The organism is Pelomonas sp. Root1444, assembly GCF_001426885.1.
Classification (GTDB): domain Bacteria; phylum Pseudomonadota; class Gammaproteobacteria; order Burkholderiales; family Burkholderiaceae_C; genus Pelomonas.
The window spans coordinates 164922-219088 of record NZ_LMFP01000013.1 but is presented as its reverse complement, the minus strand read 5'-3'; the positions used below and the strand labels follow the sequence as shown (position 1 = coordinate 219088).

Sequence of the window (54167 nt, the reverse complement as noted above, 5' to 3'; positions counted from 1 at the left end):
GCCGCATGTTCCTGTCCATCGGCTCGGCCACCAACGTGGCCGAGGGCATCGGCAAGACGCCGCCCGTGCCGCTGGCCGACTGGGAAGCCCGGCACGGCCTGGGCGCCGCGTGGGGCGAGGAGGAAGGCCACGCCGTCGTGCTCGCCTTCGACGCCGACGGCAAGAACCGGCGCACCTACGCCGCCGGCCTGCGCAACTGCGTGGGCATGTACCTGTACCCGCGCAGCGGCGACCTGCTGTGCAGCGTCAACGAGCGCGACCTGCTGGGCGACAACCTGCCGCCCGACTACCTGACGCGGGTGAAGGAGGGCGGCTTCTACGGCTGGCCGTGGTTCTACATCGGCGCCCATGAGGACCCGCGCCTGGCCGGCCAGCGCCCCGACCTGCGCGACAAGGTGACCACGCCCGACCTGCTGTTCACCGCGCATGCCGCGCCGCTGGGCATGGTCATGTACGAGGCGCCACCGGCCGCCCCCGCCGCGTTTCCGAAGGCCTATGACGGCGACCTGTTCGTCGCCTTCCACGGCTCCTGGAACCGACAGACGCGCACGGGCTCCAAGGTCGTCCGCGTGTTCATGAAGGACGGCGTGCCGACCGGCCGCTACCAGGACTTCGTGACCGGCTTCGTCGCCAGCGACGCCGAAGTCTGGGGCCGGCCCAGCTCGGTCGCCGTGCAGAAGGACGGCTCGCTGCTGGTGGACGACGACGTGACGGGCGAGATCTGGCGCGTCGCGCCGAAGTGAGCCGCCGGGGCGGGCGTTCTCAGCGAGCGCCCGGGGCCAGCAGGCCGCGCTGGCGCAGCCAGTCCTCCGCGCGCCGCGGCCAGGCGGACGCGTTGCCCAGGCCATCGCGCATGCCGATGCCGTGGCCGCCCTGCTCGAAAACATACAGCTCGGCCGGCACGCCGGCTCGCGTGAGGGCCTGGTAGTAGAGGATGCTGTTGTCCACCGGCACGGTCTTGTCGCCCTGCGTGTGCAGCAGCAGCGTGGGCGGCGTGGCGGCCGTCACCTGCTGCTCCACGGACATCTGCGCCAGCTGCGCCGGGCTGGGCGCGTCCCCCAGCAGCGCGCGGCGCGAGCCGGCGTGCGCGGCCGGGTCGGTCATCGTGATGACGGGGTAGACGAGCACGGCGAAGTCCGGCCGGGCGCTGGTGGCGTCCAGCGCGGCGCCGGTGCGGCCGTCGGGGTGGTCCCACAGCGTGCTGGCACTTGCGGCGAGGTGGCCGCCGGCGGAGCTGCCCATCACGCCGATGCGCTTGGGGTCGACACCGAACTCGGCCGCGCGCGAGCGCACCAGGCGCAGCGCGCGCAGCACGTCCTGCAGCGGCGCGGGGTGGCCCCACTCCTGCAGGCGGTTCTTCAGGACGAAGGCCGTGATGCCCAGCGTGCTGAGCCAGGCGGCGTACTGCTGGCCCTCGCGGTTCATCGACAGGTTGGTGTAGCCGCCCCCCGGGCAGATCACGACGGCGGTGCCGTTGGGGCGGTCGATGGCGGGCGGCACCACGGTGAGCGTCGGCTGCGACACGTTGGCGATGCTGCCGCCCGCGCCGGTCCGCTCGGCACCGAGGTCGCCGAGCGCGGCCCGGGCGTCGGCGCGCACGGCGGCGGGCACGCCCTCGGGCCAGAGCGGCAGCACGGCGGGTGCGGTGGCGGCCGGCGCGAGCGTCGGCAGCAGGGTCAACAAGGGCGACAGCATCAACGGGCGGCGTTTCATGCGTTGGGCGTGCCGGGGCTCAAGGCCCGGCGCAGGTTCATGAGCGGCGGAGTTTGCCTGCGGGCCGCGCTCATGGCGGTTTGGCGGTGAGTGATTACGGCCGCTTCGGCATGCCGTATCCCGTCGCCGCCCACCACACGCCGCCCCACAGGTGATCCAGGTAGCGCTCATCGCGGTACATGGCCGCGTTGTGGCCGAGCGCCGTGACGAACACGCGGCCTTTCTCATACGTCTGCCACCAGCTCACCGGGTGGTCCGCGCCCATTCCCTTGGCGACCTGCCCGGGCCAGATCCTGGTGGGGTCGTAAGTGCGCTCGTCCACGGCCAGCACCGGGTTCACTTTCACGCCGTGCGGGTTGCTGAACTCGTACCACTCGTCGCTCCAGATCCAGCGGTCCGGCAGGCCGAAGGTGGCGGGGTGGCCGGCGTCGGCCTTGGTGACGACGGCCGTCTGCAGCATGGGGTGGATGACGAAGCTGCGGCCGACGAGCTTTTCGTACCAGGGCCACAGGCCAGGCTTGCTGATGATGGCGCGGTGCACGACGACGGCGTTGCCGCCGGCCTTCATGTAGCGCTCCAGGCCCGCGCGCTGGGCGTCGTTGAACTCCTCGCCGGAGCTGTTCAGCAGCACCACGGCGGCGTACTGGCCCAGGTCGCCTTCGAACGCGTGGGGCTGCGCCGTCCAGGTCAACTCGAATGCATGCAGCCTGGCCAGCTTCTCGAAGCTCTCGCGCGCCACCGGGATGTACTCGTAGTGGTACTTGGTGGGCATGGCCAGCACCAGCAGCTGGAACTGGCCATCGCCCGCGAGGGCGGTGCCGGAGATGGCGGCGGCGGCGAGGGCCGGCAGGGCATGGGTGAGCTTCATGGGCCGCGATTCTTCCAGGCCGCGGCCTGCGGCGCTAACCCCGCCGGACCACGGCGCTCAGGCCGTCGCGCTTGGGTGGCGGCGGCGGCGCGCCATCACGCCGACGATGCCCAGGCCCAGCGCCATCAGGCCGTAGGTCTCGGGCTCCGGCACGGCGGCGATGGCCGCGGCGCCCATCATCTGGTGCGACAGCGCCGAGGGATGCAATGCGTCCGAGAACTGCGAGACGTCGCATGAGATGCCGGTCGAACCCTGGAAGGCGCCGCAGGGCGTCGTGACGTTGGTGATGCCGTACAGCGCGCCGCCGTTGGTGAGCGCGTCGTTGCGCACCGCGGTGGCGAGGCCCGCGAAGTCGAAGAAGCTCATGTTCAGGCCGAGGCCCTGGCCGTAGCCGACCACGCCGCCCATCAGCGCGTTGAAAGCGTTGGTGGCCTGCGTCGACACGCCGGTCACGCCCATCGCCATGGCCTCCGGGGTCGCCCCGAGGTCCGGCAGATTCGCCACGAGGATGTTCTTGGCGCCCTTGCCGGCCAGCATGGTGAGGGCGGACTTGAGGTTGTCCGTCGCGGCGGTGGCCGCGGCGCCGATGTTGGCCGGATCGCCGCTGCGTGCGTCGCGCATGTCGTTGCCGCCTGCGACGACGACGTAGAGCGCATTCGCGTCCACCGTGGCCAGCGGCGTGGTGAAGCTGCCGATCTGCGCCAGCAGGCTGGGCACGGTACCGCCCGACGTGCGCGCGCCGCCCCAGGCGAAGTTGTGGCCGCCGAGCAGGCTGGCCTTCGCCGCGTCTGCGTGGCCGATGCCCTCGGCGAGGTACTCCACCCACACCTTGCCGTTGGAGAAGCGGCCTTCGTAGTACGGCGCGACCGGCAGGGCGCCGCCGTAGTAGGTGAAGACATTGCCCGTGTCGGACAGGCTGTCGCCGAAGAAGTAGGCATCGCTGAAGGCGGCGCTGGCCGGGCCGGCGAACAGGGCCGCCAGTGCAGCGGCGGCCAGCGGGCCGCGGATGAAGTGCGTCATGGGGAGTCTCCTGGGTCTTGTGGGAAGCCGACGCTAGGCAGCCGCTTTCGTGCTGGCAAGAGGGTTAGCCAGCGCAGCGACCCTGTTCAGGGGGCCTTGCGGCCGACCCTAGCTGCGGCTGCCCCGAATTGCGGGCAGCCGCAGCTAGCGGGCTCGCGTCGCTGCGCATGCAATGGTCACCGCGACTGAACAAACCCCCTCCAGAGGAGCAACGAATGACCACCATCCAATCGACAAGCGCGGCGTCGCTGACCGCCACGTCGGCCCCGCTCGACGCCAGCAACCCGAGCAACGCCAGCACCAGCATGGTCGGCGGCAAGGCCGTGTTCGAGAACGACAACTACCGCATCACCGCCGGCGACAACAACGAGGTCCTCATCCACAACAAGAAGACCGGCGAGGACTACAAGATCTGGGGCGACCCGCACGTCAACGTCGACGGCAAGCACGCCTTCGACTTCTGGGGCACCACCACCTTCGCGCTCGAGGACGGCACCAAGGTCACCATCGAGACCACGCCGTGGAACGGCAACAAGGACATGACGCTGGCCAGCAAGGTCAACATCACCAACGGCGACTACGGCGTGCAGATCAGCGGCGTGGACACCAACAAGGTCGGCGACCTCAAGATCAACGAGGCCAAGGGCTGGGGCGAGACGCTGGACTGGACCCACGACGACGGCAACGTGCTGCAGGAGAACCCGGCCGGCAAGGGCTTCCTGGGCGTGGACTCGCAGGGCAAGATCCACAAGGTCGACCAGTCCTACATCAACAAGACCGACCTGAAGCTCAACCCGGTGGCCGACGACACCGCGCAGCGCGCCGGCGAGTTCGCACGCAACATCTTCAGCATGTTCACCGGCCTGCTGTCGGCGTCGTTCACCGGCGCCTTCCTCAGCGCGCTGGCGTCCGCGTCGTCGAGCGACACGCCGCAGCCCGCCACGCGCGACGCCAACCGCTTCTCGCTGACCATCATCCGCCTGGACTTCTAACGGGAGACCGCCATGAGCGTGCAAGCCGTCGATGGCAGTTCCAACGTCCGGTCCACGCCGGTCACGCGCGACCCCGCCGCCGAGGTGGTGGGCCGCGCGACCGACCCGCGCACCGGCCAGGTCGACACGCAGCGCATCGCCCACTGGGTGGTGGAGGCCCGGCAAAGCGACCCCCAGGGTGCCGAGGCGGCGCATGCCGCCATCGAGCGCCAGCTGCTGGACTCCGGCCGGCTCGTCGAGCTGGGCCACTACCACCAGGACGTGCAGCAGGCGGCACGCGAAAGCCTCGTGCCCGACGCCGTTCCCGGCGGCCTGTGGGGCGCCGGCCAGGGCATGGTCCAGCAGGGCGGCCAGCTGCTGCGTGACAACCCCATCCTCGTCAAGCAATGGGAGCCCACCACCAGCGCCTGGACGGGCAAGGGCGGCTTCACGCGCGGCCTGACCGAGCTGCTCAACGCCGGCGGCATCCAGATCGCGCCGACCGTCAACGCGCCGCCGCCGGGCTCGCTCGGCCGTACCTCGGGCGTGCCGTCTGCCGTGGCGAACAACACCAACGGCGCGCTGGCGCGTGACGCCATCGCCGACCGCTGGCGTGCCGCCGGCGCCCAGGTGGCCACCGAGGTGCCGGTGCAGGGCGGCGCGCGCGTGGTGGACGTGGTGGCGCAGCCGCCCGCGACCGACCCGCGCATGCAGCAGCGCATCGAGATCGAGTCCAAGGTCGGCCGCACCGGCCTGGACAGCGGCATCCGCGGCCAGGTGGCCAACGATGTCGCCGCGCTCGAGGCCAACCGGGGCATGCGTGGCGCCGGCCAGCTGCTGGAGAACGTCGGCAAGGTGGCGCGGCCGGTGGGCGTCGTGCTGGACGCCATCTCCCTCACCCAGGCCTACCAGGCCGACGGCAACCGCATCGGCGAGAACACCGGGCGTACCGCGTCCGGCATCGCCGGCGGCGCGCTGGGTGGCTGGGGCGGCGCCGCAGCGGGCGCGGCCATCGGCACGGCCATCTTCCCCGGCGTGGGCACGGTGGTCGGCGGCGTCATCGGAGGCATCGCGGGTGCCTTCGGCGGCGATGCGGCCGGACGCGGCATCTTCGATACGGTAAAAGGCTGGTTCTGACCCCGGCCTGCTTCTGATGGGCGGCCCCTGAGAGGATCCGGGGCCGCCCATTTTCCTGCCCGTCCACATGATGAACCTGATCCAGCGCTGGCTTGCCGGCTCAGCGGCCGCCAGCTGGGACCTCAGCGGCTACCCACCGTTCGAGCTGCCGCATCCGGGTTCCGGCGCCGCGCTGACCGAAGCGCAGGCGCAGCAGAACTGGGCCTACTGGCAGGCCACGTTGGCCGGGCGCCAGCGCCTGCTGCGCGACTGGCTGCTGGCGCACGGCGGGCCCGACCCGCAGGCGCTGCAGGGCACCGCCTACGCCAAGGCCTTGAACGCCTGGGCCAAGGCGAACTGGCCCAGGCTGCCGGCCTTCGCGCGCCTGCCCAGGCACAAGCCCTGGCCCGACTGCGCCCGCAGCGGCCCCTTCATCGTCTACAGCCTGCTGGGCGACCTGGCGGCGAGCCTGGGCGAAACCATCATCCGCGCCAACGGCCATTGGCGCTGGGGCCTGAACCTGGACGCCACCGACCTGGCGGACGACATGGCCACGTCACGCCGGGTCGTGCTGCTGGCCGATCTGACGCACCCGACGCCGGAGGCCCGCGAGGCGGTGCTGGACCTCGAGGCGACGATCTTCTCGGACCATCGGTTCCCCGACTCGCCCGGCTTCGTGCACCTGGACAGCTGGTCGACGGCGGTGGCCGACGCGATCGCCGGCCGGCACTACGACTTCTAGCTCCAACTGCGGTCGACCCTAGCTGCGGCTGCCCCGAATTGCGGCCAGTCCTAACTGGCGCACCGAGCGAAGTGGGACTGCAATCGGGTCATCGGATCGGCAAGGAGCCCCCATGACCGCAGTGCAGAACTACCGTGTCCAGAGCGGTGACACCGTGACCGACATCGCCCAGCGCCACGGCGTGTCGCCCGAGGCGCTGATGCGCGCCAACGGCATGGACGTCCGCCTCGCCGACGGCCGCATGGGCAGCAGCCCGCGCGACCCCGACCGGCTGCAGGTGGACCAGCGCCTCGTCATCCCCGTGGCCACGCCCGGGCTGGAGCGCAGCCACCGCGTGGTGGCCGGCGAGACGCTGGCCGGCATCGCCGACCGCTGGGATGTGAGCCTGCAGGACCTGCTTGCGGCCAACCCGCAGTTCGACCCGACCCAGCTCGGCGCCAGCCGTGGCCAGGGCCGCGGCCAGGACCCCGACCGGCTCGGCATCGGCGACCTGATCCGCCGCCCGGGCGCGCATCCCGCAGGCCAGGCCAGCGCACAGGCCGCAGCAGCTGCCACCCCCGCGACCACGAACGGCGGCGCGACGCTGGACCTGCGGCGCTTCACCGACCCCGCGCTCGGCTCCAACGCGGCCGCGGCGATCGTCATCGGCAATGCCGAGGGCACGCGTCGGCCGGACGGCGGCTTCACGGCGGCCTACGGCGGCCACACCGACCCCGGCAACGCCGCGCACAACCGCGGCTCGTTCTCCTACCAGCATGCCGCCACTAGCCCGGCCGATGCCGACCGGCGCCAACTGCAGACGCTGCAAGGCCAGCTGCCCGCCTACGAAGCCGCCGCCCGCGGCGCCGGGCTGGACCCCGCCAACGCCCGCCTGGCGAGCGCCTACCTCGACCTCTACAACCAGTCGCCCACCGCGGCGCAGCGCTTCCTCAACCAGCTCGACACGCTGCGCGGCCAACCCCTCACCGCGGCCACGCTCACCAACCTGCGCGTCAACAGCTTCGTCGATGCGTCGACCGGCGAGCGCTTCCGCCTGGCCAACGGCAACCAGGCCGGCAGCGGCTTCGCCACCATCGCCCGCAACCAGCTCGGCCGCACACCGACCGAGGCCGAGGTGCAGGCCGTCATCCGCGCCGACCAGCAGCGCCGCACCAACGCCGTCGAGACCGCGCTGGACCGCCAGGGCCTGCTGACCGCGGCGCCCGCCGCCACGCCGGTGACCCCGCCCGCCGCGGCGGGGGACGTGCCGCGCCACCTGGCCATCGCGCGTGGCGAGATCGGCACGAACGAGGTGCGCGGCAGCCGCGACAACGCCCGCGTCGTCGAGTACCACCAGGCCACCAGCCTGCGCGCCCGCGACGACGAGACGGCCTGGTGCTCGTCGTTCGTCAACTGGACCATGGGCCAGGCGGGCGTGCAGGGCACCAACAGCGCCGCCGCGCGCAGCTGGCTGAACTGGGGCAACCGCGTGCCCATCGATGCGGCCAGCGTGCGGCCCGGCGACGTCATCGTCTTCCCGCGCGGCAACAACCCGGCCCAGGGCCATGTGGCCATCGTCTCCGAGGTGCTGGGCAACGGCATGGTGCGCGTCGTCGGCGGCAACCAGGGCGTGCGGGGCGAGAACTACGACGGCGTGACCTACTCGGACCGCCAGCTCTCCTCCGCCATCGGCGTGCGCCGCGCGCCCTGACGCGGCGACGCAGCGCCGCCATACTGGGCGGCCCGATTTACCAAGACCGCCCGCCATGCTGCCTGGCCGCGCCCTGCTCGCCCTGACGCTGCTCACGCCGCTGCCTGCGGCCCACGCCGCCGAGCCACCGCCGACGCAACTGATCTGTACGCCCGACGGCATCCACAGCTTCCGCGTCAGCCGCGATGCCTCTGGCGCGCCGCTGGCCGTCAGCCTGAGCGTCAGCGCCGGCACGCGTGAATGCGACTGGGCCAGCACCGGCGCGCCGCTGGCGCAGGCCGATGGCAGCTGGCGCTTCGACTGGAACGACCCCACGCTCGGTCAGCGCCAGCGTGTCGACGTGCGGCGGGCCGGTACCGACGGCTACGCGCTGGCCCTCGAACCGGCCGCCTGTGGTGCGCTGAAGGTCCCCGCCACGGCGACGCTCGCGCCCGCGGCCAAGGGCTGCGCCGTGTCGGTGGACCGTGACGGCGCCTTCGTGCAGTTCTGGCGCCAGCTGCGCGATGCGCTGGCGCGCGGTGACGGCGAGCTGCTGCAGCAGCTGTCGCTGCCGCAGCTGGAGTTCGTCGAAGGCCCCGACATCGTCAAGGCGCCGTCCAGCGTGATGCGGGGTGCCGCGCGCTGCCTGCCCGACATCACCGCGACGACGCAGCGGCTGGACATCCGCCGCATGATCGCCGGCGACGTGCCGCCCCGCCTGGACATGCCGCCGCTGTCGCGCAAGGGCGATGCGCGCATCGACTTCGCCGGGGCGATGAGCCTGCGCTGGACCGCGCAGGGCTGGCGCATCGACGGCTTCAACGCCAGCCGCGACGTGTTCCGGAACTGCCCGGCGCGCTGACAGGCCGGGGCATTGCGGGCGACCCTAGCTGCGGCTGGCCCGAATTGCGGCCAGCCCCAGCTGGCGGGCCGGGACGGCCGCGCGTTCAATGGGGCGCGACCCATCACCCCCCGAGGACATCCCCGTGCCCCAAGCCCTAGAAGCCACCGGCTGGCGTCCTGCCAGCCCACCGCCGCCGCCCGCCGACGCCACCGTCTACGCCCAACGCGGCGACCGCCTGGCCGACGTGGCCCAGCGCTACGGCGTCGATGAACGCAGCGTGCGCGAGGCCAACCCCGACCTGGCCCAGGCCCAATCCCTGCCGCTCGGACAGCCCGTCAGGTTGCCGACCTCGCGAGCCACCGATCTGAATGCGGCCGTGGCCGGCGTCGCCGGTGCCGGTGGCCGCGAGGGCCTCGTGCAGGCGCTGCAGGACCGGGCCTACCAGGCCGGCCGCGTCGCGCCGCAGCAGGCCTTCGACGGCACGTTGTTCCGCGCGGGGTCGACGACCTACGAACAGACGCTGATCAACCACACCTTCGGCTCGCCCGGCCGCTACAACGCCGGCGGCCAGGGCATGCTCTACACCTCGCCCGATGCGGCGAGCATGCTGCACGAGAACGCAGCCTATGCCTCGGGCGGGCGCCACCCGCTGGCCGGCAAGACCGTGCTGGAGGTGGACCTGCATGCCGCGCCGGACGCGCACGGCCGCGGCGGGGTCAGCGACCTGGTCGAGGGCGCGCGCCGCGTCGGCCTGCCGGTCGAAGCTCTCACCGAGCCCAAGGGTGGCAAGTCCCCCGGCCTGCTGCACCAGCTGGCTGGCGAACACCCCTACACGCTGCCGCAGCAGGCATCCAAGGGCGCGTCGGACGCCGGTGCCACCGCGCTGCGTGCGCCGTCGGCCACCGGCGGCGAGCAGATCGACATCGTGACGCGCAACGCCCAACCCGCTCAGCTCACGCCCCAGCGCATCACGCGCTTCGACACCGCGGGCAACGCGGCGCCGACGCAGAGCGCCAGCGGCGTGGTCCAGCCCATGCCGGCCGATGCGCGGCCCTACGTCGACGGGCCGCTCAACAAGGCGGCGGGCGTGCGCCCGCCGATGGACCCCAGCGCGAAGTCTCCCAAGCTGGCCGCAGCTGACCAGCCCGGCAGGCCCCTGCAGGCCGCCAACCAGGCGCCCGAGGAGATCAGGGCCGGCCGCCCTGAGCAGGCCCGCCGGGCGCTCACCGGCGCCTCGGAAGGCTACCCCCGCGCCGCCTCGACGCGCTATGGCGCGGTCGGTGGTGGTGCAGCCACCCTCATCGACGCCGGTGTGCGCGCCTACCGCGGCGAGCGTGTCGCGGCGGGCGATGTGGTCACGGCCACGGCCACCAATGCCGCCGTCGGCGGCGGTGCGGCCAAGGCCGTCGACCTGCTGACACCGCGCCTGGGCCTGGTGAAGGCCGGCGGCGCCGTCGGCGGGCTGGTGCAGGCCGGCGTGAGCGGCTACAGCAACGTGCAGGCCTACCGCGCCGGCGAGATCAACGGCGCGCGCGCGGTGGCCAACACGGTGGTCGACACCGGCACGGCCGTGGCGGCCGGCGCGGCCGGTGCCTGGGTCGGTGCAGCGGTCGGCTCCGTGGTGCCGGTGGCCGGCACCGCCGTGGGCGCCGTCGTCGGCTTCGGCGTGGGCGTCGGCGCGCACTACGCCATCGGCGCGCTGGACAAGGCCACCGGCGTGACCAGCGCTGCCAAGGACGCGCTGGCCTCCGGCATCGAGTCGGTCAGCGCGGGTGCCTCCAAGGCCTGGAAAGCCATCACCCCCTGGTAAGGTCCGGGGCCCATGCCCGACGCCCACCTCGACCTGCAAGCCCTGCCGCCCGAGCTGCAGGCCGCTCTTGAACGCGCCTGGCCGAACAACCCCGAGGCGCAGCGGCGGGCCCTGCTCGGCCCGGTGCGCGAGGGCGGCTGGCGAAGCGTCTGGCCGGACCTCGTCTGGCCCTGGGTGCCCGCCCGGCGGTGGTGGCGGCCGGGTGAGGCGCGGCGCTGGCGCGCGCTGTTCGAGTGGCACTTCAGCGCGTCGCGTCGCGACATCCTGGAGCAGGAACAGGGGCCCCGGCTTTTCGATCCCGCGCAGCCCTTTTTTGACACGCCGTTGACCCGGCCCCAGGTCGCGCTGCGCAGCCCGGCGCCCGAGGTCTTCAGCGACGCGGAGTACTGGGGCATCGCCATGCAGCTGTTCAACGGTGACCTGCCACGCGCCGAGTGGACGGTGCGGGCCTGGGCGCGCGACCTGGTTGCGCGCAAGGCCACCCAGCGCGGCTGGCGGCGCGACAACTGGTGGACGGAAACGCTCGCGGTGGAGCGCGCCGCCGCGACGGGTGACCTGGGCTCGCTCTAGCCCGGCTGTTTCACGGGCGCCGCGATCCCCGCCTTCAGCGCATCACCAGCCCCTGCGGGCCGATCTGGATGCGCTCCACCGCCAGGCCCAGGCCCGCTTCCAAGTTCGCCTTGGCGGCGTTGCGGAAGTGCACCTCCTCGTTGGGGCTGGGCTTGCGGCTCAGGTGCTCGCGGTAGACGGCCATGAAGGTGCCCACCATGGCCAGCTGCTCGAACATCGCCCGCTTGGCCGCGGGGCTGCTGCGCGTGAACGCCGCGTTGCGCGCCAGCAGGCCTTGCATCTGCAGCACCAGGGTCTTGAAGTCCTCGTCCGCCACCTGCTGCTGCATGAAGGCGGCGTAGTTGCCGGCGATGAAAGCCGCCACGCCGGCCGCGACGTCGTTGGGCGTCAGGCCGAGCTGGGCTTCGAGCTTCTGCCAGAAGATGAAGGACTCCTCATAGGCCTTGGTCATCGCGCCGCGATGCGCAGCCGGGAAGCGCTGGGCCAGCTCGGTGGCCGACTGGCGCAACTGCGCCGGACCGTTGACGACGATGGGCGCGTCGAACGCGCCCAGGCCACCCGCGCTGAACGCCGCGCCGCCGCTGGTGGCCGGCGCCAGCACCGCGCGCATCTGCTCGGCCAGGCTGATCGATGGCGCGACCTGGGCCGTGGCGGCGCCGGCCGCCAGCGCCAGGACAGCCGCCGCCAGCCGCAGGCCGGGCGTGGCGCTGGGCCGCGTCATGGCAGCCACGACACCGGGCTGCAGCTCGTCAGCCAGGCGGCCTTGCCGTCGGCCTCCTTGACGCGCACGCCGTGCGTGGCGTCCAGCGTCGGCCAGCTGATGGCCTCGCGGTCCGCGCCGACGGAGAAGATGACGATCTGGCTGTTGCCGCAGCCGGTCGTGCCGCTCACCGTCTGCGGCGGCGGGATGTCGTCATAGGGCGAGGGCGGGAACACCGGCGCGGTCTGCGTGGCGCTCATGTCCAGGTGGGCAACCACCCATTGGCCGTCGGGCGACCAGCCCGGGCTGACGAAGCGGAAGGTCAGCGGGTCGGTCTCGTCCGGCACCTTGGTCAGGCGGCGCAGGCCGGTGCCGTCGACACCGGCGACCCACACGTGCTTGTCGAAGCCGTTGCCGCGTTTTTCCACCCAGCTGAACGCGACACGCTTGCCGTCCGGGCTGGCCACCAGCGAGGACTGGCCGGACACATACCCCGTCCAGTTGGACGTCCGGTTGCTCGGCAGCGCCGTGAAACGGGCCACCTCGGTCTCGGTGTTGCTGTCGGGCGACGAGACGATGAGCCGGTTCTCCACCAGGTAGGCGTAGCGGCCGTCGGGCAGCCAGGTGACGGGGTTGTCGAGGATGGTCTCGCCGTCCAGCAGGGAGCCCTGCTTGACGAGCGTGCCGGTGACGAGATTCAGGATGGACAGGCGCGGGTTCTCGGAGCCGCTGCTGCGGTAGAAGGCCAGCGCCTTGGTGCCGTCGGGCGACACCAGCGGCTGGGTTTCGACGCGGCCCTCGACGCGCCATTCGTGGCGGGCGGTCGTGCTTGTCGCGCTGTCGAAGACGGCGATGCGCGCGTTGGGGCCGGGGTCGGTCGCCAGCTGGATGTCGTTGAAGCGCAGCAGCCGCGGCGACATGGTGGTCGCCTGCCATTCATCGCCCTCGCCCGAGCCGGGCGCCTTCAGGCCGGAGACCGGCAAACGGCTCATCTCGCCGGTCTGCAGGTCGAAGACCGTGGCGGCCTGCCATGTCGAGTTCACCAGCAGCCGGCCGGGCAGCGTCTTGTTCTGGTAGGTCTTGAAGGCCGTCGGACCCGGCGGCGGCGGGGGCGGAGGGGGCGGCGGCGGTGGAGGAGGCGGCGGGGGCGGTGGAGGCGGCGGGGTGGGCGTGCCGGACGGTGGCGGCTCGCCGCCGATCGGGCCGGGCGCGGGGCCGCCATCACCGCCCCCGCCGCAGCTTGCCAGCAGGCCGCAGAGCAGGGTGGTGGTGACCAGCAGTCGGGCCCGGGTCGCGGGGGGGAGGGGTGGGGGCAGGAGAGGTCGGGACATATGGGGACGAGGGGGGCTTGGGTTGGAGGGCGGGATGTCGATGGGCACCGCGGCAGGCGGCGTCTAGCGGGCGGCCTCGGCCAGCGAATAGACGCCCGAGGCGCCGATGCCGACGCGCTCGGGCGGCACCTGCAACATGCGGGTCAGCGTCTGGGCGCCTTGCGTGCGCATGCGCTGCTTGAGCTCTTCGGCGCCGGCGGCGTTGGGGTTGCGCGCCCAGGTGATCTGGCTGCTCGCGAGGATCATCCCGGCGACGGCCAGGCTTTCGTAGGTGGTGGTGCGCTCGGTGGCCGACAGCGATTGCAGGCTGCCGCCATGGCTGCTCAGGCGCTCGCGCATCTGGTTCACCAGCGGCACGTAGAACTGGTCCGGGAAGGGCTTGTTGTTGTAGGCCATCCAGGCGCCCGCGATGCTGCTGGCGATGGCCACGCCGAGGTCGCCGGAGGGCAGGCCGAACTTGCGGATGACCTGCTCGTGGTAATCGAAGGCCCGCTTGTAGGCGGCGCGGCCGGCCTCGGCCTGCTCCTTGGGCAGCTGCTTGGTCAGCTCTGCGATGCCAAGGCCAGTGGTCTGGGCCAGCGGCAGGCGGGCCGCGGCAGCGGCTTTCTTCTTCTTCTGCTCGGCCTCGTGGGCGTCCCAGTGGCCGATGGTCTTGTTGAGGTTCTGGTGATAGAGCTGGTTGCTGATGACGTTCACTGAAACGCCCAGGGGCACTTCATAGGCGTTGACAAACCCCTGCGCAAAACAGGGCCCACAAACGCCAATGGCGACCCCGAGGATCGCCTGCTTGATGCGCTTCATCTAGATCTCCAAACGGTCATCAACCATCTGTTTTCGTGCCCGCTCCCGCGTCGGCGGGAGGCAAATGGGGCGGGGAGAACCCCGCCCCACTTTTGCTTAGCCCTTGCGAGCGGCTTGCGACAGACCTTCGCCGATGGACTTGATGGCCGCCGAGAAGGCGTTCTGCATCAGGTTGAACATCTGGCCGGTGGCCTGCATTTCCATCGTGGCTTCGGTGTTGGCCTTGGCGGCTTCCTTGCCTTCGCCACCGGCGGTCTGGGCGATCTTGTCGCCCAGCTCAACCATCTTGGCGGCCTTCTGGCCCAGCGTGTTGCCCATGGCCTTGGCCAGCGCCTCGAGCCAGCTGCCACCCTTGGTGGAGCGGGTGCTGCTGCTGCCCTTGCCGTTGCCGTCGTCCTGGCCTTCGAGCTGTTCCTTGACCATCTTCACGAGCGAAGCGGCCAGGTCGTTCTTGAACTCCTCGAAGTGCGGCGCGAACTGCTGTGCGGCTTGCGAAGCGTCGGCGCTGACCGGCTGCTGCAGGCCGCCGATGATGCCGTCGACCTTGGTCTTGACCTCGTCGGCCAGGAACTTGGGCATGCCATGTTCCTTCTGCAGCGTGTCGACGGCCTGCTTGGTTGCGTCGCCGATGGCTTGCTGCAGCATGTTGCCGATGGCCTGGCCGATCATGGCGCCGATGGGGCCGCCGAAGATGCCGCCCACGATGCCGCCCACGGCGCCCAGGATGCCACCCGAGCCGCCACCGCCGAAAACGCTGCTAACTGCTGATCCCATGTTGATCTCCAAAAAGGTTGGTTTGCGCGGCAACACTGCCGCAACGATTGCTTGAGTTACAGGGCATCTGAATCCGACGGCGACTGAGAAAACACCGGATTCGCTGCGTGTCTTGTCGGCAAGGTTTTCTTGACCAAACTCTGCGGCGCTGACGGGTTTATTAAACGGGGTCTCGTGGCCCCTGCCTATATGCGGCTGCTCCTAATTCTTCGGGTGCAGCGCTAGGGTCGGCCGCAGTCGGCGCGTCCAGGCCGCGCAGCACGGTGCACAGCGCGCTCAGGTCCAGCCCGAGCTGGCTGCGCAGGCTGTTGCGGGCCATCCAGGTGGCCGAGGCCTGCTGGGCGGCGCCCTGGCGGCTGGCCTGCACGGTCCATTCACCCAGCGCCACGGCCAGCACGGCGAAGCGCTCGAAAGCGTCCTGGCGCTCGGCCAGTGGTGCGTCGTCCCAGGGCAGCTCGTCGATGACCCAGGCCTTGAGCCATTGCGTGACGGCCTGCCAGCGCTCCGGGCTCAGCGGCTCATGGTCGGAGGCCTGGCGGCATGCGCCCAGATAGGCGGCCAGCGCGCGGCCGAGGTCGTCCTCGCCGGCCCCGCCCGCAAGCCGCGTGCGGTAGTGCTGCAGGCAGTGCTTGAGCAGGTCGCCCTGCGTGGCGGGCGTGCCCACGCCGAGCATCTCGCTCAGCGCGGCGGCCGCAGTGGCGCGCGAAGCGGGCCGTGGCGCCAGCCGCCAGCGCGTGGCCGCGGCATCGTGGTCGGCGTCGGACAGCGGCGCGTGCGCAAGCCGGGACTGCTCCAGGGCTTCGGCCAGACGGCGGCCCAGGGCCGCTTGCCAGGGGTTGGGTGACGCGGAGGTGTTCATGCGAGGGCGTGGTGGGCGGGACGCGTGGCGCGCCGCTGGTGGCGCAGGCGTTCCCGGTGGCTGAGGGTCTGCAGGCTCGACCAGGTCGAGGCCTCCAGGGCGTGGTGGTCGGATGGCTGGCCTTCGTAGGCGGCGCGGCCGCGTGGCGTGAAGCCCAGCGCCTCCAGGCAGGCGCGGGCGCTGCGGTTGTCGGGGTGGCAGATGCCCCAGACGGTGCGCAGCCCCAGGCGCTCGAAGGCATGGCGCAGCAGCACCTCGCCGCCGGCCAGGCTGAGGCCGCTGCCCCAGTGCTCCGGGCGCAGGCGGCTGCCCAGCTCGGCGTCGCCGGGCGCCATGCCCAGCGCTTCGGTGCCAGGGCTTGCCTGCACCGGCATCAGGCTGAACCAGCCGGCGAACTGCTCTGCGGCGTCGTCCAGCGGCACGGCGCAGCGCCAGATGCCCAGGCCCGGGTGGCGGCGGTAGAAGTGCCCCAGGCAGGCGGCGAAATCCCGCGCCCAGCGCGCCTCGTGCAGCGGCTGCTCGTCGGGCAGCAGGGCGCGCACGCGCGGGTCGGCGTGCAGGGCCTGGATGTCGGCCGCGTCATCCGCGGCGAACTCGCGCAGCAGCAGCTTGTCGCAGCGGTGCGAGAAGGGCGTGGGCGTCATGAGTCGCCCCCCGGCGGCAGGGGCGTGGTGCCGGGTGTCACGCCGGGCTGCGGCCAGCGGGCCAGCAGGCTGATGCCGCCGGCGGTGACGCCCAGCATCCAGCGTTCGCCGGCATGGTCCATCAGCACGACGCGTTCGCGCGTGCCCACCGGCAGCGCGCGCACGAAGCGCAACACCTCACCGTGGTCGGCCGGGCCGCGCACGCCCAGCGTCAGGCGCCGCCAGCCGCGGATCAGCACCCAGGCCAGCAGCAGCACGAAGGCCAGGGCCGCCACGGTGCTGGCGAGGTTGAGCAGCAGGTCTTGCATGGCGTCGCGTTCAGGCCGGGACCGCGCGCGGGTCCAGGTCGGGGTGGGGGGTCAGGTCCTCGCCCGGCGCGGGCCGCGTGCGGGGCGGCTCGGGGGGGACGTCGCCCTGCCGGTGCGGGTCGGCGCGGGCGGCCTCCCACTTGAGCTGCTCGCGCACGCCGTCGGCCCAGACGATGACCTCGGCCAGCACGTCGAACAGGTCGGGCGGGATCACCTCGCCCTCCTCGCAACGGGCCAGCAGCTCGCGCGCCAGCGGCACGTTGCGGACGATGGGCACGCCGGCCTCCTCGGCCGCCTCGCGCATCGCACGGGCGACGTGGTCCTCGCCCTTGGCGCTGACGGTGGGGACGGGGCAGCGGCCCGGCTCGAAGTCGATGGCGATGGCCACGTGCGTCGGGTTCACGACCAGCGCGTTGGCACCCCGCGCCGCCGCGGCCTGGTTGCGCTGGCTCCACTCGGCATGGGCCTGCTTGCGCTGCTGCTTGAGGTGCGGGTCGCCCTCGCTCTCCTTCATCTCCTGCTTGATGTCGCGCATGCTCATGCGCAGCTTCTTGGTGTAGCGGTGTCGCGTCCAGAGCGTGTCCAGCAGCGCCACGCCGGCGAACACGCCCACCGTCCAGGCCAGCGTTTTCACGGTGGCCTGCCAGACCAGGCCGCCGAAGTGCTGCGCCGGCTGGTCGGTGGCGGAGGCCAGGCGCAGCGCGTCGGGCAGCAGCAGCCGGGCCACGGCCCAGCCGATGCCCAGCAGCAGCGCCGTCTTCACGATGCCCTTGAGCAGTTCGACCAGGTTGTCCAGCGAGAACATGCGCTTGATGCCCTCGGCCGGGTTCAGGTGCTCCAGCTTCGGCGCGACCTTCTCGAAGGCAAGCACCGGCCCGGCCTGCAGGTACTCGACCAGCGTGCCCAGCGCCGCCACCGGCACGACCAGCAGCGCCACCAGCAGCAGCGCCAGCTCCACGCTCTGCCAGCCCAGCAGCGCGGCGACATGGGCGAAGCCCTCCTCGCGCCAGCCGCCGGCAATGCGCGCGAAAAGCGACTCGCACAACGCCGCGGCGCGCTCGGTCCCCAGGCGCACACATAACGCGCCCGTGACGAGCCATACCAGCAGCGTCACCGTGCTGGTCAGCTCTCGGCCCTTGGCAATGTCGCCCTTCTTGCGCGCGTCCTGCAGACGCTTGTGCGTGGGTTGCTCGGTTTTGTCGCCGCTGTCCTCGGCCATGGGCTCCCTAACACCTATTTCTAGGGGTTGCAAACATCGGTTGTGAAAACTTGTTGCGCCGAGCGGGGTGAGAACCTACTTCTAGGGGGACATCCAACCCTGCTGCTAACAGGGCTGTTGAACGGCGCGGAACGAACGATGCCGGGTCTTGAAGGCTCTCGACGTGGGAGTTGTTTCCACGCGTAAACGTGGGGGGCGACGCCGTACATACAAAGGGTGTGGGTTGCACTGACGATTCGGTTACGTCTGCTTTCAATGGGCATGACGGCGGCGGGGCGAGCCCGCATAGTCCGCCCCCATTGCTAACAGGGTCGTAAAAAAGGTGTTCGCACTTCGCCAGCTTCGACAGGTCGCCACGGCCGCCGCCATGTGTGCCGCCCTCGGCAGCGCACAGGCCGGCCGCGGTTGCCCGTTGGCATCGGCCGATGAATTGCTGGACGCCGCGCCGGCAGCGGGCGCACCGGGCTTCGTGCTGACGCAACGCCTGTGCGCCGTGACACTCGTCAGCCGCCCCACCGCGCCGGCCGACACCCCGGTGGCGACGGCCACGCCGGCGCCGGAGGCCGCGCCGCGCCCGCTGCCGCCGCCGGCTGCGTTGGCCAACCCGCCGTTGCAGGTGCAGGTGGGGGTGCAGGTGCGGCGCGCGCCCGCCGGCCGCGAGGACGCCGCCGGCCAGGCGCGCATCCGAGCGCTGGCGCCGCTGATGGCCGATGTCGCGCTGCGCCACGGCATCGACCCCCTGCTGCTGCATGCGCTGGCCCACATCGAGTCGCGCCACCAGGCCCAGGCCATCTCGCCGGCCGGGGCGCGCGGCGTGATGCAGGTCATGCCGGCGACCGGCCGGGACATGGGCGTCGCCCAGCCGGCGGAGCTGCTCACGCCGCAGGCCAATCTCGAAGCCTCGGCGCGCTACCTCAAGCGGCTGCAGGCCCGCTTCGGCAACGACCTGCGCCTGGTGCTGGCCGCCTACAACGCCGGCGAGGGTGCGGTCGAGCGCCACGGCCGCCGCGTGCCGCCCTATGCCGAAACCCAGGCTTACGTGCGCGACGTGCTGGCCGTGTACGACGTGCTGCGCCGCCGGCTCGCGGGGGGTCAAGCATGAGTGCAGTGAAGCGCACCGATGGCCTGTCCGGCTACTTCGCCGCGACGGACCAGCCGCGCGAAGGGCTGATCGCGCGCTTCAGCGACCTCTTCCTCGTCGTCGGCATCGTGGCCATCGTGGCGCTGATGGTGCTGCCGCTGCCGCTGTGGCTGATCGACATGCTGGTGGCCGTCAACATCGCCTCGGGGCTGGTGCTGATCCTGATCGCCGTCTACGTGGCCGGGCCGCTGGAGTTCTCGGTGTTCCCCAGCGTGCTGCTGATGACGACGCTGTTCCGCCTGGCGCTGTCCATCGCGACGACGCGGCTGATCCTGCTGCACGCCGACGGCGGCCACATCATCGCGACCTTCGGCAAGATGGTGGCGGGCGGCAACCTCGTGGTGGGCCTGGTGGTCTTCCTCATCATCACGGTGGTGCAGTTCATCGTCATCGCCAAGGGTGCCGAGCGCGTGGCCGAGGTGGCGGCGCGCTTCTCGCTGGACGCGATGCCGGGCAAGCAGCTGTCCATCGATTCGGACCTGCGCTCCGGCCTCATCGACAAGGACGAGGCCAAGCGCCGCCGCCGCACGCTGGAGCTGGAAAGCAAGCTGCACGGCAGCCTCGACGGCGCGATGAAGTTCGTCAAGGGCGACGCCATCGCCGGCATCGTCATCATCCTCATCAACCTGCTGGGCGGCCTGGCCGTTGGCGTGCTGCAGCAGGACATGAGCCTGTCGGACGCCGTGCACCGCTACTCCATCCTCTCCATCGGCGAGGGCATGGTGGCGCAGATCCCGGCGTTGCTGGGCGCCATGGCGGCCGGCCTGCTGGTCACGCGCACCAACGACGACGAGAACGACCGCCACCTCGGCGACGCCATCCGCAAGCAGCTCGGCGCCAAGCCGCGCGTGCACGTCATGGCGGCCGGCATCTGCCTGCTGCTGGCGACGGTGCCGGGCTTTCCGCCGCTGGTCTTCGGCCTGCTGGCGCTGGTTTTCGGCGCGGCCGGCGTGCTGCTGATGCCCTGGGGGCGCGACTGGCTCACCCAGCGTCTGCCGCAGCTCAGCCCCAAACGCACCCGCACCGAGCCCGGCACGCTGAGGACGGCCCAGCCGCGCGTGCGGCCGTCGGTGCCGCTGCTGCTGGAGCTGCCCCAATCGATGCTGGCCGACGGTGGCCTGGCCATCACGCGCGCCGTCGAGTCGATGCTCGACGAGCTGCAGCTCGACCAGGGCCTGCCGCTCCCGCGCCTGGCCCTGCACGGCCGTGTCGGCCGCCCGGGCTGGCGCCTGCTCGCGCATGAGGTGCCGCTCGCCGAGGGCGAGCAGGGCGGCGACGCGGAGACGCTGGCCGAGCAGGTGCGCCAGGCGCTGCGCCGCCACGCCGCGCTCTTCATCGGCATCCAGGAAACCAGCGAGCTGCTCACACGCGCCCAGGCCGAGCTGGCCGACGTCGTCAAGGAAGTGCTGCGCGCGCTGCCGGTGCAGAAGGTCGCCGAGGTGCTGCGCCGCCTGGTGGCCGAAGAGGTCTCCATCCGCAACCTGCGCGACATCCTCGAAGCGCTCGCCGAGGCCGCCCAGCGCGAGAAGGATGTGCAGGCGCTGACGGAGATGAGCCGCATCGCGCTGCGCCGCCAGACGCACCACCGCGTCTGCGCTGACGGCGAGCTGCGCGCGCTGCTGCTGTCCCCCGAGCTGGAGGCCTTGATGCGCCAAGGCCTGCACGTCAGCGGCGGCGTCACGCAGCTCGCGGTCGCGCCCGAGGTGGCGCGCCAGTTCGCCGCCGAGGTGCAGGCGCAGGTCCAGGCGCTGCGGCCCCAGGCCATCGTCTGTGCCATCGACCTGCGCTGGCACCTGCGCAAGCTCATCGAGGCCGAGTGCTTCGACACCCCCGTGCTGTCCTTCCACGAACTGCTGCCGACGCTGCGGCTCACGCCGCTGCTGCACCTGCCTCCACCCGGGGCCGACCCCGACGCGTCGCTGCACGCGCCCAACCCAGCGTCGCCCCAAGCCGCGCTGCTCGCCGCATGACTCCCACCCTCCGCATCACGGCAGCCACCCTGCTGCTGCTGGCCCAAGCCGCGCCGCTTTCGGCGGCACCCCTGCCTGAAGGGCTGCGCCCGCTCAGGCTGGAGGCGCGCGACCAGCCCATCGAGCAGTTCCTGCAGGGCCTGTTCTCGGGCAGCGACATTCCCGTCGTCGTCACCGGCGTGCAGGGGCAGGTCAACGGCCGCTTCGAGGGCACGCCGGCCAAGCTGCTGCGCGACCTCAGCCGCGCATACAACCTGCTGAGCTACTACGACGGCGGCGTGCTCTACATCGCACCAGCGAGCGACACGCAGACGCGCAGCTACCTGCTCACGCCGGCCGCGGCCGCCCAGGTGCAGCGCGCGGCACAGGCGCTGCAGCTGGCCGATGTGCGCAACACGCTGAAGTTAAGCGACGACGGCGCGCTGCTGGCCGTCGGGGCCAAGCGCTTCGTGCAACAGGTCGACGAGCTCGTCCGTCAGGTGCGCCCGGGCACCACGGCCGTGGCCATGCAGTCGTGGGCGCCCCCGCCGCAGCAGCAGCCGCTGCCGGACTACCGCATCTATTACCTGCGCTACGCCTGGGCGCAGGACGTGCCGATGAACTTCGGCGGCCAGCAGACCACGCTGCCCGGCGTGGCCAGCATCCTGCGCTCGCTGGTGGGCCAGCCCAACAAGCCGCGCGCCAGCGCTGCCGTCGACCCCGCCCGCGCGCAAGGCAGCCAGCGCCTGCGCGGCGGCGCGGCCCGCGCGGGGGGCGGCATCACCACGCTGGGCCTCGCCGACGACAGCGCCGCCGGCGTGCGCGGCACCGACACGCTGGTCGCCGCGCTCAGCCAGGTGGGCTACGGCTCGCCGGCGCAGGAGGCCGCCGAGGCGCCGCCGCCGCACGACTTCAGCCCGCGCATCGAGGCCGACCCGCGCCTGAACGCCGTCATCGTGCGCGACCTGCCTGAGCGTCTGGACCGTTATGGGGCGCTCATCAAGTCGCTGGACATCGAGCCCCAGGCGCTGGAGATCGAGGCCACCATCATCGACATCAACACCGACCGGCTGCGCGAGCTGGGCATCAACTGGCGCTACAACCGCGGCCTGTCCAGCCTGCTCGTGGGCAACGGCACCGCCAGCGACCAGCGGCTCAACGGCCAGGTCGACGTCACGCCCAGCGCCCTGGGCGGCGCCATCTCCGCCGTCATCGGCGACCGCTACCCCTTCGTCGCGCGCATCACGGCGCTGCAGAGCGACGGCGCGGCCAAGGTGGTCAGCAGCCCGCAGGTGGTCACGCTGTCCAACGTCGAGGCGGTGTTCGACAACAGCTCGACCTACTACGTGCGCGTCGCCGGGCGCGAGGAGGTCGACCTCTTCAACGTCACCGCCGGCACGCGGCTGCGCGTGACGCCGCATGTCTTCCGCGAAGGGCAGAACGGCGAGGGCGTGCCGCGCATCAAGCTGCTGGTGCAGATCGAGGACGGCGGCCTGACCGGCCAGACCGTGGACCAGCTGCCCGTCGTCGAGCGCTCGGGCATCAACACCCAGGCCCTCATCTCGGAAGGCGAAAGCCTGCTCATCGGCGGCATGGTGCGCGACAGCGCCACGGCCGGTGTCGACAAGGTGCCGGTGCTGGGCGACATCCCCGTGCTGGGCAACCTCTTCAAGACCCAGCGCAAGGGCGGTCAGCGCATCGAGCGCATGTTCCTCATCACGCCGCGCCTGGCCAGCAGCAAGGCGGCCACCGACGTGATGGACAAGGCCCGCCAGCCGCTGGTCGAACCCGGTGCGCCGGCCGAGGGCCGCAGCTCGGCCGCCGCGGCCCCGCCCGTCGCTGCGGTCACCACCCCCATTCTGGCAACGCCGGCCACGGCAGCGCCCATCGCAGCGGCGGGCGTGACCGATGCCGGCGCAGCGCCGCAGGAGTGATACGCGATGCCGACCAAGTCTGCCCTCCCCGCCTCGATGCTGGAACTGCGCGTGCTGGCCGGTCGCCAGGCCGGCGCGCGGGCACGGCTGGACGTGCAGATCGAGCAGTTGGTCTGCGGCCTGAACGCGGCCAACCAGGCCGACACCCAGTTCGCCGACATCCTGCTGGCCAGCGAGACGGACTTCCAGGCCCGCTTCATCCCCGGCCCGCAGGGCCGCATCGGCCTGCAGCTCATCGCCGGGCGCGGCGTGCTGGGTGAGCGCGAGCTCGAGCCCGGCACCACCACGCACGCCTGGGCGCCCGGCCAGCCGCTGCAGCTCGGCGATGCGGTGGTGGCCTATGGCCCGGCCGACCAGGCCTACTGGCCGGAGCCGGTGCTGCACGACGGCCCCGACGCCGCCGACAGTGCGCCGGCCGAGGGCCCCGCCGCGCCGCCCGCGCCGGGCCGGCCTTATGTCGAAGGGCTGTTGACGGCGCTGGGCCTCGTCATGCTCCTGGGCGGCGTGACGTTGGCCTGGCGCGGTGGCACCTTGCGTGAAGCCGGCCATGTGGTGGCCCAGGTGCTGCCGCCGGCGCAGGCGGCCGCGCCGGCCGACCTGCGGGCCAGCGTCGTCGAGGTCTTCCGCCTGTACGGCATCGCGGCGCAGGCCAGCTGGTCGCCCGAAGGCGAGCTGGTGCTGCGCACGCAGGAGCGCGACGCCGCCAAGGTGCAGGCCGCCGCAGCCGCCGCGCGGCGCGACATCGCCCGCCTGCCCGCGCTGCGGGTCGACAACCAGCCGCCTGCGCCGGTGGCCGCGGCGCCCAGCCCCGCGCCGGACGACCCGGCCAAGCGCCTGGTCGCCGTGGTCGACAACGAAGACAGCCCCTACTTCATCACCGCCGACGGCAGCCGCTACTTCAGCGGCGCGCTGCTGCCGAGCGGCCACCGCGTCGTGCAGATCGTGGAGCGCAGCGTCATCGTCGAACGCGATGGCCAGCGCACCCGGCTCACGCTGTGATCCCGGTTCCCTAACCCTCCCACAAGGAGACCTCCCATGTCCAACGCACTTCTCAGCACCCTCGCCGCAGCGCCCGTAAACGGTTCCACGGGCAGCAAGTCGTCCGGTGGTTCCTGGTTCGAAGCCATGGCCGACGCCTGGGGCCAGGCCCTGGACCGGCAGGCCGGCGACATCGAGACCAAGTCCGCCGCGATGAGCGCCGGTGGCGACAAGCCTGCCGACGTGACCGAGCTGACCGCCATGTCGCTGAAGATGAGCTTCCTGGCCAGCAGCTCGCACACCGCCGTCTCGACGGTCGGTTCCGCCCTCGAAACGATGGCCCGCAAGCAGTGACACCCGGCCTCGCCCTTGCTGCGCCGGTGGCCGACATCCAGCTCGGCCCGGGCGCATCGCTGTCCAGCCTGGGCGTGGTGTCGCCCACGGCCGACGTGGCCGGCTTCGAGCGTGCACTGGCGGGGGCGGTGCAGCGCCTGGGGCCCACCGAGTCGCCGGCCCAGGCCATGCAGCGCCTCGTGCAGCCGCTGGAGCACATCAACGCCGAAGCCGCTTCGCTCGGGCGCGACGCCCGCACCGCGGCGGCCTCGGGGCAGGAGCTGACGCCGGGCGAGCTGGTCAACCTGACCGTGCGCTGCCAGGAGTTCATGTTCCATTGCCAGCTGACGTCGAACATCGCCAACCGCACGTCCGAAGGCCTGCAGCAGCTGTTCAGACAGCAATCCTGAATGAAATCCAGACCAAGCCACGGGGACACGGGGACACAGCGGCATGCCGCTTCCCCGGCTGCCTTCCCAGTGTTTCCGTGCTTCCGTGGCTGTGTCCCGGATTCGAGCCGCGAGTACGCAAACGGATCATTGACATGAAGCATCTGCCCAGCCTCCTGCTGCTCGCCCTGCTCGCCGCCTGCGGCGAGCAGACGCTCTACGCCAAGCTCGACGAGCGACAGGCCAATGACATGGTCTCGGCGTTGCGGCTGGCCGGCGTGCCGGCGCAGAAGGCCGCCAAGGAAGACGGCTTCGAGGTGCGGACCGCCGAGTCGGACTTCGCCCGCGCGGTGCAGATCCTCAAGGCCCAGGGCCTGCCGCGCGAGGACTACGACAGCCTGGGCAAGGTGTTCAAGCGCGAGGGCTTCGTGTCGACGCCGGTCGAGGAGCGCGCCCGCCTCATGCATGCGCTGTCGCAGGAGCTGTCGCACACGCTCACCAGCATCGACGGCGTGCTGCAGGCGCGCGTGACGCTGGTCGTGCCCGAGCGCCATCCGCTGTCCGACAAGGTGCAGCCGTCCTCGGCCTCCGTGATGATCAAGCACCGCGCCGGCCTGGACGTGGAGTCGCTGATGCCGAAAGTGCGCGCCCTGGTCGTCAACAGCGTCGAAGGCCTGCCCTACGAGAGCGTGTCGGTTGTCGCGTTCGTGGCCGAGCCCACGCCCGTGGCCCCGCCGCCGGCCGACGCCCAGCCGCAGGCCGTGCTGGCTTTGGCCGTCACGCTGGGCACGGCCAGCCTGGGCACCGCGGGCTGGCTGGCCTGGCGGCGGCGGCGCGCGTCGTCGACGCAGCTGGCATTGAAAGGCGCCGCCCATGACTGACCGCCAGACGCGCGCCCGCGTGGCCCACTGCCTGCTCGACGAGGCGCCCGCCGAGGCGCGCACGCTCAGCTGGGCACAGCTGGACGCCGCCCCGGCATGGCTGGGCATGGAACGCGCCGAGCTGCAGGCGCTCGCGCTGCGCTGCGGCTCGGTGCTCGCGGCGCCGGCGCTGCGGCTGTGGATTGCCGGCCCGCTGCGCGAGCTGGCACGTTCGGCCCTGGGCGCGCCCTGGTGGCGGGCGCTGCGCAGCGCGCCGGACTGGCCGCCGTTGCCGGCCGGCCTGCCGTCGGGGCTGAACGACTGGCCCGAGGTGTTGGACGCCCAGGGCCTGCGCCAGCAGTTCACCGAGGCCGGCGCCGCCGTGCTGCTGGCTGGGCTGCCGCACGGCTCGCTGCGCCACGCCGCCAGCCGCCGGCTGGGGCCGGTGGCCGCCTGGGTCATGCCGCAAGCGACGGCGCTGGCCGTGCTGCGCGAGACGCTGGCGTTGCAGGCGAGGGTGGTGACGCCATGAACGGCTTCATGCTCTGGCACCGCGACCCGCAGGCGCGGCTGGGCATCGCCTCGGACCGGCGCGTGCTGCGTGCCGCCGAGGTGCCGCCGTTGCAGGACGCGCAGCAGCTGCTCGACGCGCTGCGCGAGCTGCTGGACCGGGAGCAGGACCGCATCGACGCCGCCTGCGCGCAGGCCGCGGCCGAGGGCTTGCAGCAAGGCCTCGTGCAAGCCGAGAGCCAGGCCCGCGTGAAGATCGCCGACGCGCTGGCCCGGCTCGCCCGCGCACAAGAGGACGAACGCCAGCGCCTGCAGCAGGGCGTGGCCGGGCTGGCGCTGGAGGTCTTCCAGAAGCTGCTGGGCGAGGTGCCGGCCGAGGAGCGCCTGGCCCGCCTGGCCGCCCAGGCGGCGCGCGAGCTGCTGCCGGCGCGCACCTGGCGGCTGCAGGTGCACCCCGGCCAGATCGCGCCGCTGCGTGCCGCGCTGCGGGCCGTCGACCCCGACGACAAGGCCGGCCTGGCCGGCGCCGAGATCGTGGCCGATGCCGAGCTGGCCGAGGCCGATTGCCGACTGACGACGGAGTTCGGCACGGCCGACGCGGGCCTGGCCACGCAGGTCGAACGCCTGGCCCGCGCCTGGAGCCTGAAGTGAAAACCCAACCAAGCCGCTGCGGCTGTGCTCTTTCGCCCAACGCATGACGACCGCGCTGCCCATCACCGACGGCCTGCGCCGCAGCCTGCAGCGCGTGCGCACCGTCGCCACGCTGGGCCGCGTCGTGCAGGCCGGCGGCACGCTGATGCGGGCCACCGGCGTGCAGGCCCGCGTGGGGCAGAGCTGCCGCGTCTTCGACCCCATGCAGCCGCACGAGGCCGGGCTGCTGGCCGAGGTCATCGGCTTCCAGGGCCATGAGGCGGTGCTGGCGCCGCTGGGCTCGCTGCAGGGGCTGCCCGTGGGTGCGGCCGTCGAGGTGCTCAACGACGTCGCCCAGCTGCCCAGCGGCCGCGGCCTGCTGGGCCGGGTCATCGACGCCTTCGGCCAGCCGCTGGACGGCGGGCCGCCGCTGGATGCGTTGCCGCGCGTGCCGCTGTACCGCGACGCGCCGTCGCCACTGCAGCGCCGCCCGGTGCACGAGCCGCTGGTGTGCGGCGTGCGCGCCGTCGACGCGCTGCTGACCGTGGGCGAGGGCCAGCGCGTGGGCATCTTCGCGATGGCCGGCGGCGGCAAATCCACGCTGCTGGGCATGCTGGCGCGGAGCACGCGCGCCGAGATCAACGTGATCGGGCTGATCGGCGAACGCGGCCGCGAGGTGCGCGAGTTCCTGGAGGACAGCCTGGGCGCCGAGGGCCTGGCCCGCTCGGTCGTCGTCGTTTCCACGTCGGACCGGCCGGCGCTGGAGCGCGTGCGCGCGGCCTATGCCGCCACGGCCATCGCCGAGGGCTTCCGCGCGCAGGGCGCCCGCGTCGTGCTGATGATGGACTCGGTCACGCGCTTTGCCCGCGGCCTGCGCGAGATCGGCCTGGCCGCGGGCGAGCCGGCCGTGCGACGCGGCTATCCGCCGTCGGTGTTCGCCGAGCTGCCGCGGCTGTTCGAGCGCGCCGGCAACGATGCGCATGGCTCCATCACCGCCTTCTACACGGTGCTGGCCGAGGACGAGGAGGGCAGCGACCCGGTGGCCGAGGAGGTGCGTTCCATCCTCGACGGCCACTTGGTGCTGTCGCGTGCGCTGGCCGAGGCCCAGCACTACCCGGCCATCGACGTGCTGGCCAGCGCCAGCCGCGTGTTCACGCGCGTGACGACGCCCGAGCAGCAGCGCGACGCCGCCCGGCTGCGCACGCTGATGGCGCGGCACAAGGAGGTCGAGTTCCTGCTGCGCGTGGGCGAGTACCAGGCCGGCAGCGACCCGCTGGCCGACCAGGCCATCGAGCGCATGCCGCAGATCAAGGCACTGTTGCAGCAGGGCTCGCACGAACCCAGCGACTGGGACGGCTGCCTGCAGCACCTGCGGGAGATCGTGTCGTGAGCGGCAGGGCCGTCACGCTCTCCGCCGCCGACGGGCGCCAGTGGCTGCGGCTGCGCCAGCTGCGCGTGCAGCGTGCGCGCCAGGCGCTGGCCGAGGCGGTGGCCGGCGAGCGCCGCGCCCGCGCCGCCATCGACGCGCGCGAGGCCGCCATCGCGTCCAGCCGTGCGCGGCTGGCCGAGCTGGCGCAGCACTGGAGCGGCCCCGGCAGCGCCGACATGCCGCGCTGGGCCGGGCAGGTGCGGGCGCACCGCGAGGCGGTGGCCGAACGGCTGGAGCGCGACGAGTACGCACTGCTGGACGAACGCGAAACCCTGGAGCAGGCCCAAGCCCTGGTGCGCCAGCGCCGCGGCGAACTCACGCGCGCCCAGGCCCGTGAATCGGCCGTGGACGCCACGCTGAAGGACCAGCGCCGCCAGACCCTGATCGCCCGCGACCAGCAGGCCGAGCTGGAGGCCGAGGACGCATTCCGGCCCCGCCACTGAAGACCCAGGCCATGAAGCTGCTGCCCGTTCCGTTGACCCTGACCCTGGGCGCCGCGCTCGTCCCGCGCGAGCGCGGCGCGGCGGCATTGCAGGCCGGCGCATCGGCCGACGCGCTGCCGCAAGCCCCCGATGCGCGCGGGGAGGCCGGCGAGCCGGATTGGCAAAGCGCCTGGCAGCGCGTGCGCGCGCAGGGTGAGGACCGCGACCAGGAGCAAGGCCAGGACAAAGAGGAATCGCCCGAGGCGCCGGCGACGCCGTCCTTCGTGCCGCCCGTCCCCGCATGGGTGCCGCGCGACCTGGCACCTGAGGTCGCCGGGCTGCGCGCGATGGCGCCCACCACACCCACCACCGAACGCATGGCCGCGCTGCAGCAGCTCGCCGAGCCCGGCCCGGCCACCGTGCCGGGGGGGCGCGTATGGCAGGTGGCGCTGCCCGCCGCGGGCGCGGGGCCGGCCTGGCAGCTGCGCGTCGAGCAGGCCCAGCCGCTCGCGCCGCTGAGCCTGGAGCTGCGCGTGCCGCCGGTCGCGCAGCTGCAGGCCCGCCAGCAGCTCGGCGACCTCGACAAGCGCCTGCGCGACGCCGGCCACGACGTGCTGCGGCCCCGCGTGCGCGACACGTCGCGCAGTGCCAGGCGCTCGCGCCCGGTGGACGAGGTGGATTCATGAGCGGCATCAGCCCCATCCAGGCGCTGTCGCCCGCCGAGACCTGGGAGGCCTGGCAGGCGGTGCTGCAGGCCAGCACAGGCGAGATGGCCGGCGCGGAGGCGGCGGCGCAGCCGGGTGCGGAGATGGATGCGCACGCCGTGGCCGACGTCGCCACTGCGACAGCCGCCGCCACGGCGACGGCGCCGGAGCCCACCGCCCGCACCTTCATGCCGCCCCACGCGACCGTGCATGCGGCACAGGCCGCCCAGCCCACGGCGCAGCCGGCAGCCGATGCGGTCCAGCCCCCGGCCCAGCCGCCGGCACCGTCGCTGCTGCGCTCGCACGAGCCTGCGCAGAACGCGTCGCCGCTGCAGCCGCCATCGACTGGCCTGCCGACCGACCTGTCGCTGCGCACGCCGCAGCTGGGCGACGCGAGCGCCGCGGTGCTGCCGATGGCGCCGGTGCTGATGACGCCGCTGGCCTTGCAGAACGGCGCCGAGCTGCGCTGGCGCGTGCAGGACGCGCCGGCCTGGCGTGCGCTGTTCGACGACGCCGGCCGCGACGCGCCGCAGGCGGATGAGGACGACGAAGCGCCCGCCCGGCACGCCGCCCCTTCGCCGGACGACGCGGCGCACGAGCCGCCGCCGCCGTGGGCGCAGGCACTGCTGGCCCGGCTGCGCCTGGCCGCCGCCGCGCCCGCGTCGGCCGACCACCTGCGCCCGGCGCTGCAGGCCTGGCGCGTGGGCGCACCCGTGCTGCTGGCCAGCCCTGCGGGCCTGGCCAGCCTGCAAGCCAGCAGCGACGCGGGGCTGTGGCGCTGGCGGCGCTGGCCCGCGCGCTGGCGCAGCGTGCGCCCGGCGGTGGCCGAGCGCTGGTGGGCCGTGCGCGTGGCGCTCACGCCCAGCGGCTGCCCGCGCACGCTGCGCGAGCTGTCGGGCGAGGCCGCGCTGCAGCCGGGCCAGGTGAGCTGCGAACTGCGCCTGGACGGCACCGCGCCGGGCATCGCCCGCTGGGCCGAGGTGCTGGTGCAGGCGCCGGCCCATTCGGGCCTGCAGGCCTTGCTGGCGTCGCGGCCGTCGCTGACCTGGCTGCTCTGCAACCAGCCGCTGTGGCCGCGGGAGAGCGCATGAACAACCGTCTCGATGCCGACCTGCTGCACGCGCTGGGCGACCTGGACGAGGCGCTGGCCATCCTGGACGGCGACTTCCTGGTGGCGCTGAACGCGCCCATGCAGGCGCTGCTGCCCGGCGAGCCCGGCGGCCTGGCCGCGGACTGGGCCGCGCCGCTGCACGGCCTGGCCAGCGCGCTGGCGGCGCCGCTGGGCGTGCGCACGCGCTGCGGCGTCAGCGGCGAATACACGGCCCGGCGCGTCGCGCTGGATGCCCGCCATGTGCTGCTGCGCCTGGTCGACGAGCGCGAGCGGCTGCACCACCTGCAGCGCCAGCTCGACGACCGCGAGGGCCTGCTGTTCACGTCGCGGTCCCTGACCGTCAGCGAGATGGGCAGCGTGCTGGCGCATGAGCTGAACCAGCCCATCGGCGCTACCGTCAACCTGCTGCGCGGCCTGAAGCTGCGCCTGGCACGCCGCCATCCCGACAGCACCGACGAGCTCGCCGCCCTCGACAAGGCCGTGCAGCAGGTGACCTATGCCAGCCAGATCATCGGCCGGGTGCGCGAATACACCCAGTCGCGCCAGCCCAAGACCGAGCGGCTGGACCTGGTCGCGCTGGTGCATGAGAGCCTGGCCCTGCTCGACTGGGACCTGCAGCGCGAGGCGGTGCGGCTGGCGCTGAGCCTGCCGGAGGCCCCGGTGCCGGTGCAGGGCGACGCGGTCATGCTGCAGCAGGTGCTGATCAACCTGCTGCGCAACGCGCTGGACGCGCTGCGCCTGGACCGGCCGGACGATCCGCTGATCGACATCGAGCTGCGCCTGGACGGCGCCCGCGCCGAGCTGCGCGTGGGCGACAACGGCCCCGGCATCACGCCGCAGACCGAGGCCCGGCTGTTCCTGCCCTTCAGCTCCACCAAGCCCAACGGCATGGGGCTGGGCCTGTCCATCTGCCGCTCGCTCGTCGAGATGCACCAGGGCCGGCTGTGGTTCTCGCGCCGCGAGGCCGGGGGCTGCTGCTTTCACTTCGCGCTGCCCGTGATGGCGGCTGAAACCACACCCACTTTGGAGAAGACGGCATGACACCGCGTCAGATCTACGTCGTGGACGACAACCACGAGTTCCGCGACTCCCTGCGCTTCTGGCTCGAAGGCTTCGGCTGCCAGGTGCGCGACTGGGGCGACCCGCGCGACGCGCTGCAGTCGCTGGCCCGCGTGGCCGTGGGCACGGCCTGGCCGGAATCCACCTGCCTGATGCTGGACGTGCGCATGCCCGAGCTGTCGGGCCTTGACCTCCACGACGCGCTGCGCGAGCGCGGCATCCACCTGCCGGTGATCTACATGAGCGGCCATGCCGACGTGCCGCTGGCCGTGGCCGCCATGCAAAAGCGCGGCGCCGTCTCGCTGCTGGAGAAGCCGCTGGACGACGCCGCCCTGAGCGCGGCGCTGGACCGCGCGTTCGCGCCGATGGACGTGGACCTGGACGTGGACCCCGGCGTCGAGGGCTCGCGCGAGGAGTTCGAGCGCCGCGCGCAGATGCTGTCGCCGCGCGAGCGCCAGGTGCTGTCGCTGGTCGTCAAGGGCCTGATGAACAAGAACATCGCCGACGAGATCAAGCTGTCGCTGAAGAGCGTGGAGCTGTACCGCTCGCGCGGCATGCGCAAGATGAAGGCCCGCTCGGTCACGGAGCTGACCCGCATGATGGTGAGCCGCAGGGCGTGATGGAGGCGGTTGCCGTGAGTTCCATGCCCCAAGCCGTCGGCGAGTTGTCGAGCTGGCATTTCCTGGCTGGCCCCGCCAGCCTGTGCGTGCGGGCCGAAGGCTTCGCCGCGGGCCCGCTGCCGCCCTGCGCCGCGGAGGCCGCGGTCGTGCTGGACCTGGCCGGCGAACTGCTGGACGCGCTCGAGGCGGCCGGCCTGGCCCGCCCGCCCTGGCAGTGGGTGGCGCAGCTGGGCGGCATGCCCGCCGGCGGTGCGCAGGCCGTCTGGCAGGGTCGGGAGGCGCAGGCACGTCTGTGCCTGCCCTGGTCGGCCTTGCGCGGGCTGGCCGGGGCGCCCGACGTGCCCGGCCTGCAGTGGCTGCCGACGCCGGCCGAATGCATGCTGGCGCGCTGGCGGCTGAGTGAGGAGGATCTCGCCGCGCTGGAGCCCGGTGGCCTGGTGCTGCTGGACGACGCGCCGGCCCCCGCCCTGCGCGCGCGCGGCGAGGTCCATGCGGCGCGGGCGGGCGAAGTCGCCGAGGAATCCCAGCTCCGGCGCTGGCAGCTCGTTGCGCGCTGGGATCAGCCGCTGGCGCTGGAGGTCGTCATGGGCTGGCGCGGGCCGGTGCCGGCGCTGCCGGTGCAGTGCCAGCTCATCGAGGTGGCGCGCCCCGACGCGGCGTTGGCGCGCGGCCGCCTCGTGCCCTGGGGCAGCGGCCACGCCTTTCGCATCGAGGCGGTCTAGTTCATGGACCTGAGCAGCTTCACGCCGGCCTCGGCGCTCATCACCGTCGTCCTGCTGGCGCTGGCGCCATTCGTGGCGGTGATGGTCACGTCCTTCACCAAGCTCGTCGTCGTGCTGAGCCTGTTGCGCAACGCGATGGGCCTGCAGCAGGTGCCGCCCAACGTCGTCATGAACGGGCTGGCGCTGATCCTGAGCATCTACGTCATGTACCCGGTGGGCGTGCAGATGCAGGAGAGCCTGCGCGACCTGCCCACCACCGACAAGGCGTCCACCAGCCAGATGCTGGCGGCCGCCGACGCGGCCAAGGAGCCGCTGCGCGAGTTCCTCGTCAAGCACAGCCGGCCGCTGGAGCGCGCCTTCTTCCTGAAGACGGCGCAGCGCAGCCTCAAGCCCGAGCAGGCACAGGCGCTGACCGACCGCGACTTCCTCGTCATCGTGCCGGCCTTCACGGTCAGCGAGCTGACGGTGGCCTTCGAGATCGGCTTCCTGATCTTTTTGCCCTTCCTCGTCATCGACCTCGTCATCTCCAACATCCTGATGGCCATGGGCATGCAGATGCTGTCGCCGACCACCGTGTCGCTGCCGTTCAAGCTGCTGCTGTTCGTGCTCATCGACGGCTGGGTCAAGTTGACGCACGGCCTCGTCCTCACCTACCAGACATGAACAGCGAAGTCATCCAACTCACCCAGCAGGCGCTGTGGCTGGTGCTGCTGTTGTCGGCGCCGCCCATCATCGTGGCGGCGGTCGTCGGCCTGCTGATCGCCTTCGTGCAGGCCGCCACGCAGCTGCAGGAGCAGACGGTGCAGTACGTGGCCAAGTTCTTCGCCATCGTCATCACCATCTTCATCACGGCCTCGCTGCTGGGCGGCAGCCTCTACCGGCTGGGCGACCGCGTGTTCAGCGAGTTCCCCGGCCTGGTGAAGATCCAACGTTGATGTATGAGTACTGGGTCGGCCACCCGACCGACGCCGCGCTGCTGCTGGGCCTGTCCACGATGCGGGTGGCCACGGCCTTCCTGCTGGTGCCGCTGTTCACGCAGGACCTCATCCCCGCGCTGATCCGCAACGCGCTGTTCCTGGCGCTGGCGCTGCTGGGCCTGCTGGTGCAGGACGTCAAGCCGGTGCAGCTGGGCGGCCTGCAGTGGGCGCTGCTGTACGGCCGCGAGGTCATGCTGGGCGCGGCGCTGGGCTTCCTGTTCGCCGGCCTGATGTGGTCGTTCGAGATGGCCGGCCAGCTCATCGACACCAAGACGGGCGCCTCCCAGGCCCAGGTGCTGGACCCGCTGTCCGGCCACCAGACCTCGCTGACCGGCGCCTTCCTGGCGCGGCTGGCGAGCTGGGTCTTCATGGCGTCGGGCGGCTTCATGCTGTTTGCCGCGCTGCTGCTGGACAGCTTCGCGCTGTGGCCGCTGCACGGCGAATGGCGGCTGCTGCCGGCCGGGCTGCTGGCCTTCGAGGCGGAGTTCGGCCGCATGCTGCGCCTGGCGCTGCTCGTGGCCGCGCCGTCGCTGGTGCTGCTGTACCTGGTGGACGGCGTGCTGGGGCTCATCAACCGCTATGCGCAGCAGCTCAACGTGTTCAGCCTGGCCATGTCCATCAAGTCCGTCGTGGGGCATCTGGTGCTGCTGCTGCAACTGGGCAGCCTGGTGGCGCTGATGAACGAGGAGCTGCTGGCGCGGCCTAGCCTCGTGACGGACCTTCTGAAGCGGCTGTTCGGCTGATCGACGGCCGGCCTTACGTTCAGAAACAGCAGTGCCCGCAATTGCCCGCCCGCCGGCCCTGGCCTGAAATCGCAGCCAGCACTTCACCGCGCAGGGCACCCCATGACCACCATCTCCCGAGTGACGCCAGCCGTCACGGCGCTGCAAGACACGCCGCCCGCAGGCCGCCGCTACGAGGTCCAGCACGGCGACAGCCTGGACCGCATCGCCGCCGACCATGGCGTGGCGCTGGACGCGCTGCTGGCCGCCAACCCGCAGCTGCACAGTCCCGACCTCGTCCATGTGGGCGAGAGCCTGTACCTGCCCGAGCCCCTGTCCAACACCGTGGCGGACCTGCTGCCCGAGCCCACGCACGGCCTGCTGCATGACATCCCGCTGCTGGCGCTGTACCGCTTCGACCCGAGCTGGCGGCGCGACACCTACGACGCCGCCGTCAGGGTCGGCAACGCGGTGCTGACCTCGGGCCGGCCCTTCTTCGACCACGTCGCGCCCGAGGGCACGCTGCGGCGCGACGGCCGCCGCGAGTTCGTCGCCGACCGCCATGCGGCCCCGTCCACGCCGCGGCCCGACGCCCCGGGCGATGCCGCCGTCGACCCGGACCACTGACGAATTAGGGGCAGCCGCAGTCGCCTTGGCCGGCGCGCCTCGTTAAGCTGGACGCCAGTCTTCAACCTTTGCCCACGGCCATGATCGGCGCCCCACTGTCATCGTCCGCCTCGCTGTTCCCGGCGACCTCGCTCGGCCCGCTCAGCCCATTGGGCTCGCCCGCCGTCGGGCGGGCGGGCGGCGCGACCTGGCTGGACGGCCTGGGTGCCAGCGGCGGTGCCGTCAGCCTGCGGGCCGACGTGCCGGCCGACCAGCGCGGGCTGTCCGTCCAGCAGCACGCCGAGCGCGTGCTGGCCGCCCTGATTGGCTGAACTGCTCGCCCAGCCCCGCTGGGTCGAGGCCGCCCAGGCCCTGATCGGTGGCTGCGTGGACCTCGGCCCGCGCCAGGATGGCGCCGTCGCGCTGATGGAGGCCGTCTGCACGGGCCTGGGCGACCAGCTCTACCCGGCCTTCCTGCGCGTGCTGGCCGAGGTCAACCAGCGCGGTGAGTACGCTGCCCGCGCGGCCGTCGCGCAGACCCTCGTGCAGGCGCTCAGCCAGGGGCGCCTGCCCAGCGGCTCGCGCGCGGCCTGGGGGGCCTGGCAGCCGGGCGCGCAGCGGCGCAGCCTGGGCCCCATCGAGTACCTGTGCCTGGCCGCCTGGCCGCAGCGCGGGCAGGCCGACCTGTCGCCCGAGCAGTTCCAGACGCTGGCCGGCGCCGTCATGGAGCTGCTGGACTGCGACGCCGAGGCGCGCCGGCTCTACGCCGACCACCTGGCCGCGGTGGCCGACGACCCGCTCGACGGCACCATGCCGCGCGAGGTGCGCGCGGGGCTGCGGGCGCTGGCGCACAGCTGGCGCGGCCAGCCTGACGCGAGCCAGGCCTGCATGGCCTTCGTCGACAGCCTGGCCCGGGCGCCGCGCTGAGCCGCCGCGGCGCCGGCGGAGTTCTGACCGGGATACAACCGATTCATGACCGTCTCGGCGGCGGCCACGGCGCGCGCAGCGCCGGCCCGTTGTTCCGGCAGAATCGGCGCCCCATCGGACACGAGCCCGTCATTCCTTGACCTGGATGGACAACCCCCATGCCACGCGAGCCGCCGGTCGATGCGACCGGCCGGACGGAGGGGCGCCGTGCGCCGGCACATGGCCGGGCTGATCGGTCGCTGCCGGGCCGCGCTGGCCGGTGTGCTGCTGCTGCTGTGCGCCACGGCCGCGACGGCGGAGCACATCGTGCTGGAGTCCTACCAGGAACGCGAGGGCCTGACCGGCCTGACGCCGAACTGCCTGGTCCAGGACCCGAACGCGCTGCTGTGGGTCTGCACCGAGAACGGCCTGTTCCGCTTCGACGGCTTTCGCATGCGGCGCGAAGCGCTGCCGAGCGATGCCGGTTCGACCATCCTGGGTGCGAGCATCGACCGCGATGGCCGGCTGTGGGTGGGCACCGAAGGCGGCTTGTTCATCCGGCAGGACGACGCCGGCGGCCCGCGGTGGGTTGCGGTGCGCAAGCCCGACGGCCGGATGCTGAGCCTGCGCCGGTCCCGACAGCTCGACTGGGACGACCGCGGCGTGGCCTACCTGATGGACCCCGACCGCCGCCTGTGGTCGATCGCGCCCGGCCCGGCCGGGGCCACCGCCCTGGTCGCGCAGCCGTTGGACGTGCCGCAGACGCAGGGACGGCCCGGCGTGGTGCCGCCGCTGCGCTGGCTCCGCGGCGCGCTGTGGTTCGGCTGTGGCGAGGGCCTGTGCGAATGGCGCGACCAGCGGCTCACGGCCTGGGGGCCCGACCAAGGCCTGCCGGCCGACGGCTGGGGCCACTTGCTCGTCGCGCGGGACGGCAGCCTGTGGGCGCGCAGCGGGCGCCAACTGGCGCGCCTGACCAGCGGCGCACCGGGTTTCGAGGCCGTCGGGGCGCCGCCGGTCCTCGGCGGGTGGATCAACTACGGCACCCTCATCGAAGACCGTGACGGCGCCGTCCTCACCACCACCGACAAAGGCATCGCGCGCTGGGACGGCCGCGCCTGGCGCGAGTGGACCCAGGAGGACGGCCTGCCCGACACGGCGATCCGCGCCCTGGTCTTCGACGCGGAGGGCTCGCTGTGGCTGGGCGCCGGCGGGCGGGGCGTGTACCGCTGGGTGGGTTACGGCCAGGTCGACCACTGGACGCGCGCGGACGGGCTGCCGTCCAACGTGGTGACGGACATGCTGCAGGACGGCAGCGGCCGGCTGTGGGCCACGACCCGCGAAGGCGTGGCCTGGTTCGACGAGACCCGGCGCCGCTTCGTCGTGCCCCAGGTGCCTGGGGCGCAGCGGGTGCGCAGCTGGCGCTGGCCGATGGTCGTCGCCGGCGATCTCTGGTGGATAGAGAACGAGCGGCTGTTCACCGTGAAGGCGGGCAGCACCACGGTGCGCCTGGTGATGAGCGACCCGCTGCTGGCCGGCGCGGTGATGGGCACGAACGCCTACTACGTCTTCGGCCCCGCCGGGGTCGAGCGGCTGACGCCCGCGCGGGAGGGCTTGCGGCGCGAGGGGGTGGGTCCCTTGCCGCCCGGCGGCGAGCGGGCCATGGCGGCGGCCCGCAGTGCGGGGTCGGAATGGTTCGTCGGGGACGGCCGGGTGCTGCGCTGGCAGGACGGCGCCTGGGCCGCGCTGGTGGACCCCGCCGGCGTGCCGGTGCCGGCCTACCTCGACCTGGCGTTCGACCGCGAGGGCCGGCTGTGGCTCTTCGACGGCACCGGCGTGAGGCAGTACGCGGTGACGGACGGCGTCGCGCAGCTGCTGCAGCGCTTCCCGCCCGAGCTGTTCGGCGGCGCGGTGCCCTGCTTCGTGCGCAGCACCGCGGACGGCCGCGTCTGGGTCGGGACCGACCAGGGCGTGTTCATCCTCGAACCCGACGGCCGCTGGTGGCAGCTGCACCACGGCAACGGGCTGGTGTGGAACGACGTCGACCCCGGCTTCCTGGTCGACGCGCGGGGCCAGACCTGGATCACCACCAGCGCGGGCGCCACCCGTGTGCACCCCGGCGCCCGGCCGCCGCCGCTGCCCATCCTGCGCGTGGACGCGGTCGAGTTCGGGGCGCAGGTGTTCCGCGGGCCACCGACCCGGCCCGTGCCCTGGGCCGACCGCCGGCTGCGCGTGACGCTGGGCACGGCGAACTACAGCCTCGCGCGCTCGCTGCGCATCGAATACCGGCTGGGGCCCGACATGGCCTGGCGCACCGCCGAAGGCGCCGTGCTCGACGTTGGCGCGCTCGAAGCCGGCGTGCAGCTGCTGCAGCTGCGCGCGGTCGGCCTGACGCCGGCGGAGCCCGCGGGCCCGGTGCTCAGCATGCCGTTCGAGGTGCGGCCGGCCTGGTGGAACACGCCGGTCGCGCGCGTGGCCGGTACGGTGGCGCTGGCGCTGCTCTGGTGGGCCTCGTGGTGGATGTTGCAGCGGCGCGCGCGCGCGCGCCGACGCGCGCTGGAGCAGGCCATCACCGAGCGCACCGCCGAGCTGGAAAGCTCGCGCGAGGCGCTACGCCGCCTGGGCGAGCACAACGCACGCAGCCTGGAGGACGAGCGCAAGCGCGTCTCGCGCGAGCTGCACGACGAGTTCGGGCAGCAGCTGGTGGCCTTGCGCATGGAGGTGTCGGTGGCGGGCAAGCGCGCCGCGGCCGCCGGCGGCGCGGTGACGGCCGAACACCTGGCCCCGCTGCTCGCGCGCCTGGACCAGCTGGTCGCGACGATGCGCACGCTGGTGTCGCAGCTGCGGCCGCCGGCCCTGGACGGCGGGCTGCTCGCCGCGTTGCGTTGGCTGGCGAGCGAGTTCAGCCACGGCACCGGCGTGGCTTGCACGGTGGCCGTGGAGACCGACCTGCGCGAGCTGTCGCCCGAGCTGGCCACCATGGTGTTCCGCATCGCGCAGGAGTCGCTGAACAACGTGCGCCGCCACGCGCAGGCGAGCCACGTCAGCATCCGCCTGGCGCAGGACGGCAGCCACTGGACGCTGACGGTGCGCGACGACGGCCACGGCTTCGATCCCACGCGGGCCCGGCATGGGTATGGCGTGCTCGGCATGGAGGAGCGCGCCCGGCTGCTCGGCGGGCAGCTGGAGGTGGACAGCGCCCCGGGCCGCGGTACCGAGGTGCGCCTGCGGTTCCCGACGCCCGCATAGCGGTCCTCGTGCAGGCGCCGCCGCTTTTGAGCACACTCGCGCCATGGCCCATGCCCACACCCTCGGTGCCGAGCGCTTCCAGTTCGCCGACCTGCGCACGCTGCTCGCCAAGGCCAGCCCGCGGCGCTCGGGCGACGAGCTGGCCGGCTTGGCCGCCGCGAATGCGCGCGAGCGCGTCGCGGCGCAGCTGGCGCTGGCCGACCTGCCGCTCAAGGCCTTCCTGAACGAGGCCGTCGTGCCCTACGAGCACGACGAAGTGACGCGCCTCATCGTCGACACGCATGACGCCACCGCCTTCGCGCCCATCGCGCACCTCACCGTCGGCGGCCTGCGCGATGCGCTGCTGGCGGACGCGGTTGACCCCGCGCAGATCGCGCCCGGACTGACGCCCGAGATGGCCGCCGCCGTCACCAAGCTGTGCCGCGTGCAGGACCTGCTGCTGATCGCGCGCCGCTGCGAGGTGGTCACGCAGTTCCGCGGCACGCTCGGCCTGCGCGGGCACCTCGCCACGCGGCTGCAGCCCAACCACCCGACCGACGACGAGGCCGGCATCGCCGCCAGCCTGCTGGACGGCCTGCTGATGGGCGCGGGCGACGCCGTCATCGGCATCAACCCCGCGACGGACAACCTGCCGCAGGTCATGCGCCTGGTGCGGATGCTGGACGCCGTTATCGCGCACCACGAGATCCCGACGCAGAGCTGCGTGCTGACGCATGTGACGACGACGCTCGAAGCCATCAACCGCGGTGCCCCGGTGGACCTGGTGTTCCAGTCCATCGCCGGTACCGAGGGCGCCAACCGCGGCTTCGGCGTCTCGCTGGCGTTGCTGGCGGAGGCGCAGCAGGCGGCGCTGGCGCTCAGTCGCGGCGGCCGGCAGGTCATGTACTTCGAGACCGGCCAGGGCAGTGCGCTGTCCAGCGGCGCCCACCATGGCTGCGACCAGCAGACGCTGGAGTGCCGCGCCTACGCGGTCGCGCGGCGCTTCGAGCCGCTGCTGGTCAACAGCGTGGTCGGCTTCATCGGGCCGGAATACCTGTTCGACGGCAAGCAGATCCTGCGCGCCGGGCTGGAGGACCACTGCGCCGCCAAGCTGCTGGGCCTGCCGATGGGCGTGGACGTCTGCTTCACCAACCACGCCGAGGCCGACGTGGACGATATCGACAGCCTGCTGACGCTGCTGTGCACGGCCGGCTGCAACTACATCATGGGCGTGCCCGGCTCGGACGACATCATGCTGGGCTACCAGAGCACCAGCTTCCACGACGCGCTGGCGATGCGGCGGTTGATGGGGCTGCGGCCGGCGCCCGAGTTCGAGGCCTGGCTGCAGCGCATGGGCGTGTTCGAGCCCGGCGGCGCGCCGCGGCTGGCGGACGCGCTGCCCGAGCGTTTCGCGGCCTTGCTGGCGCAGGCATGAAGCCGCCCGTCACCGGCCAGCCCTGGGCCAGCCTGCGCCGCTACACCGCCGCGCGCATCGGCCTGGGCCGCGCCGGCGCGAGCGTGCCGACCGCCGCGCACCTGGCCTTCCAGCAGGCCCACGCCGAGGCGCGCGACGCGGTGCACGCGGCGCTGGATGTGGAGGCGTTGCTGGGCGGCCTGCGCGCGCTCGGCGAGGCGCCGCTGCACGTCCGCAGCCGTGCGGCGGACCGCGCCACCTACCTGCAGCGGCCCGACCTCGGCCGCCGCCTCGACGACGCCAGCGCCGCGCTGCTGGCCGAGCGCCGCGCGCCCGCGGCCGACCTCGCCTTCGTGCTGGCCGACGGCCTCTCCGCGCTGGCCCTGCAGCGCCAGGCCCTGCCGCTGTTCACCGCGCTGCGCGAACGGTTGCAGCAGGAGGGCGGCTGGGCCTGGGCGCCGCCGGTCGTCGCGACGCAGGCCCGCGTGGCGCTGGGCGACGAGGTCGGCGCGCTGCTCAACGCCCGCTGCGTCGTCGTGCTGATCGGCGAGCGGCCGGGCCTGTCGGCGCCGGACAGCCTGGGCGTCTACTTCAGCTGGGCGCCGCGCCCCGCCCTCGTCGACGCGCAGCGCAACTGCATCTCCAACGTGCGACCCGAGGGCCTGGCGCCAGCGGCTGCGGCGGCCAAGCTGCAGGCGCTGCTGCGCGAGGCGCGAACGCGGCGACTGAGCGGCATCGGGTTGAAGGACGAGCAGGATGACCGCGCCGTGGCGGCCGCGCCGGCACCGCTGATGAAGCTGCTGGGCGGCTGACCGCCGGCCGCGTCACCAGGTGGCGGCGTAGGTGACCATCACGCGGCGGGCCTGCGGGCGCAGGCTCAGTTTGCTTTGCGGGCTCAGCTTGTAGCTGAGCGCGCCGCGCAGCCCGGCGATGCCCTCGTCCTTGGGCCGCTGGAACGCCATGCGCGAGGCCCAGCCGGTGTCGCGCTGCCAGACGGGGGCCTCCACGCCGCCGCTCAACCGATTCGTCAGGTCATAGCTGACGCCGGCCCACACGGCCTCGCGCACAGCCGCCTGCGGGCCCAGCTGCACGGGCGAACGCACCTGCTGCTCCAGGCCGATCTGGTAGCGCCAGCGTGACCGTTCCCGCTGGCGCGCCAGCCACTGCGGGTCGCGCCAGTTCAGCTCCGGGTCGGCGCCGGCCAGGGCCTGACCCTGGCCCGCCAGGGCGTGGCCGGTGACGGACACATGCGAGGCCTGCACCTGCGCTTCGGCAAGGCCGGCGATGGCGAGGCAGAGCAGCGGGGCAAGCAGGCGGGATGTCAAGGCAGTCTCCAGGCGATGCGGCTCGATGAAGCAAATATCGACGCCCACCGCTGCGCGCGGCGTCGGCGCCCTTCGGCGGCGCTTATCGGACAAACGGAAACGCGGCTGACAGCCTGCAGGCGGGCGTGTAACCAGGCTCATCGGGTCGGCCGGCGCCTACAGGCGGAGTTCCGGCAGGCCGATCGCCGCGGGTGCCGGCGGGGCCGATAGTCGTGGGCAACGCTTCACCCGAGGAGTCGCCATGAGCCTGCATCCCACCATCTCTTCGTCCAAGGTCGAGGGCACGGACGTCTACAACCTTGCCGGCGAGAAGCTCGGCGCCATCGGCGACCTCGTCATCGACAAGCGCAACGGCCATGTGCGCTATGCGGCGCTGGAGTTCGGCGGCTTCCTGGGCCTGGGCGCGGACCGCTTTCCGCTGCCGTGGAGCATGCTGACCTATGACACCGAGAAGGACGGTTATGTCGTCAACCTCGACATGGAGCAGCTCAGGAGCGGGCCGCGCTATGCCAAGGACAGCGAGCCGGCCTGGTCCGAGGAGTACGGCCGCCATGTGTACGGTTATTACGGCGCCCCCTGGGGCATCTGAGCGCGGTGACGTCATGAACACCCGGTTCGTGCAGCTGATGGCGGGTGCGCTGATCGCTGTCGGCGCGCTGGCGGCCTGCCGCAAGGAAGTGCCGCCGCCCGCGCCGCCCATCCCCAAGCCCGACTCACCGCCCAAGCCGACAGCGCACGCCACCGCGCTGGCGAGTGCCGGCGGCGCGGTGTTGTTCCTGGCCGGCTGAGGCCACGCCATGGCAGAGCACGCCGCCGGCCCGCGCGCGATCTGGAAGGGCGCGATCTCCTTCGGCCTCGTCCACGTGCCGGTGTCGCTGCACTCAGCCACCCAGGAGCAGGAGGTCGACTTCGACTGGCTGGACAAGCGCAGCATGGACCCGGTCGGCTACAAGCGCATCAACAAGCGCACCGGCAAGGAGATCGCCAAGGACAACATCGTCAAGGGCGTGAAGCTGGAGGGCGACGAGTACGTCCTGCTGTCCGACGACGAGATCAAGGCGGCCTACCCCAAGCGCACGCAGACCATCCAGATCGAGACCTTCGTGAAGGCCGCGGACGTGTCCTTCGTCTACATCGAGAAGCCCTACTACCTTGCGCCCGACGCCAAGGCGCAACGCGTCTATGCGCTGCTGCGCGAGGCGCTGGAGAAGGCCGGCGTGATCGGCATCGCGCGCTTCGTGCTGCACAACAAGGAGCACCTGGCCGCATTGATCCCGGCCGGCCCGGCGCTGATGCTGGGCACGCTGCGCTGGGCCGAAGAGATCCGCTCGCCCGAGGCGCTGGACCTGCCCAAGCCGGGCGCCGCGGGCCTCAAGCCGGCCGAGCTGAAGATGGCCCAGCAGCTGATCGCGCAGATGACCGACGCCTGGAAGCCGGAGCAGTTCAAGGACGACTTCAGCAGCGCCATCCGCGAGCTGGTGGCCGCCAAGGCCAAGGCCGGCAAGAAGCAGACGGTGCAGCCTTTCGAGGAGGCGCCGGACACGGGCAGCGCCAATGTCGTCGACCTCACCGAGCTGCTGCGCCAGAGCCTGGGCGGCAAATCCGGCAAGGCCAAGTCGGCGGCCAAGAAGGCCCCGGCCGCCAAGTCCCCCCGCGGCCGGAAAGCCGCCTGAGTTCCAGGAGCATCCCATGACCCGACACAAGAACGTCGTCTGCCTGTGGTTCGACGGCACCGCCGAGGACGCGGCGCGGTTCTATGCCCAGACGTTTCCCGACAGCACCGTCGGCGCCGTCCACCGCGCGCCCGGCGACTACCCAGCCGGCAAGCAGGGCGACGTGCTGCTGGTGGAGTTCACCGTCTGCGGCATTCCGTGCGTGGGCCTGAACGGCGGCCCGGAGTTCAAGCACAGCGAGGCCTTCTCCTTCCAGATCGAGACGGAAGATCAGGCGGAGACCGACCGGCTGTGGAACGCCATCGTCGGCAACGGCGGCCGGGAGAGCCAGTGCGGTTGGTGCAAGGACCGCTGGGGCCTGTCCTGGCAGATCTCGCCGCGCGTGTTGAACGAGGCCGTGACCAGCCCCGACCCGGCCGCCGCCAAGCGCGCCTTCGACGCGATGATGACGATGGGCAAGATCGACGTCGCCGCCATCGAGAAGGCGCTGCGGGGCTGACCACCCGGTGGCCTCATCGAGCCCGCGGCTCGATGTGCAGGATCACGCGTTGGTAGCGGGTGAGGGCGGGGGCGCCCTTGTCGGTGACCTGCACGATGACATGGGCGGTGACCGGCGCGTCCACTTCGGGTGTCCGCAGCGCGATGCGGCTCTGCACCTCGGCGCCCAGCGGCAGCGGGGTTTTCAGCGTGCCGGCCTCGGGGTAGGCGAGCCACAGGAAGCTCAGGCTGTCGCCGTCCGGGTCGCTGCTGGGGGTGGCGTCGAGCGCGACCCAGTCGCCGCCACGCACGTGCAGGTCGGTGGCGTGGGCCAGGCGCACGACGGGCGCGTGGTTGGCCTCGGCGGGCGCGCGCGTCGTCCACAACATGCGGGCAGCGAAGTCGTTCTGGATCGCCTCGCGCCAGCGCCACAGCGTCACGAGCGCATCGTTGTACTCGCGCTCCCCGGGCTTGACGGGGCGGCCGTAGGCGGCAGGAACCACGGGCCGGTAGCGGTCCACGGCGTTGGTCCAGATCGGGCGCGTCTCGGTCTCGACGGGCACGCCGCCGGTGAAGCCGTCCGGGTCGGTGTCCTCGCGGCGCGGCGTGTAGAGCTCGTAGCGCCCGCCCCAGCCGCCCCAGTTCGGGTGCTCGGGTGCGTTCAAGCCGTTGGGAATGAGGCCGAGGAAGGAGGGCGTGTCGCCTTCCATGCCGTAGGCGATGTCAGGGTAGGCGGCCCCGAGCGGGCCGTGGCCTTGCTGGATGTTGCGGACGATCCAGGCGTTGCTGACGTGCTGGTTGTCGATGCCGTCGATCTCGCGGTGTATCGCGGCCCAGGTGGGCCGCGCATAGCTGCCGGGGCTGACGATGTAGAAGAGGCCCGGAAACTCGCGGCGCAGCCAGGCGCCGGTGTCGTCCTGGTCGGAGATGGTGTAGACCCGCAGGCGGCTGACCGCTGCGTCGACGGCCTCTTTCGTGCGCGTGCGGCGCAGGTCGTGCAGAGCCTGTGCCAGCGTGTTCGCCCCACCCCACACGCTGACCCACAACGGGCGCGCGTCGGGGCGTTCGAGTTCACGCAGCAGCAGCTCGGAACCGGGCGTGTTGCGCCCGTCGCCGATGGCCTGCAGGCCGTAACCCGGCTGGCCCGATGCCACGCGGGCCAGCAGCTGCGCGGCATCGGGGTAGGCGCGGTCATGCTGGCGCAGCCGGGGCAGCACTTGGCCGTAGCGCTCGATGACGTGGCGGATGGATTCGGGGTGCACGCCCTGCTTCATGTGCACCGACGTCGTGGCCACGAGGCCGCGCAGCTCGATGTCGTTGGCATAGAGCAGCAGCCGCACCAGGGACTGGGTGTCGTCGGGCTCGTTCTCGATGTCGGTGAGGACGACGAGGCGAGGCTTGACGGCGGGCGTTTGGGGCGCAGTGGTGCCCGCCCGTTTGGAGGTGACCGGCTGGGCGTCGTCCGCGAGGGCGGCAGAGGCGATCGCCAGCAGCGCGATGGCCAGGAGTCTCTGGATGGTTTGCATGGGCTGTGGGTTGGAGGGCAATGCGGTCAACCCTTGCACCCGTTGGGAATCAAGAGGCCCGGCCAATTTGGTATTACCAGAGAGCAATGTAATCAACCCGGTCATACCGGATCAAGCGGGCTCCATGCCTTCTCGGCCCATTGCGGCGGGGATTCAATCCTTGTTCTTCGCAAGGCGAGTGGCCAGCTTCATCAGCGTGGGCACGCGCTTCCTGCCGTGCATGGCACGCAGTCGCGCCTTGGCTGCGCCGATGTCGATGCCCGCGCACGTGACCAGCAGCGGCGGCGTTTCCTCTTCCCGCATGACCTCGAACTGCGCCGACAGGCCCGGCAGCCCCTTCTTCGACACGCCGATGACCGGCACCTTGCCACCCAGCGCCTGATACAGGTGCAGGCCCAGGCCCGGCGTTTCGTCGGCATCCAGATGCACGAAGCCGTCCATCAGGATGAGCTCCGGCTCCAGGTCGTGCTCGCGCAGCAGCTGCATCACACAGGGCAGTTCGCGCAGGTCGAGCGCTCCTCGCGGGGCCTTCTCGACGTGAGTGATGCGAGAGACGAACGTCTTCGTCGCTTCCGCGGCATCCCAGGCGTCAAAGGCCACTGCGGCGGCACGGGCCTGCGTGCTATCGAAAAGAACGGCCACTGCGAGTTTCATGCCGGAGTATGAGCCGCGGCCCGGTCACGCACGCGATCCCCGCAGGCGCGCTTCAGGGCCAGCCGAAGCTGAAATAGAAGGTGGCGCCCTGGCCAGGCGTGCTGTCCGCCCAGACCTTGCCGCCATGGCGTTCGACGATCTTCTTGACGATGGACAAGCCCACGCCCGAGCCCTCGAAGCGGGCGTCGTGCAGGCGGTGGAAGGGCCTGAACAGCCGCTGCGCCTTGTCGGCGTCGAAGCCCACGCCGTTGTCGCGCACGAAAAACACCGGCGCGCCGTCCGTCGTGGCCATGCCCACCTGGACCCGCGGCTGCGGGGTCTCCGATGCGAACTTCAACGCATTGCCGATCAGGTTGACAAGCACCTGGCGCACCAGCTTGCGGTCCGCGGCGATGGCCGCCAGCGGCTCGATGACCACCGGCGGTGAGGCCTCGTCGGGCAGCCGCCGCAGCGACGCGACCACCTCGGCGGCCAGCGCGTCCATGTCGACCGGCTCGACGGACAGGCTCGCTTCACTTGCCCGTGCGAGAGCCAGCAGGGCGTCGACCAAATGCCCCGTGGTTTCCGCCTGGGCGGCGATGACCTGGAGGAACTTGATGGCCTTGTCGGGCTGCTGGCTCACGACGAACTCCTGCGCCAGCCGCGCGGCACCCGCAATGCCGCCGAGCGGGCCGCGCAGGTCGTGCGACACGCTGCGGTTGAAGCTCTCCAGGCCTTCGATGACGTCGCGCAGTTCGGCGGTGCGCTGAAGCACGCGCTGCTCCAGCGTCTCATTGGCGAACCGCAGCTCCTGCGCGGCGCGCTTGCGCTCCTCGACCTCGGCCTCCAGCTGTTGCGCGGCGTGCTTGATCTTCTGGTACAGGCTGCCGTTCTCATAGATGCGGCCGGCCTGTGCGGCGTAGCTGGACAGGATGCGTTCGTCCGCGTCCGTGAAGCCGTCGGCCCGGAGCTTGTCGACCAGCAGTACCCAGCCGTAGGCGCCTTGCGGCGACATGATGGGTGCGATCAAGCCGTTGTGCAGCGGGGGCAGTTCGGCCGGCAGGTCGATGTCGGCCGGGTGGCCGTCCTGGCGGGTGAAGCGCCTGGCGCGGCTGTCGGTCGCCGTCGGGCCCCGCAGGCCGGTATCGGTGGCGCGCGATTGCAGGCTTTGCGCCTGGGCCGGCGTCAGGCCCCAGCTGCTCACCCGCACCAAGCCGCCGTCATGCTTGTCCCGCACGACCAGCACGGCGTAGCTTGCGCCCAGCAGGTCGCGGGCGCCGCGGCAGACCTTGTCGAGCATGACGTGCGGGTCGTGCTCCGAGGCCAGCTCCAGGTTCAGCTCGGTGAGCGCGGACAGCCGCTGGTTGGCGCTCTGCAGCTCGTTGACCTTCGCCGTGAGCTTGTCGGTCAGCAGGCGCAGGTGCTCGCGGTCGAAGTGCACCTCCAGCGGCGCGGGCCGGGCCGCCGTCGCGCCGTCCAGTGCCTGCGCGATGGTGCGCAGCAGCTCCTCCGGCTCGGTGGGCTTGATCAGCACCGTGGAGACGCCGCAGGCCAGCGCCAGGCTGCGTGCCTCGCGCTCCAGGAAGGTGGCGGTGTAGAAGATCACCTCGGTGCGCGCGATGCTCGGCTCGGCGCGCAGCTGCCGCACGAACTCGTAGCCGTCCATCTTCGGCATCAGGATGTCGCAGATCACCAGCGCCGGCCGCGCCGTGCGCACCTGCGCCAGCGCCTGCTGGCCGTCCGCGGCTTCCAGCGGCACATGGCCGGCGTACTTCAGCAGCGTGACGATCAACTCGCGGTTGGAGGCTTGGTCGTCGACGACAAGGACCGTGGCCATCGCTGCAACCTCAGGCGCCCGGGGCGGATCTTGGCGACGCCCGCAAGGCCGCCGGCAGGAAGGCCTCGATCTGCGCCACGAAGTTCTCCGGCTCGATGGGCTTGGACAGGTAGCCGTTGAAGCCGGCCGTCATCACCTTCTGCCGGTCGTTGGGCATGGAGAACGCCGTCACCGCCACCACCGCCATGCCAGCGCATTCGGGGTGCTCGCGCAGCAGGGCCAGCGCCTGGTAGCCGTCGAGCAGCGGCATCTGCAGGTCGCAGACGATCAGGTCCGGCCTTTCTCGCAGCGCCACGTCGACGCCTTGTGCGCCGTCGCGCGCCTCCAGCACGGTGTAGCCGCCGTATGACAGCAGGTAGCGCGCCAGCTCCAGGTTGGCCGCGTTGTCTTCGATGACGAGGATGCGTGCCGCCATCTTCAGGCTCCGGGCAGCACGAGGGAGAAGCTGCTGCCCTCGCCGCTTTCGCTGCGGAAGACGATCTTGCCGCCGAGCAGCTCGGCCAGCTTCTGGCTCAGGTGCAGGCCCAGCCCCGTGCCGTCCGGTGCGTTGGGGCGGGCGGTGTTGATGCGGCTGAACGCGCCGAACAGCTTGTCGTGGTCGGCCAGCGGGATGCCCACGCCGCTGTCGTCGACGCGGATCACCGTGCAGGGCAGGCCGGTGTCCGGCATCACGTCCACAGACAGGTTCAGGCTCACGCTGCCGTGGTCGGTGAACTTGATGGCGTTGCCCGCCAGATTGAAGACGATCTGGCTCAGCGCGCGCCGGTCGGTCTGGATGATGGCCGGATGGTCGGGAGCGCTGACCGTGAACGCCAGCCCCTTGTCCTGGGCCTGCGGCCGCAGCGCGGCCTCCACTTCGTCGATGACGGCCTTGCAGTCCACCGCTTCGAACGCCAGCCCCACCTTGCCGGCCTCGATCTTGGACACGTCCAGCAGGTCGTTGATCAACGCCAGCAGGTGGCGCGCGCTCGTCTGCACCGTGCGCAGCTGTTTCTGCTGCTCTTCGTTCAGCGGGCCGGGCAGCTTCATCAGTAGCGTGCCGGTGAAGCCGATGATGGCGTTCAGAGGCGTGCGCAGCTCGTGGCTCATGCCGGCGAGGAAATGGTCCTTCGCCTGGTTGGCGCTGGCCAGCTCCTGGTTCTTCTCCTGCAGCGCCTTCTCGAAGCGCTTGCGCTCGCTGATGTCGCGGATCGCGCTCATGACGAACGCGCTCTCCTCGGTGCGCAGCGGGCTCAGGCTGATCTCGATCGGGAACTCGCTGCTGTCCTTGCGCAGGCCGGCGAGGTCCAGCCCCGAACCCATCGCGCGCTTGCGCGGCTGCAGGAAGTAGTTGGAGCGGTGGCCCACATGCGCATGCCGGTAGCGCGCGGGCAGCAGCGTGTCGACCGAGCGGCCGCGCAGCTCGCCCGACTCGTAGCCGAACAGCCGTTCGGCCTGGCTGTTGGCGATGACGATGTGCCCGGTGGAGTTGGCCATCACGATGCCGTCGGGCATGGATTCGAGCAGGTCGCGAAAGCGCTCCTCCATCAGCTTGGCATCGCGCTGCACCTTGATGAGCGTCACGTCCTTCTCGGCCACGAGGATGAACGCCGTGCCGCTGGCCGAATGCACCCGCCGCGTCGACACGTCTACGTACAGCAGCGATCCGTCCTTGCGGCGGCGCACCGACTCAAAGGTGCCACCGCCGACGGAGAGCGCTTCGGCCAGCCGCTGGCGCTGTTCCTCGACGCGATCGATGGGAATGACGAGCTCGTTCAGCGAGCGGTCGCGCACCTCGTCGATGCCGTAGCCGAAGATCGCCTGGGCGCCGCTGCTCCAGTGCACGACATGCCCCGCGCCGTTCAGCAGGATCAGCGCGTCCGGTGACTGGCTCGCCATCAAGGCCAGTGCTTCTGCTTCCATGCGCGGATCCTCCCGGGACTCCCATTGTTTGGGGCATTAGAGCAGTTGCACCACGGCTTGGCTATGCGCTTGCCGGAAGGGGTGAACCTAGAATCCCGCGCCCTGTTCAGCGCTGCGATGACCACGACCACCCTGCTTCTCCAGCTCATCGTCATCCTCGGCGTGGCCCGGGCCTGCGGCTGGCTGCTGCGCCACCTCGGACAGCCGCAGGTCGTCGGCGAGATGGCGGCCGGCCTCATCCTCGGCCCGGCCGTGATGGGCGTGCACCTGCCCGAGCTGCATGCGCAGCTGTTCGCCAAGCCGCTGCTGGGCGGCCTGAACGCGCTGGCCACGCTGGGCCTGGTGCTCTTCATGTTCGTCGTCGGGCTGGAGATCCGCGCGCCGGGCGGGCTGCGCTCGCAGCTGCGCGCCGCCGGCAGCGTGGGGCTGCTCAGCGTGCTGGTGCCGGCCGCGCTGGCCCTGGCCATCACGCCGGCGCTGCACCCTGGCCTGGCGCCGGCCGGCGTGGGCTTCTGGCCGTTCGCGCTTTTCATGACGGCGGCGGTGTCCATCACCGCCTTCCCGGTCATGGCGCGCATCCTCAAGGACCGCGGCATGACGCAGACCCGCTTCGGCCAGCTGGCCCTGGCCGGCGCCGCCATCGTCGACGTGTTCGCGTGGATCCTGCTGGCGCTGGTCGTCGCCATCGCCGGGGCCGGCGAGGGCCATGCCGCCCTGGCCCGCATCGTCGGCGGCACCGTGGCGCTGCTGGCGGTCCTCTACCTCGTCGTGCGCCCGCTCTACGCCCGGCTGCTGGCTGCCCGCGCGCCCGACGGCGAGCCCTCTCTGGCCGTGCTGGCGGCGCTGATGCTGGGCCTGCTGGCCTGCGCCGCCGCCACCGAGTGGTTGCACCTGCATGCCGTGTTCGGTGCCTTCCTGTTCGGCGCCGCGCTGCCGCGCGACGACCGCCTGCTGCAGTCGGTGGCGCAACGCGTGGAGCCGCTGTCCATCGTGCTGCTGATGCCGCTGTTCTTTGCGCTGGCCGGGCTGTCGACGACGCGCTCGGCCTTCGTCGGCGGCGCGCTGGGCGCCATGCTGCTGGTGGTGGCGGTGGCCACGGTCGGCAAGCTGGCCGGCGGCTGGCTGGGTGCGCGCGTGGCAGGGCTCGACGGCCCGCAGAGCCTGGCCACCGGCGCGCTGATGAACGCGCGCGGCCTGATGGAGCTGATCGTCATGAAGGTGGGGCTGGACGTCGGCCTCATCGGGCCCGACATGTTCACCATCCTGCTGGTCATGGCGCTGGCCACCACGGCCATGACGAGCCCGCTGATCACGTTGGCGCTGCGCTACCCGCGCCGCCGCGCGCCTGCGCCCGGCGGCGCTGCGCGGGGCGGCTGACGGGCTCAGCCCCCGCCCGCGGCGCGCAGGTCCAGCAGCACCGCGAAGCCCGCGGGGCTGTCGGGCAACGCCAGTCCGCCGCCATGGGCGTCGGCCACCCGTTGGGCCAGGCGCAGGCCCAGGCCCTGGTCGGGCGAGCCCGCGGCCAGGCGCTGCCGCAGCGCCTGGCGCTCGGCGTCGCTGAGGCCGGTGCCGTCGTCGGTCAACAACAGCGCGCCGTCGTGCGGCTGGGCCAGCCACAGCCGCGTCGCGCCGTGGCGCTGCGCGTTGTCGACCAGGTTCAGCAGCGCCGCCGCCAGCAGCTCGGCGTCGGCATCCAGCGGGCAGGGCGGGCCCTCCTGCAGCTGCAAGTCGCCCAGCGGCAGCCCCGCCAGCAGTGCGCGGGCGTCCAGCGGCTCGCGCCGCAGGTCCGGCGTGCTGCGGAACAGCCGCAGCAGCGCCAGCAGCAGGTGTTGCAGGCGCCGGCTCGCGTCCCGCACGCGCTGCAGCCGCGGCTGGCCGGGCAGCTCCTTCAGGGCCACGGCCAGCTGCGCCTCCATGCCCGCCAGCGGCGTGCGCAACAGGTGCGCCGACTGCGCCGTGAACTCACGCTCCAGCGCCAGCCGCTGGCCCAGGCGCTCGCCGATCTGCCGCAGTGCGTCATGCACGGGCCACAGCTCGGCGCTCGCGGGCGGGCCCAGCTGTGCCGCCAGCTCGCGCGGGTCGGTCTTCGCGGCGTCGAACCCGGCCAGGGCGGCCGCCAGGCGCCGCAGCGGCCGCAGTTCCTGCTGCGCTCGCCAGGCCAGCAGCGGCAGGCCCAGCAGCGCCAGCGCCAGCGCGGCCAGCAGCGCATGGCTGGCCACCTCGCGCCGCACCTCCTTGCGTTCGGCCCGCGTCTGGGCCACCACCAGCAGGCCCCGGCCGCCTTGCAGGCCCAGGCCGTAGAGCCGCCAGTGCCGCCGGTCCGCAAAGCCGGGCGCCAACGGCTGCCAGTCGACCGGCTGTGCGCCCGGGCTGGCGCGCACCAGGCGGCCGGCGGTGTCGAACCACGCCCAGGCGAAGCGCAGCTCATCGTCCCCGTCGGCCGGCGTCGGGTGGGCCGCGGCGCCGGACTCCAGCAGCAGCGGGCTCAGCTGCGCGGCGCTGGCCTTCAGGCCGTCGTCGAGCAGCTCGTCCACCTCGGCGTCCACCGTCAGGGCCGCCGCTGCGGTGACGGCCAGCGCGATGAGCAGGCTGCCCAGCCCCGTAACCCACAGCAGGCGGCGGGAAATCGACGCGAGCGGCGGCGGCTCAGCCATGGCCCGCTTCGGCGTGCACGCGGTAGCCCATGCCGCGGCGCGACTCGATGCTGTCGCGGCCCAGCTTGCGCCGCAGGTTGGCCACATGCACCTCCAGCGCATTGCTGGCGGCCGGCTCGGCGCTGAAGCCGAGCACCAGGCGTTCCAGTGCCTCCTTGCCCACCCAGCGGCCGGCGCGCAGGCCCAACGCCTCCAGCACCGCCCATTCGCGCGCCGTCAGCTCCACGGCCGCGCCGCCGAACCAGGCCCGCCGGCCTGCCAGGTCCACCTGCACGCCATGCTGCAGGCGCAGGCCCTGGGCGCCGCCCTGCTGGCGGCGCAGCAGCCCGCGCAACCGGGCGGCCAGCTCCTCAGGTGCGAAGGGCTTCACCAGGTAGTCGTCGGCGCCGGCGTCCAGGCCGTCGATGCGGTCGGCCAGCGCGTCGCGCGCGGTCAGCAGCAGCGCGGGGGTCTGCTGGCCGGCGCGGCGCAGCTCGCTCAGCCACAGCCGGCCCGAGCCGTCGGGCAGCTGCCAGTCCAGCAGCCAGGCGTCGAAGGGCTCGCCATGCAGCGTCGCGCGGGCGGTCGCCAGGTTGCGGCACCAGTCGACGACGTGGCCTTCCGCGGCCAGGTAGTCGCGCAGCCCCTCCCCCAGGATGGGGTCGTCTTCGAGCAGTAACAGCCTCATGCCGCCACCGTAGCACGCGGGCGCTTCAGGCTCGCTTCAGCGACGCGCCCTGCAATGGCGGCCATGCCGTTTGCACCGTCCGCCGCCGCCCAGCACCGCCGCACTGTCCTCGGCCTTGCCGCCGGCTTGTTGCTGGTGGTGGCCTGGGATGCCAGCGGGCTGGATATGGCGTTCGCACGCTGCTTCGGCAACGCGGCGGGATTTGCGGCCCGTGAGGCCTTCTGGTCGCGCGATCTGCTGCACGGCGGCCTGCGCAACCTGTGGATCGCCGTCTGGCTGGGCCTGGCCCTGGATGCCTGGCGCCGGCAGCCGGCGGCGCGCGGCCCGTCGCGCCGCGCGCGGCGCCAGGCGCTGATCGCCGGCCTGTTGCTGCTGGTCGTCGTGCCGGCGCTGAAGAGCCTGAGCCACAGCAGCTGCCCGTGGAGCCTGCAGGATTTCGGCGGCAGCGCGCCCTGGGTGTCGCACTGGGACTGGACCCGCGGCGACGGCGGCCCGGGCCACTGCTTCCCGTCCGGCCACACCGCCGGCGCGGCCGCATTCGCCCCGTTCGCCTGGATCTGGGGCCGGCGCGCCTGGGCGCTGGTGGCGCTGAGCATCGGCCTGGCCAGCTTGGCCCAGCTGGCCCGCGGGGCCCACTTCCTCAGCCACGTGCTGTGGGCGGTGTGGGTTTGCGTGGCCTTGGGCTGGGTGCTGCTGCGGCTGCTGGACGGCGTGGCCGTGCTGCGGGGCGGCCTGGCAGCGCGCAGCCTGGGCGTGTCTTGAGGGGCTCTTGAAGGGCGCTTGCCCGGCCGGTATCGGAAGCCGCGCCATGGATCGCAAGCCGGCCTCCTACAAGCAGGCGCCGCGCGCGGCGGGAGACTGACCGCATCGCAA

The 54167-nt window shown here is 72.4% G+C and carries 58 protein-coding genes (1 of these 58 only partly in view); 39 read left to right on the top strand and 19 right to left on the bottom strand.

Annotation, left to right across the window (positions count from 1 at the left end; all coding sequences use genetic code 11):
• Positions 1-743: the 3' end of a PQQ-dependent sugar dehydrogenase gene (locus ASD35_RS14575; RefSeq protein WP_235538349.1), read on the top strand. The gene continues 955 nt to the left of window position 1, outside the view; 743 of the gene's 1698 nt are visible here — the last part of the coding sequence; the start codon falls outside the window, past its left edge; the stop codon is at positions 741-743.
• A 19-nt stretch (positions 744-762) separates the two neighbouring features.
• On the opposite strand, the gene ASD35_RS14570 is transcribed toward ASD35_RS14575, so the two are convergent.
• The 3 genes from ASD35_RS14570 to ASD35_RS14560 form a co-directional block, all read right to left on the bottom strand.
• Positions 763-1713 (bottom strand): alpha/beta hydrolase, encoded by a 951-nt coding sequence (locus tag ASD35_RS14570; RefSeq protein WP_082580164.1) that lies wholly within the window; start codon positions 1711-1713, stop codon positions 763-765.
• A gap of 94 nt (positions 1714-1807) precedes the next feature.
• The gene (locus ASD35_RS14565) at positions 1808-2581 is read right to left on the bottom strand and encodes a ThuA domain-containing protein (RefSeq protein WP_056875669.1); all 774 of its coding nucleotides are present in this window, start codon (positions 2579-2581) and stop codon (positions 1808-1810) included.
• Between the two features lie 57 nt (positions 2582-2638).
• Complete coding sequence (locus tag ASD35_RS14560; protein ID WP_056875668.1) at positions 2639-3601, bottom strand: SGNH/GDSL hydrolase family protein; 963 nt, start codon at positions 3599-3601, stop codon at positions 2639-2641.
• Positions 3602-3816: 215 nt separating this feature from the next.
• Between ASD35_RS14560 and ASD35_RS14555 the strand changes: the two genes are divergently transcribed.
• From ASD35_RS14555 to ASD35_RS14525, 7 genes are all read left to right on the top strand, one after another.
• Positions 3817-4593: a DUF1521 domain-containing protein gene (locus ASD35_RS14555; RefSeq protein ID WP_056875667.1), complete on the top strand. Its 777-nt coding sequence runs from the start codon at positions 3817-3819 to the stop codon at positions 4591-4593.
• A 12-nt stretch (positions 4594-4605) separates the two neighbouring features.
• Complete coding sequence (locus ASD35_RS14550; protein ID WP_056875666.1) at positions 4606-5709, top strand: hypothetical protein; 1104 nt, start codon at positions 4606-4608, stop codon at positions 5707-5709.
• 70 nt (positions 5710-5779) lie between these two features.
• Positions 5780-6430, top strand: a complete 651-nt coding sequence (locus ASD35_RS14545) for a hypothetical protein (protein WP_157275572.1) — start codon at positions 5780-5782, stop codon at positions 6428-6430.
• Between the two features lie 112 nt (positions 6431-6542).
• Complete coding sequence (locus ASD35_RS14540) at positions 6543-8120, top strand: TIGR02594 family protein (protein ID WP_056875664.1); 1578 nt, start codon at positions 6543-6545, stop codon at positions 8118-8120.
• Positions 8121-8175: 55 nt separating this feature from the next.
• On the top strand, positions 8176-8961 hold the full coding sequence (locus tag ASD35_RS14535) for a hypothetical protein (protein WP_056875663.1): 786 nt from the start codon (positions 8176-8178) through the stop codon (positions 8959-8961).
• 124 nt (positions 8962-9085) lie between these two features.
• Positions 9086-10753, top strand: coding sequence for a LysM domain-containing protein (locus ASD35_RS14530; RefSeq protein ID WP_056875662.1), 1668 nt, complete (start codon positions 9086-9088; stop codon positions 10751-10753).
• 12 nt (positions 10754-10765) lie between these two features.
• Positions 10766-11323, top strand: a complete 558-nt coding sequence (locus tag ASD35_RS14525) for a hypothetical protein (protein ID WP_056875661.1) — start codon at positions 10766-10768, stop codon at positions 11321-11323.
• A gap of 34 nt (positions 11324-11357) precedes the next feature.
• On the opposite strand, the gene ASD35_RS14520 is transcribed toward ASD35_RS14525, so the two are convergent.
• The 8 genes from ASD35_RS14520 to ASD35_RS14485 all read right to left on the bottom strand — a co-directional run bounded on the left by ASD35_RS14520 (position 11358) and on the right by ASD35_RS14485 (position 17959).
• Complete coding sequence (locus ASD35_RS14520; protein WP_056875660.1) at positions 11358-12044, bottom strand: DUF6683 family protein; 687 nt, start codon at positions 12042-12044, stop codon at positions 11358-11360.
• Positions 12041-13354, bottom strand: a complete 1314-nt coding sequence (locus ASD35_RS27815; protein ID WP_082580163.1) for a PD40 domain-containing protein — start codon at positions 13352-13354, stop codon at positions 12041-12043. The genes ASD35_RS14520 and ASD35_RS27815 overlap by 4 nt, the downstream gene beginning before the upstream one ends.
• 63 nt (positions 13355-13417) lie before the next feature.
• Positions 13418-14155, bottom strand: a complete 738-nt coding sequence (locus ASD35_RS14510) for a DUF6683 family protein (RefSeq protein ID WP_056875658.1) — start codon at positions 14153-14155, stop codon at positions 13418-13420.
• Positions 14156-14251: 96 nt separating this feature from the next.
• Positions 14252-14929: a hypothetical protein gene (locus ASD35_RS14505; RefSeq protein WP_157275571.1), complete on the bottom strand. Its 678-nt coding sequence runs from the start codon at positions 14927-14929 to the stop codon at positions 14252-14254.
• Positions 14930-15089: 160 nt separating this feature from the next.
• The gene (locus ASD35_RS14500) at positions 15090-15788 is read right to left on the bottom strand and encodes a DUF6683 family protein (RefSeq protein WP_056875656.1); all 699 of its coding nucleotides are present in this window, start codon (positions 15786-15788) and stop codon (positions 15090-15092) included.
• Entirely contained in the window at positions 15785-16432 is a 648-nt protein-coding gene (locus ASD35_RS14495; RefSeq protein WP_056875655.1) for a GNAT family N-acetyltransferase, read from the bottom strand. Before ASD35_RS14495 ends, ASD35_RS14500 begins: the two co-directional genes overlap by 4 nt.
• Positions 16429-16740, bottom strand: a complete 312-nt coding sequence (locus tag ASD35_RS14490) for a flagellar biosynthetic protein FliO (RefSeq protein ID WP_056875654.1) — start codon at positions 16738-16740, stop codon at positions 16429-16431. Before ASD35_RS14490 ends, ASD35_RS14495 begins: the two co-directional genes overlap by 4 nt.
• A gap of 10 nt (positions 16741-16750) precedes the next feature.
• Positions 16751-17959, bottom strand: coding sequence for a flagellar biosynthesis protein FlhB (locus ASD35_RS14485; RefSeq protein ID WP_056875653.1), 1209 nt, complete (start codon positions 17957-17959; stop codon positions 16751-16753).
• A gap of 367 nt (positions 17960-18326) precedes the next feature.
• Here ASD35_RS14485 and ASD35_RS14480 point away from each other — a divergent pair, with 367 nt between their 5' ends.
• The 25 genes from ASD35_RS14480 to eutC all read left to right on the top strand — a co-directional run bounded on the left by ASD35_RS14480 (position 18327) and on the right by eutC (position 41412).
• On the top strand, positions 18327-19061 hold the full coding sequence (locus tag ASD35_RS14480; RefSeq protein WP_056875652.1) for a lytic transglycosylase domain-containing protein: 735 nt from the start codon (positions 18327-18329) through the stop codon (positions 19059-19061).
• Positions 19058-21070 (top strand): flagellar biosynthesis protein FlhA, encoded by a 2013-nt coding sequence (locus tag ASD35_RS14475; RefSeq protein WP_082580162.1) that lies wholly within the window; start codon positions 19058-19060, stop codon positions 21068-21070. Before ASD35_RS14480 ends, ASD35_RS14475 begins: the two co-directional genes overlap by 4 nt.
• Positions 21067-22983: a type III secretion system outer membrane ring subunit SctC gene (gene sctC / locus ASD35_RS14470; RefSeq protein ID WP_056875651.1), complete on the top strand. Its 1917-nt coding sequence runs from the start codon at positions 21067-21069 to the stop codon at positions 22981-22983. The genes ASD35_RS14475 and sctC overlap by 4 nt, the downstream gene beginning before the upstream one ends.
• A 6-nt stretch (positions 22984-22989) precedes the next feature.
• The gene (locus tag ASD35_RS14465; RefSeq protein WP_157275570.1) at positions 22990-23982 is read left to right on the top strand and encodes a hypothetical protein; all 993 of its coding nucleotides are present in this window, start codon (positions 22990-22992) and stop codon (positions 23980-23982) included.
• A 36-nt stretch (positions 23983-24018) separates the two neighbouring features.
• On the top strand, positions 24019-24315 hold the full coding sequence (locus ASD35_RS14460) for a hypothetical protein (protein WP_056875649.1): 297 nt from the start codon (positions 24019-24021) through the stop codon (positions 24313-24315).
• The gene (locus ASD35_RS14455) at positions 24312-24704 is read left to right on the top strand and encodes a hypothetical protein (RefSeq protein ID WP_056875648.1); all 393 of its coding nucleotides are present in this window, start codon (positions 24312-24314) and stop codon (positions 24702-24704) included. Before ASD35_RS14460 ends, ASD35_RS14455 begins: the two co-directional genes overlap by 4 nt.
• 134 nt (positions 24705-24838) lie before the next feature.
• Positions 24839-25564 (top strand): type III secretion system inner membrane ring lipoprotein SctJ, encoded by a 726-nt coding sequence (sctJ, locus tag ASD35_RS14450; RefSeq protein ID WP_056875647.1) that lies wholly within the window; start codon positions 24839-24841, stop codon positions 25562-25564.
• Positions 25557-26075 (top strand): hypothetical protein, encoded by a 519-nt coding sequence (locus ASD35_RS14445; RefSeq protein ID WP_056875646.1) that lies wholly within the window; start codon positions 25557-25559, stop codon positions 26073-26075. Before sctJ ends, ASD35_RS14445 begins: the two co-directional genes overlap by 8 nt.
• A complete protein-coding gene (locus ASD35_RS14440; RefSeq protein WP_056875645.1) occupies positions 26072-26704 on the top strand; it encodes a FliH/SctL family protein in 633 nt (210 codons plus the stop codon). Before ASD35_RS14445 ends, ASD35_RS14440 begins: the two co-directional genes overlap by 4 nt.
• Before the next feature lie 43 nt (positions 26705-26747).
• Positions 26748-28073, top strand: a complete 1326-nt coding sequence (locus tag ASD35_RS14435) for a FliI/YscN family ATPase (RefSeq protein WP_056875644.1) — start codon at positions 26748-26750, stop codon at positions 28071-28073.
• On the top strand, positions 28070-28555 hold the full coding sequence (locus ASD35_RS14430) for a hypothetical protein (RefSeq protein ID WP_056875643.1): 486 nt from the start codon (positions 28070-28072) through the stop codon (positions 28553-28555). The genes ASD35_RS14435 and ASD35_RS14430 overlap by 4 nt, the downstream gene beginning before the upstream one ends.
• An 11-nt stretch (positions 28556-28566) precedes the next feature.
• On the top strand, positions 28567-29220 hold the full coding sequence (locus tag ASD35_RS14425) for a hypothetical protein (protein WP_056875642.1): 654 nt from the start codon (positions 28567-28569) through the stop codon (positions 29218-29220).
• Positions 29217-30329, top strand: coding sequence for a hypothetical protein (locus tag ASD35_RS27260; protein ID WP_056875641.1), 1113 nt, complete (start codon positions 29217-29219; stop codon positions 30327-30329). The genes ASD35_RS14425 and ASD35_RS27260 overlap by 4 nt, the downstream gene beginning before the upstream one ends.
• Positions 30326-31390, top strand: a complete 1065-nt coding sequence (locus ASD35_RS14415; protein WP_056875640.1) for a sensor histidine kinase — start codon at positions 30326-30328, stop codon at positions 31388-31390. Before ASD35_RS27260 ends, ASD35_RS14415 begins: the two co-directional genes overlap by 4 nt.
• The gene (locus ASD35_RS14410; RefSeq protein WP_056875639.1) at positions 31387-32028 is read left to right on the top strand and encodes a response regulator transcription factor; all 642 of its coding nucleotides are present in this window, start codon (positions 31387-31389) and stop codon (positions 32026-32028) included. The genes ASD35_RS14415 and ASD35_RS14410 overlap by 4 nt, the downstream gene beginning before the upstream one ends.
• 14 nt (positions 32029-32042) lie before the next feature.
• On the top strand, positions 32043-32750 hold the full coding sequence (locus tag ASD35_RS14405) for a hypothetical protein (RefSeq protein WP_157275569.1): 708 nt from the start codon (positions 32043-32045) through the stop codon (positions 32748-32750).
• Between the two features lie 3 nt (positions 32751-32753).
• Positions 32754-33413, top strand: a complete 660-nt coding sequence (sctR, locus tag ASD35_RS14400) for a type III secretion system export apparatus subunit SctR (RefSeq protein ID WP_056875637.1) — start codon at positions 32754-32756, stop codon at positions 33411-33413.
• Positions 33410-33685, top strand: a complete 276-nt coding sequence (gene sctS / locus ASD35_RS14395) for a type III secretion system export apparatus subunit SctS (protein ID WP_056875636.1) — start codon at positions 33410-33412, stop codon at positions 33683-33685. The genes sctR and sctS overlap by 4 nt, the downstream gene beginning before the upstream one ends.
• Entirely contained in the window at positions 33685-34470 is a 786-nt protein-coding gene (gene sctT / locus ASD35_RS14390) for a type III secretion system export apparatus subunit SctT (protein WP_056875635.1), read from the top strand. The genes sctS and sctT overlap by 1 nt, the downstream gene beginning before the upstream one ends.
• A 102-nt stretch (positions 34471-34572) precedes the next feature.
• Positions 34573-35076 (top strand): LysM domain-containing protein, encoded by a 504-nt coding sequence (locus ASD35_RS14385; protein ID WP_056875634.1) that lies wholly within the window; start codon positions 34573-34575, stop codon positions 35074-35076.
• Between the two features lie 80 nt (positions 35077-35156).
• A complete protein-coding gene (locus ASD35_RS14380) occupies positions 35157-35387 on the top strand; it encodes a hypothetical protein (protein ID WP_056875633.1) in 231 nt (76 codons plus the stop codon).
• The gene (locus tag ASD35_RS14375; protein WP_056875632.1) at positions 35380-35982 is read left to right on the top strand and encodes a hypothetical protein; all 603 of its coding nucleotides are present in this window, start codon (positions 35380-35382) and stop codon (positions 35980-35982) included. The genes ASD35_RS14380 and ASD35_RS14375 overlap by 8 nt, the downstream gene beginning before the upstream one ends.
• A 207-nt stretch (positions 35983-36189) precedes the next feature.
• Positions 36190-39207 carry a two-component regulator propeller domain-containing protein gene (locus tag ASD35_RS28415; protein ID WP_056875631.1) on the top strand — a complete coding sequence of 1006 codons (3018 nt, stop codon included), beginning with the start codon at positions 36190-36192 and terminating at the stop codon, positions 39205-39207.
• A 43-nt stretch (positions 39208-39250) separates the two neighbouring features.
• Positions 39251-40621 (top strand): ethanolamine ammonia-lyase subunit EutB, encoded by a 1371-nt coding sequence (locus tag ASD35_RS14365; protein ID WP_056875630.1) that lies wholly within the window; start codon positions 39251-39253, stop codon positions 40619-40621.
• Positions 40618-41412 (top strand): ethanolamine ammonia-lyase subunit EutC, encoded by a 795-nt coding sequence (gene eutC, locus ASD35_RS14360; protein WP_056875629.1) that lies wholly within the window; start codon positions 40618-40620, stop codon positions 41410-41412. Before ASD35_RS14365 ends, eutC begins: the two co-directional genes overlap by 4 nt.
• A gap of 12 nt (positions 41413-41424) precedes the next feature.
• On the opposite strand, the gene ASD35_RS14355 is transcribed toward eutC, so the two are convergent.
• On the bottom strand, positions 41425-41925 hold the full coding sequence (locus tag ASD35_RS14355) for a hypothetical protein (protein WP_056875628.1): 501 nt from the start codon (positions 41923-41925) through the stop codon (positions 41425-41427).
• Between the two features lie 241 nt (positions 41926-42166).
• On the opposite strand from ASD35_RS14355, the gene ASD35_RS14350 reads away from it, so the two are divergent.
• From ASD35_RS14350 to ASD35_RS14335, 4 genes are read left to right on the top strand one after another with little or no spacing between them, the layout of a single operon-like run.
• The gene (locus ASD35_RS14350) at positions 42167-42514 is read left to right on the top strand and encodes a PRC-barrel domain-containing protein (protein WP_056875627.1); all 348 of its coding nucleotides are present in this window, start codon (positions 42167-42169) and stop codon (positions 42512-42514) included.
• A 13-nt stretch (positions 42515-42527) separates the two neighbouring features.
• Entirely contained in the window at positions 42528-42713 is a 186-nt protein-coding gene (locus ASD35_RS14345; RefSeq protein WP_056875626.1) for a hypothetical protein, read from the top strand.
• 9 nt (positions 42714-42722) lie between these two features.
• Positions 42723-43598 (top strand): Ku protein, encoded by an 876-nt coding sequence (locus ASD35_RS14340; protein ID WP_056875625.1) that lies wholly within the window; start codon positions 42723-42725, stop codon positions 43596-43598.
• 16 nt (positions 43599-43614) lie between these two features.
• Positions 43615-44097 carry a VOC family protein gene (locus tag ASD35_RS14335; protein ID WP_056875624.1) on the top strand — a complete coding sequence of 161 codons (483 nt, stop codon included), beginning with the start codon at positions 43615-43617 and terminating at the stop codon, positions 44095-44097.
• A gap of 13 nt (positions 44098-44110) precedes the next feature.
• Here the strand turns inward: ASD35_RS14335 and ASD35_RS14330 are convergent, their stop codons facing one another.
• The 5 genes from ASD35_RS14330 to ASD35_RS14310 form a co-directional block, all read right to left on the bottom strand.
• Entirely contained in the window at positions 44111-45601 is a 1491-nt protein-coding gene (locus ASD35_RS14330; protein ID WP_056875623.1) for a DUF1593 domain-containing protein, read from the bottom strand.
• Positions 45602-45754: 153 nt separating this feature from the next.
• Entirely contained in the window at positions 45755-46255 is a 501-nt protein-coding gene (locus tag ASD35_RS14325) for an endonuclease V (protein ID WP_056875622.1), read from the bottom strand.
• Positions 46256-46307: 52 nt separating this feature from the next.
• Complete coding sequence (locus ASD35_RS14320) at positions 46308-48071, bottom strand: ATP-binding protein (RefSeq protein ID WP_056875621.1); 1764 nt, start codon at positions 48069-48071, stop codon at positions 46308-46310.
• A 10-nt stretch (positions 48072-48081) separates the two neighbouring features.
• Positions 48082-48486 carry a response regulator gene (locus ASD35_RS14315; RefSeq protein WP_056875620.1) on the bottom strand — a complete coding sequence of 135 codons (405 nt, stop codon included), beginning with the start codon at positions 48484-48486 and terminating at the stop codon, positions 48082-48084.
• Positions 48487-48488: 2 nt separating this feature from the next.
• Entirely contained in the window at positions 48489-49973 is a 1485-nt protein-coding gene (locus tag ASD35_RS14310; RefSeq protein WP_056875619.1) for a PAS domain-containing sensor histidine kinase, read from the bottom strand.
• Positions 49974-50090: 117 nt separating this feature from the next.
• Between ASD35_RS14310 and ASD35_RS14305 the strand changes: the two genes are divergently transcribed.
• Positions 50091-51350: a cation:proton antiporter gene (locus ASD35_RS14305; protein ID WP_056875618.1), complete on the top strand. Its 1260-nt coding sequence runs from the start codon at positions 50091-50093 to the stop codon at positions 51348-51350.
• A gap of 5 nt (positions 51351-51355) precedes the next feature.
• On the opposite strand, the gene ASD35_RS14300 is transcribed toward ASD35_RS14305, so the two are convergent.
• Positions 51356-52627: an ATP-binding protein gene (locus ASD35_RS14300; RefSeq protein ID WP_056875617.1), complete on the bottom strand. Its 1272-nt coding sequence runs from the start codon at positions 52625-52627 to the stop codon at positions 51356-51358.
• A complete protein-coding gene (locus tag ASD35_RS14295; protein ID WP_056875616.1) occupies positions 52620-53294 on the bottom strand; it encodes a response regulator in 675 nt (224 codons plus the stop codon). The genes ASD35_RS14300 and ASD35_RS14295 overlap by 8 nt, the downstream gene beginning before the upstream one ends.
• 63 nt (positions 53295-53357) lie before the next feature.
• Here ASD35_RS14295 and ASD35_RS14290 point away from each other — a divergent pair, with 63 nt between their 5' ends.
• On the top strand, positions 53358-54056 hold the full coding sequence (locus tag ASD35_RS14290; protein WP_082580188.1) for a phosphatase PAP2 family protein: 699 nt from the start codon (positions 53358-53360) through the stop codon (positions 54054-54056).
• Positions 54057-54167 lie beyond the last annotated feature (111 nt).

Excerpts from the sequence above, each read along its gene's own strand:
- ASD35_RS14570 (WP_082580164.1), bottom strand. The coding sequence starts at position 1,713 with ATGAAACGCCGCCCGTTGATGCTGTCGCCCTTGTTGACCCTGCTGCCG.
- ASD35_RS14565 (WP_056875669.1), bottom strand. The coding sequence starts at position 2,581 with ATGAAGCTCACCCATGCCCTGCCGGCCCTCGCCGCCGCCGCCATCTCC.
- ASD35_RS14560 (WP_056875668.1), bottom strand. The coding sequence starts at position 3,601 with ATGACGCACTTCATCCGCGGCCCGCTGGCCGCCGCTGCACTGGCGGCC.
- ASD35_RS14555 (WP_056875667.1), top strand. The coding sequence starts at position 3,817 with ATGACCACCATCCAATCGACAAGCGCGGCGTCGCTGACCGCCACGTCG.
- ASD35_RS14550 (WP_056875666.1), top strand. The coding sequence starts at position 4,606 with ATGAGCGTGCAAGCCGTCGATGGCAGTTCCAACGTCCGGTCCACGCCG.
- ASD35_RS14545 (WP_157275572.1), top strand. The coding sequence starts at position 5,780 with ATGAACCTGATCCAGCGCTGGCTTGCCGGCTCAGCGGCCGCCAGCTGG.
- ASD35_RS14540 (WP_056875664.1), top strand. The coding sequence starts at position 6,543 with ATGACCGCAGTGCAGAACTACCGTGTCCAGAGCGGTGACACCGTGACC.
- ASD35_RS14535 (WP_056875663.1), top strand. The coding sequence starts at position 8,176 with ATGCTGCCTGGCCGCGCCCTGCTCGCCCTGACGCTGCTCACGCCGCTG.
- ASD35_RS14525 (WP_056875661.1), top strand. The coding sequence starts at position 10,766 with ATGCCCGACGCCCACCTCGACCTGCAAGCCCTGCCGCCCGAGCTGCAG.
- ASD35_RS14520 (WP_056875660.1), bottom strand. The coding sequence starts at position 12,044 with ATGACGCGGCCCAGCGCCACGCCCGGCCTGCGGCTGGCGGCGGCTGTC.
- ASD35_RS27815 (WP_082580163.1), bottom strand. The coding sequence starts at position 13,354 with ATGTCCCGACCTCTCCTGCCCCCACCCCTCCCCCCCGCGACCCGGGCC.
- ASD35_RS14510 (WP_056875658.1), bottom strand. The coding sequence starts at position 14,155 with ATGAAGCGCATCAAGCAGGCGATCCTCGGGGTCGCCATTGGCGTTTGT.
- ASD35_RS14505 (WP_157275571.1), bottom strand. The coding sequence starts at position 14,929 with ATGGGATCAGCAGTTAGCAGCGTTTTCGGCGGTGGCGGCTCGGGTGGC.
- ASD35_RS14500 (WP_056875656.1), bottom strand. The coding sequence starts at position 15,788 with ATGAACACCTCCGCGTCACCCAACCCCTGGCAAGCGGCCCTGGGCCGC.
- ASD35_RS14495 (WP_056875655.1), bottom strand. The coding sequence starts at position 16,432 with ATGACGCCCACGCCCTTCTCGCACCGCTGCGACAAGCTGCTGCTGCGC.
- ASD35_RS14490 (WP_056875654.1), bottom strand. The coding sequence starts at position 16,740 with ATGCAAGACCTGCTGCTCAACCTCGCCAGCACCGTGGCGGCCCTGGCC.
- ASD35_RS14485 (WP_056875653.1), bottom strand. The coding sequence starts at position 17,959 with ATGGCCGAGGACAGCGGCGACAAAACCGAGCAACCCACGCACAAGCGT.
- ASD35_RS14480 (WP_056875652.1), top strand. The coding sequence starts at position 18,327 with ATGTGTGCCGCCCTCGGCAGCGCACAGGCCGGCCGCGGTTGCCCGTTG.
- ASD35_RS14475 (WP_082580162.1), top strand. The coding sequence starts at position 19,058 with ATGAGTGCAGTGAAGCGCACCGATGGCCTGTCCGGCTACTTCGCCGCG.
- sctC (WP_056875651.1), top strand. The coding sequence starts at position 21,067 with ATGACTCCCACCCTCCGCATCACGGCAGCCACCCTGCTGCTGCTGGCC.
- ASD35_RS14465 (WP_157275570.1), top strand. The coding sequence starts at position 22,990 with ATGCCGACCAAGTCTGCCCTCCCCGCCTCGATGCTGGAACTGCGCGTG.
- ASD35_RS14460 (WP_056875649.1), top strand. The coding sequence starts at position 24,019 with ATGTCCAACGCACTTCTCAGCACCCTCGCCGCAGCGCCCGTAAACGGT.
- sctJ (WP_056875647.1), top strand. The coding sequence starts at position 24,839 with ATGAAGCATCTGCCCAGCCTCCTGCTGCTCGCCCTGCTCGCCGCCTGC.
- ASD35_RS14445 (WP_056875646.1), top strand. The coding sequence starts at position 25,557 with ATGACTGACCGCCAGACGCGCGCCCGCGTGGCCCACTGCCTGCTCGAC.
- ASD35_RS14440 (WP_056875645.1), top strand. The coding sequence starts at position 26,072 with ATGAACGGCTTCATGCTCTGGCACCGCGACCCGCAGGCGCGGCTGGGC.
- ASD35_RS14435 (WP_056875644.1), top strand. The coding sequence starts at position 26,748 with ATGACGACCGCGCTGCCCATCACCGACGGCCTGCGCCGCAGCCTGCAG.
- ASD35_RS14425 (WP_056875642.1), top strand. The coding sequence starts at position 28,567 with ATGAAGCTGCTGCCCGTTCCGTTGACCCTGACCCTGGGCGCCGCGCTC.
- ASD35_RS27260 (WP_056875641.1), top strand. The coding sequence starts at position 29,217 with ATGAGCGGCATCAGCCCCATCCAGGCGCTGTCGCCCGCCGAGACCTGG.
- ASD35_RS14415 (WP_056875640.1), top strand. The coding sequence starts at position 30,326 with ATGAACAACCGTCTCGATGCCGACCTGCTGCACGCGCTGGGCGACCTG.
- ASD35_RS14410 (WP_056875639.1), top strand. The coding sequence starts at position 31,387 with ATGACACCGCGTCAGATCTACGTCGTGGACGACAACCACGAGTTCCGC.
- sctR (WP_056875637.1), top strand. The coding sequence starts at position 32,754 with ATGGACCTGAGCAGCTTCACGCCGGCCTCGGCGCTCATCACCGTCGTC.
- sctS (WP_056875636.1), top strand. The coding sequence starts at position 33,410 with ATGAACAGCGAAGTCATCCAACTCACCCAGCAGGCGCTGTGGCTGGTG.
- sctT (WP_056875635.1), top strand. The coding sequence starts at position 33,685 with ATGTATGAGTACTGGGTCGGCCACCCGACCGACGCCGCGCTGCTGCTG.
- ASD35_RS14385 (WP_056875634.1), top strand. The coding sequence starts at position 34,573 with ATGACCACCATCTCCCGAGTGACGCCAGCCGTCACGGCGCTGCAAGAC.
- ASD35_RS14380 (WP_056875633.1), top strand. The coding sequence starts at position 35,157 with ATGATCGGCGCCCCACTGTCATCGTCCGCCTCGCTGTTCCCGGCGACC.
- ASD35_RS14365 (WP_056875630.1), top strand. The coding sequence starts at position 39,251 with ATGGCCCATGCCCACACCCTCGGTGCCGAGCGCTTCCAGTTCGCCGAC.
- eutC (WP_056875629.1), top strand. The coding sequence starts at position 40,618 with ATGAAGCCGCCCGTCACCGGCCAGCCCTGGGCCAGCCTGCGCCGCTAC.
- ASD35_RS14350 (WP_056875627.1), top strand. The coding sequence starts at position 42,167 with ATGAGCCTGCATCCCACCATCTCTTCGTCCAAGGTCGAGGGCACGGAC.
- ASD35_RS14345 (WP_056875626.1), top strand. The coding sequence starts at position 42,528 with ATGAACACCCGGTTCGTGCAGCTGATGGCGGGTGCGCTGATCGCTGTC.
- ASD35_RS14340 (WP_056875625.1), top strand. The coding sequence starts at position 42,723 with ATGGCAGAGCACGCCGCCGGCCCGCGCGCGATCTGGAAGGGCGCGATC.
- ASD35_RS14335 (WP_056875624.1), top strand. The coding sequence starts at position 43,615 with ATGACCCGACACAAGAACGTCGTCTGCCTGTGGTTCGACGGCACCGCC.
- ASD35_RS14330 (WP_056875623.1), bottom strand. The coding sequence starts at position 45,601 with ATGCAAACCATCCAGAGACTCCTGGCCATCGCGCTGCTGGCGATCGCC.
- ASD35_RS14325 (WP_056875622.1), bottom strand. The coding sequence starts at position 46,255 with ATGAAACTCGCAGTGGCCGTTCTTTTCGATAGCACGCAGGCCCGTGCC.
- ASD35_RS14320 (WP_056875621.1), bottom strand. The coding sequence starts at position 48,071 with ATGGCCACGGTCCTTGTCGTCGACGACCAAGCCTCCAACCGCGAGTTG.
- ASD35_RS14315 (WP_056875620.1), bottom strand. The coding sequence starts at position 48,486 with ATGGCGGCACGCATCCTCGTCATCGAAGACAACGCGGCCAACCTGGAG.
- ASD35_RS14310 (WP_056875619.1), bottom strand. The coding sequence starts at position 49,973 with ATGGAAGCAGAAGCACTGGCCTTGATGGCGAGCCAGTCACCGGACGCG.
- ASD35_RS14305 (WP_056875618.1), top strand. The coding sequence starts at position 50,091 with ATGACCACGACCACCCTGCTTCTCCAGCTCATCGTCATCCTCGGCGTG.
- ASD35_RS14300 (WP_056875617.1), bottom strand. The coding sequence starts at position 52,627 with ATGGCTGAGCCGCCGCCGCTCGCGTCGATTTCCCGCCGCCTGCTGTGG.
- ASD35_RS14295 (WP_056875616.1), bottom strand. The coding sequence starts at position 53,294 with ATGAGGCTGTTACTGCTCGAAGACGACCCCATCCTGGGGGAGGGGCTG.
- ASD35_RS14290 (WP_082580188.1), top strand. The coding sequence starts at position 53,358 with ATGCCGTTTGCACCGTCCGCCGCCGCCCAGCACCGCCGCACTGTCCTC.